This window comes from Zavarzinia aquatilis, assembly GCF_003173035.1.
Classification (GTDB): Bacteria; Pseudomonadota; Alphaproteobacteria; order Zavarziniales; family Zavarziniaceae; genus Zavarzinia; species Zavarzinia aquatilis.
In genome coordinates this window covers 1-55,434 of the sequence record NZ_QGLE01000006.1, presented here as the reverse complement: position 1 = coordinate 55,434, position 55,434 = coordinate 1, and the positions used below count along the sequence as shown (strand labels likewise).

The following is a 55,434-nucleotide window of genomic DNA, read 5'->3' as shown; positions in this document are numbered from 1 at the left end:
AGAAGCGCTACCAGAAGCCCGGGCAGGCCGACGGCGAAGAACACCACCTGCCAGGCGAAAACCTCGCCCACGATGGGCAGCACCATGTGCTCCGCCCCAGAGACGAGACCGATCACCAGCCCGCCGAAGATATAGGCAAGGCCAGAGCCGACGAAGATGCCCATGTTATAGACCCCCATCGCCGTGCCCATGCGGTGGGGCGGGAAATAATCGGCGACCAGCGAATAGGCCGCGGGCGACAGCGCCGCCTCGCCCACGCCGACGCCGATCCTGGTCAGGAACAGATGCCAGAACTTGCCGGCGAGGCCGCAGGCCGCGGTGAACAGGCTCCACACCACGATGCCGACGATGATGATGCCGCGCCGGCTGCGCCGGTCGACCATGCGGCCGATGGGCAGGCCGAGGAAGGTGTAGAACAGGGCGAAGGCGAGGCCGGCGAGCAGGCTCATCTCCGTGTCGTTGATGGCGAGGTCGCGTTTGATCGGTCCGACCAGCAGATTGAGGATCTGGCGGTCGATGAAGGACACCGTATAGGCCAGCATCAGCACGCCGACGACGTACCAGGCATAGGCGGGCGACGGATAGGCCGCCGCCGTGATTTCAGTTTCCGGATTTTGCCCAATGGGCGCGGCTTTACGCGCGACGGACTCGGAACGCACCGACATGTCCCCTCTCCCCTTATGTTTTTTGTGACCACCGTCATGGCGGGTGGTTCGCCGGGATAGTAGCCGTTGGCCAAGCCGCTTGTCGCGGCCGTTGTGCTCGTGGCAGCCTGCCCGCAGCAATCTCGGGGGAGAAACCATGATACGGACAGGGGTCCTCGGCCGTCTCGGCCTTGCCATCTTGCTGCTGCTGACCGGGCTTTCGCTGTCGGCGGCCCGCGCGGCGGACGACCGCGCCAAGGCCATTCTGGTCCTCGACGCTTCGGGCAGCATGTGGGGCCAGATCGACGGCAAGGCGAAATGGGATATCGCCCGCGCCGCCGTCAACGCGCTGGTCGACGGCTGGAATCCGGCGGTCGATCTTGGCCTGACGGTCTATGGCCACCGCACCAAGGGCGCCTGCGACGATATCGAGGATGTGATCCCGGTCGGCCCGGTCAACGCCGCGAAACTGAAGGCGGTGATCGCGAAACTCTCGCCCAAGGGCAAGACGCCGTTGACCGCATCGGTCCGGCGCGCCGCCGAGGCACTGAAATACACCGAGAATCCGGCGACCGTGATCCTCGTTTCCGATGGGGAGGAGACCTGCGACCTCGACCCCTGCGCCATCGCTTCGGAACTCGAAGCCCAGGGTGTCGCCTTCACCGCCCATGTCATCGGTTTCGATATTCGTGACGACGCGGCCAAGGCCCAGCTGAAGTGCATCGCCGACAACACGGGCGGCAGCTTCGTCCTCGCCGACGACGCCGCCAGCCTGCAGAGCGCGCTGTCCGCCGCCGCCGCCGCGACCGCCGCGCCGGCCCCTGCCCCGGCGCCCGCACCCCCACCGCCCGCGCCCGCGCCCGCGAAGGGCAAGGCCAGCTTCAGCGCCGTTTATGCCCCGGGCGTTCCGGTCGAGGACGACGACCTGAAATGGGATGTCTACGCCGATGTCCCCGGGCAGGAAGAGCTGGGCTCGCCCCTCGCCTATGCCTTCCGGGCGCGCTGGACGCCGGGCGATCCGATCCCGCCGGGGGATTACATCGTCACCGCCAGCCTCGGCGCCGCCTCGGTCCAGCAGCAGGTGAAGATCACCGGCGAAAAGCAGGAGGTCGTGCTCGACCTCGGCGCCGCGGTCATCCTGCCCGCCGCGCGTGAGAGCGAGACCAGCGCCCCCATCGCGACCGAGATCGCCTGGAAGGTCTATGACCAGACGGGCAAGGAAGTCGGCTACAGCTTCAAGCCGGAACCCGATTTCACCGTGCCCGCCGGCAGCTATCGCCTGACCGCGAAATATGGCGACGCCCTGGGCGAGGCCAGCCTCGACGTGAAGCCGGGCGAGAAGCCGAAGGTGATGATCACGCTGGGCAGCGGCACCGTGGAGGCCGAGATCCGGCCGAGCGAGAGCGAGCCTCTGGCGACCGACAAGGACGGCGTGAGCTGGAAGGTCTTCGCGCAGAACAGCGCGGATTCCCTGACCTATTCCTACAAGGGCAGCCCGACCTTCCATCTCGCCGCCGGCACCTATCGCATCACCGCCACCATCGGCGAGGCGACGGGCGAAACCACGGTGACGGTAGAGCCGGGCGAGAGCACCAAGCTCAGCCTCGTGCTCGGCGTCGGCCTGTTGAAGCCGGTGGCGATCTTCGCCCCCGGCGCACCCAAGCCGACCAAGGACCTGTCCTGGCAGATCTTCCCGGCGGCGACCGACATGGCGGGCAACCGCGGCGAGATGGTCGCCTATAGCTACGACCTGACGCCCGACTTCAAGCTGCCGGCCGGCAAATATTTCGTGAAGGTCACCACCGGCCTCGCCGAGGCCTCGACCGAGATCGAGCTGAAGGCGGGCAGCGTGGCCGCCCCCGTGCTCGACCTGCAGGCCGGGGCCATCGTCGCCAAGGCCAGCCTCGCCGCCAAGCCCGAGGGTGATTACGACTGGAAGGTCTTCCGCGCGGTCGTCGCCATCACCGGCACCGAGCGGGAACAGGTGACCTATTCCTATGACGCGGCGCCGATCTGGATCGTGCCGGCCGGCACCTACATCGTCGAGCTGCGGATCGGCGAGGCGGTGACCGAGACCGAGGTGAAGGTCGAGGCGGGCAAGCCCGCCCCGGTCACCCTGACCCTGCCCTGAGCCGATGCGCGGGCGGCCTCAGCCGCCGCCCGCCATCACCTGCTGGGCCAGCCGCGCGAGGTCGATCAGATCGGTCGCCCGGGCGACGTAATGGTCGCGCGGGTTGAAGGCCAGTCCCTCGCCGGTGCGCAGGGCATGTTCGACCCCGTTGATCAATTTGTGCAGGCGGCGCTGGTGCAGGCCGAGGGCGCGCTGCGCCGGATCAACGACCACCCCGGCGAAGGCGGACAGCGCGGCGGCACCGACGAAGAGGCTGCCGGTCACGCCCGCGACCAGCGCCGGCCCCGCCGTCGCCGGAAAGACTCCGTTCCAGATGCCGCCGAGGGTCGCGCCCAGCGGAAAGGCGCCGATGGCTGCCTGCTGGGCGATGGCGCCGGCCAGCACCGGGCCGAGGGAGAGCAGCCCGGGCGTTACCTGCTTGAAGGCGATGGCGCCGATGCCGAGGCTGGTCAGGGCGGTGGCGATTTCCGCCGCCGCCACCCGTGTCGCGGCATAACGGGCGATGGCCCCTTCCAGCTTCGCGCGGAAATCCGCGTCGCCCAGACTGCGCGCCCGCGCGGCGTCGAGCATGGCGAAGGCGGCGCTGACCCTTGGATCGGCGGCGATACTGGCGGCGACCCCGTCGGCCCCTGCCACCTCGCCGAGCTGCAACAGCTCGCGCTCGATGGCCTCGCCCAGCTTGCGGGCGACATCGGTCCGGTAGAGGAGGTCGAGACCGGCGATGCGCGCCCCCGCGCGGCGCGCCCCGGCCCGGGCAAGGCCGCCCCCGGCGAGACGCAGGCCGAGCTGTGGCACCGACAGGAGGAGATTGGCCGGCGCCCGCGCCAGATCCCAGCCCAGCGCCCGCCGGTGCAGGGCAAGGCTGCCGCGCAACGAGAAATGCCGGTCGACGAAGCCGGTCACCCGGCCATGGCAGGCGGCGGCGTAATCGGCGATGGCGCCATCGACCAGCGTGCCCGCGACGGCGGGGTCGAAGGGGGTGACGGCGCCGGCCATGGCGTCAGTTGCCTTCCGGACAGGGATGGCGGGCGCGCATCGCCGCGCGCACCAGATCGTCCGCCGGGCGGCTGTCGAATTCGCTGCGGCCCTGGCCCCAGTCCAGCACCTGATCGGCGATGTCCTGCCATTTCAGGCTGCCGTTGATGCACATGACCTGATCGTTGGGAATGAGCGGGCGCACGGATTCGAGCTGGAAGAAATTCTTCAGGTAATCCTTGCAGCGCCGGGCAGCGGGGCGGCTGCCCTCGCCCGGGGGGCTGGACAGGGCCTTGCCCGCGGCGCCGCAGACCGCCATGAAATCGGCGCCCGAGACGACCTCGCGCGGGGGCGCGTCCTGCGCCAAAGCGGGCGCCGCCATGCTGGCGAATCCCGCCAGCAGGATCGCCGCGGCGATGGATCGGGTCATGCTCGTCTCTCCTCGGTGTTTTCTTGTCGTTACGGCATCATGCGCGTGCCGGCGGCGGCATCGGTCAGCAGCGGATATTGGTCCGGGTCCGGCAGATTGTAATGCCACCATTCGAATTCATTGTGCACGAATCCCGCCTCGACCATCACGCCGAGCAGCAGCAGGCGGTTGCGCCGCGCCTCGGCCGAGACCTGCGCCGCGTGGTAGGACAGCACGGTCATCTCGTCGAAGCCGGTACCCATGTCGAGCGCCGTGCCGTCGCCCCTGCACAGGGTCAGGTCGACCGCGACCCCCCGGCCATGGGTGGAGCCGATGCGGGGATCGGCGATGAAGGTCGGGTCCGGCAGGGCGCGCCACAGCGCCCATTGCGCCTCGGTCGGGCGGAAGGCGTCGAACACCAGCAGGTCGAGGCCGATCGCCCGCGCCGCCGCCCGGGCGCGCTGGAAGGCCGCCGCCGCCATCGGGTGCAGGAAACAGGCGCCGCGGGCATAGATCGGCGCGCCGGTGATATTGTTCGGCGTCGCATAGGCGATGTCGAAGAAGGGGCCGTCGGCCCCGGCGATGATTTCGGTCAGCATGGCACCAGTGTGCCAGACTTGTGCAGGTGCACAAACGCCGGTGCTTGTGGTCTTGTCTGCGATCGCTACATAAGAGCCGTGATTTACGCATCCCGAGGACAAGACCCCTTGAGCGACAATATCCCCGTCTGGCACGGCACGACGATCCTGAGCGTGCGCAAGGGCAACAAGGTGGTGATCGCCGGCGACGGCCAGGTCAGCCTGGGTCCGACCGTGATCAAGGGCAACGCCCGCAAGGTGCGGCGCATCGGCAATGGCAAGGTGATGACCGGCTTTGCCGGGGCGACCGCCGATGCCTTCACCCTGTTCGAGCGCCTGGAAGCCAAGCTGGAGCGTTTCCCCGACCAGCTGACCCGGGCCTGCGTCGAACTGGCCAAGGACTGGCGCACCGACAAATACCTGCGCCAGCTCGAGGCCATGCTGATCGTCGCCGACGCGACGACGACCCTCGTGCTGACCGGCACCGGCGATGTGCTGGAGCCCGAAGGCGGTATCGCCGCCATCGGCTCGGGCGGGAATTTCGCCCTCTCCGCCGCCCGCGCCCTGATCGACTATGAAGCCGACCCCGAAGTGATCGCCCGCAAGGCGCTGGAGATCGCGGCCGACATCTGCGTCTACACCAACCGCAATCTCACCGTCGAAGTCATCGAATCATGAGCGAATTTTCCCCGCGCGAGATCGTTTCCGAACTCGATCGCCACATCGTCGGCCAGCATGAGGCCAAGCGCGCCGTCGCCATCGCCCTGCGCAACCGCTGGCGCCGCCAGCAGCTGCCGGACGACCTGCGCGACGAAGTGCTGCCAAAAAACATCCTGATGATCGGGCCGACCGGCGTCGGCAAGACCGAGATTTCGCGCCGCCTGGCCAAGCTGGCCAATGCGCCCTTCCTGAAGGTCGAGGCGACGAAATTCACCGAGGTCGGCTATGTCGGCCGCGATGTCGAACAGATCGTGCGCGACCTGCTCGAAGTCGCGATTGCCCAGACCCGCGAGAAGCGCCGCCGCGACGTCCGCGCCAGGGCCGAGCTGAACGCCGAGAACCGCGTGCTCGACGCCCTCGTCGGCGAGACCGCGTCGAAGGACACGCGCGAGAAATTCCGCGCGAAATTGCGCAGCGGCGAGCTGGACGACAAGGAGATCGAGCTTCAGGTCGCCGATACCGCCAGCCCGATGGGCGGCATGGATATCCCGGGGATGCCGGGCGGCGTCGGCATGATCAATCTGGGCGACATGCTGGGCAAGGCTTTCGGCCAGCGCACCAAGGCGAAGCGCACCACGGTGAAGGACAGCCACGCCCTGCTGCTGACCGAGGAATCGGACAAGCTGCTGGATCAGGAAAGCGTGACCTCCGAAGCGATCAGGGTGACCGAGAATGCCGGCATCGTCTTCATCGACGAGATCGACAAGATCTGCGCCCGCTCGGAACGGCAGGGCGCCGACGTCAGCCGCGAGGGCGTGCAACGCGACCTGCTGCCGCTGATCGAGGGCACGACGGTCGCGACCAAACACGGCGCGGTGAAGACCGACCATATCCTGTTCATCGCCTCGGGCGCCTTCCATATCGCCAAGCCGTCGGACCTGCTGCCCGAACTGCAGGGTCGCCTGCCCATCCGGGTCGAGCTGAAGGCCCTGTCGCGCGCCGATTTCGAGCGCATCCTGACCGAGCCGGAATCGAGCCTGATCCGCCAGTATGTCGCGCTGATGGGGACCGAGGGCGTCACCCTCGACTTCACGGCCGATGGCATCGCCGAGATCGCCAAGGTCGCGGCCGAGGTGAACACGACGGTCGAGAATATCGGCGCCCGCCGCCTGCACACGATCCTGGAGCGGGTGCTGGACGAGATCAGCTTCACCGCTTCCGACCGGGGCGGCCAGACGGTGACCGTCGACGCGCCCTATGTCGCCGCCAATGTCGGCCAGCTGGCGGCCAACACGGACCTGTCGAAGTTCATCCTCTGAGCCGCTGCCGGCCTTCGCCGGCCTCCGACCCCGATCAGGGGCGGAGGGCACGGATGAAGAAGCGGTCGATCTGGTCCCGGATCGCCGCTTCGTCGTCGCCCGGCAGGCTGACCTGCAGGAACGAAGTCACGATGCGGCCGATCCAGGCCAGCAGTCCGGGCAGGGTGATGGCGGGGTCGATTTCGCCCCGGCGCAGCGCCTCGACATAGGGCGGCCCGAAGAAGTCCAGCCAGGCCTCGATCAGCCGGGGCGAGCCGAAATGCAGCGCGGTCGCCGCCCGCCCGGCCTCGTTGCCGACATGCAGCAGCGCGAGTGGCTGGCGCGGCGATTCACGGATGATGGCGCAGCAGCACTCGAGGACGAAGGCCGGAAAATCCGCCGCCGCCGGCAGGGTCACGGCGAGATGGCCGAGGAAATCCAGCGACTGCCGCTCGACGAGGGCGGCCAGTACCGCCTCCCGCGATGGAAAATGATTGTAGAGCGTGCGGCGCGACACGCCCGCCACCACAGCGATGTCATTCATGGTCGCGTCGAGGCCCCGCGCCGCGAAGCAGGTCGCGGCATGATGCAGGATCTGGTCGCGCTTCGACGCGCTCATGGCGGCTCCGTCATTTCCGATTTGCACAAAATTCTTAAATTGTGCAAATCAATCTTTACATATAGGCTGACATTGTAAACCGATCGGGGGGAGACGGTCGATGGAGATGCTCTATCACGCCGCGCTGGTCATCATCGTGCTGATGGGTCTTGGCACGCTGGCGACGACACTGCGTCAGGCCGGACCCTATGGCCGTCACATGACGCCGGGCCAGCGTTTCACCATGAAGGCGCGGCCGGCCTGGCTCCTGTTCGAGAGCCCGCAGTGGTTTTCCTTCGCGCTGACCTTCTGGCTGGTGGCGCCGCCGCTGGCCGGACCGTCGGGCGTGATGCTGTTCCTCTTCGGCCTGTGGCAGGCGCATTACGTCTATCGCGGGCTGATCTATCCCTGGCGGATGCGCGACACGCACCGGCAGTTTCCGCTGATCGCGGTTGTCATGGGTTTCCTGTTCAACCTGCTGAACGGTTTCGCCAATGCCTATGCCGTTGGCCACGCCGACCATCTGATGACGGCGGACTGGTTCACCGATCCGCGCTTCATGGCCGGCCTCGCCATCGCCGTCGCCGGCTGGCTGGTGAATTTTCAGGCCGACACGATCCTGATCAACCTGCGCGCCGACGGTTTCACCAGCTATCGCATCCCCCATGGCGGCGCCTTCCGCTGGGTCTCGGCCGCCAATTACTTCGGCGAGATCGTCTGGTGGTGCGGCGTCGGCCTGATGCTGTGGACCCTCGCCGGGGCGGTCTTCGTCTTCTTCACGCTGGCCAACCTGATGCCGCGCGCCCTTGCCCATCATCGCTGGTATCGCGAGCATTTCCCCGACTATCCGAAATCGCGCCGGGCGGTGATCCCCGGCCTGTTGTGACGGAGGCAAGGATGAGCGCATCGGCCCGGACCATCTTCTATTTCTCGTTCTATGTCTTCGCCGCGGGCGTGCCGATGGTTCTGGCGCCCCAGCTGATCCTGCAGGTACTGGGCTTTCCGGTGGAGGGGCTGGACTGGATCCGCTTCCTCGGTGTCGTCGTGCTGATCGTCGGCTATTACTATTTCAACCTCGGCCGGTCGGGGATCGTGCCCTTCTTCCGCTGGTCGGTGCAGATGCGCATCGCCATCGTGCCGGTCTTCGTCGCGCTCATCCTGATTTTCGACATGAAGGCCTTCTACATCCTGTTCGTGGTGCCCGATTTCCTCGGCGCGCTATGGACCTGGCGGGCGCTGGCGCGCGAAGGCGTCAATCCCTTCCAAAGCGGCTCGATCCGCACCCCTTGAGGCCACGCGCCGGTGGTTCGCCCCCCGGAAGGGTGCTAGCCTTGCATACATGCTGGCTCGGGGGGGTTAGAGCATGTCGCGGTTTTCCGGGGTTTTCCGACCGATCTGCGTGATGGCCGCGGGGCTTGTCGCCACCGCCTGCAACGGCGGGGGTGGCGACGGACTGTCCGGCGTGGTGCCGCCACCGCCGCCGCCGCCGACCAATTCGCTGTCCGCCTTCCTGCCGAATGACGGCACGCCGGTCGAGCCGGGGATCATCCTGAGCGGCGCGCCCGGCGCGGAGGATGGCGTCGGCGGCGCCCGCACCACCGCCCTGAACCAGGCCTATCACGAGGCGAGCCTGGCCGAGAGCGGCTCGGCCTTCACCCTGACCCTGAACCGGCGCCCGCCATCCGCGGGCCCCGAGACCATCGCCCGATTCACCGGCGGCTTCACCGATGGCACGGGCGCCCTCGCCGGTCTCGCCGTTGCCAGGACAGCGGACGTCAGCCGGGGCGGCACGGATTTCGCGCCGGGCGCCGCCATCCTGGTCGACGGCGGGCGCACCGCCGGCCTCGACTTCATGTCCTTCGGCTATTGGGCGGTGATCAACACCGACAGCGATACCATCGTGACCGCCGCGGGCGGCGCCATCGGCGCGCCGGCAGCCGACCTGTCCGCCGCCGCCGGCCTTGGCAGCGCGACCTACAGGGGCACCACCGTCGGCGCCATGGTCGACAACACGGATGCGGGCAACCTGCGCCTGATCAATGGCGATATCGTGCTGAGCGCCGATTTCGCCACCAACCGGCTGAGCGCGACCATCAGCGACACCCGCCTCGCCGATCCCGACACGGGCGCCGACCTGGGCGCCGGGCCGGGGTTCGTCTTCAGCAACGCCACCATCCGGGATGCCGGCGGCGCCGCTTCCCCCGGGTTTCAGGGCACCAATTCGGACGGCACCTTCACCGCCTCGATGAATGGCGCGCCCCTGTTGCCGGCGGGCGGCAGTTTCGCCGATCTGGCCGGGGCCTTCTATGGCCCCGCGCTGCAGGAAGTGGGTGGGGGCTGGTATGTGGTCACCCCGACCGAGGAGATCAGCGGCAGCTTCGGTGCCGCCCGCTGACGACACGGTTTCGACTTTCGGTGTGTTTTTCTCGGCCCCCGCCATTTATCGCTGCATTTTCCTTGAACATGCCTTAATGCTGCTCGCTACCGGGGCTGGTATTGCGAGGGGCAAAGATGCGTGCTGCGAGGATTGTATCCGCCATGCTGATGGCGCTGGCGGCGTCGGGATGTGCCAGTATCACCGAGGGCACGTCTCAGGATATTGTCGTGAATACATCGCCCACCGCGGCGAGCTGCGTCTTCGAGCGGGAAGGCGAGTATCTGGGCACGCTGCCGTCGACACCGGGCAGCCTCACGGTGCAGAAGACCAAATACAATATCGTCATCCGTTGCGACAAGCCGGGCTACCAGCAGGCTGTGGCCATCAGCCATTCGGGCACGTCCGCCGCGATCGCCGCCAATATCGCCCTCGACGTCATCCTCACGCTGGGTGTGTCTTCGATCGTCGATTCAGCGGTCGGCGCCGACAATAAATATGATTCCCCCATCGTCCTGACGCTGGTCCCCGTCCCAGGATCACCGGAGGCGGCCGCGGCCCCGGTCGCGACCATCGGTGCCACCACCGACCTGAAGTCGCTGCTGAGCGACAAGACCCTTTACACGGCAAAGGGTGAAGGCCGGGTCGTCGTCGACTACTATGGCGCCGACGGCAAGCTGGCCCGCAAGGACGGCGAATGCGTCCGCACCGGCAGCTGGACGGTCGAGGAGGGCAAGCTCTGCCATACGCTCGCGACCAAGGAGCCGACCTGCTACACGGTTTTCGGCACTTTGACCCAGCCCGCGTTTCGCGACGTGAAGGCGGCGGCCGATGCGGATGCCGTCAACACGCGCTTCATGGCCAGCGGAAACACGGAAAAGCTGACGGCTGGCGCGGCCTCCTGCCCCTGAGGGCAAGCCGCCGGGAAACACGCGCGGGCGGCGGCGGGGCCGCCGCCCGTTGCGCGCCGGATGGGGGATGAAGTCAACCGGCGCGCGGCACCAATGGGGAATCAGGCGGCGCGGCGGCGCTCCGCCGCCTCATGGGCGAGCACCATCTTGCGGGCCGCCGCCTCGAGCTGGTTCAGGCGACGGAAACGGCTGCCGTCGAGCAGGCGGAAACGCCGGTCCGACGCGATGAAACGAAAGCCGGAACGTTCGCGCAGGGCAAGGCCAGCGGTGATGTCGTCGATTTCGATGGTGACGGCCTCGACCGAGTCGTGCCCGGGTTCGAAAGTAATAGACATTGTATTCTCCTGGCGTCCCGCGCATTCCCTAGCGCGGGATCGTGACAAAATTAGGGTTCCTGTTCGGAATTATTTGTCAGTTGCAACAACAGCAGCCGTCATGGCTGGTCATGTCGCGCCAGGTCCTCGGTTCGGCGTGTGCCTTTATTGTCTTCACGGGTCCACTCCTTCGTCTGGGGGAACCACGACGCTTAGCCGTGGCGCTTTAGCAGGGATGACGCGGCGCAAGCTGCTCCCATCAAATTCCGCGGGTCCGTTCGGGGACCAGACGATCGCCAGCGAGGCGACAGCTAGAACTTATGCCGTTGCCTCGCGGTTTCAAGCACAAAATACAAGTCGTGTGATCAATTATAATTGATCAACTAATATTTGCTGTGAAAAGAAATCGCCGGCCATGTCGACGACATCGTCCAACCGGTCGTGATGGACCCAATGGCCGGCCCGCTCCAGCGCCTCCACCCGGACATCGCGGAAGGCGGCGGCGCGGCCGTCGGCCAGGGGATCGCTGGCCCAGCTTTCGGTGCCACGCAGCAACAGCACCGGGCAGTCGATGCGCGACCAGATCGGCAACAGCTCGGCCGGCGGTGTCCACACCGGGCTGATCACCCGGACGTAAGGGTCGTATTTCCACGACCAGCTGCCGTCCTCGTTCTGGCAGGCGGCGTGCAGGGTGAGGTGGCGGGCCTGTTCGTCGCTGAGGCGGCCATTGGCCGCCTTCATGCGGGCGACGCAGTCGTCGATGGAGGCATAGCGCGGCGGGCGCTTGTGGGCGACGGCGCGGGTCGCCTCCACCCATTGGCGCAGGCGCTCGTGCATCGCGAGGTCGCCGTGTTTCTTCACGATCTCCGGCGATGGGCCCCAGCCCTCGATCACCATCAGCCGGCGGACATGCTCCGGGTAGATGCCGGCGTAAAGCAGCGAGACCGCCCCGCCCCAGCTGTGGGCGAGGATATTCACCGGCGCCAGTTGGCGCTGCTCGATCAGCTGGGCGATGTCGAGGATGAAACCATGGGTCGGATAGTGGCTGCCGGGGGCATGGTCGCTGTCGCCATGGCCGCGCAGGTCGACCGCCATGACATGAAAGCGGTCGCACAGGCGCTGGGCGACCCAGTCCCAGCTGCGGCAATGGTCGTTGCCGCCGTGAACCAGCAGCAGCGGCGGTGCCTCCGGGTTGCCCCAGTCGACATAATGCAGGCGCAGGCCCTGGCTGTAGTAACGCTGTGACGTCGGACCCAGACTGGTCATGCCGTCCCCTCCCCCTCGGTGTTTTTTTCATTGTCGGGATTTGCCCGCTGGAGAAGCCGGCGGGCGAGCACCATGGTTCCCGGTTTAGCCGCCCCGCCCGGCCCCGGCAAGACCCTGACCGCGCCCGCCTCGATGGTGCGGCCGCAAGCCGAGCAACAGACGCTGGCCTCGAACGGCTGACCGCAGGTCTCGTGGACAAAGATCATCGGGCTGCCCTCGGCCGGCCGCGCCCAGCGTTCGCCCCAGGCGGTCAGGGCGAGAATGGCAGGCACCAGATCGGCCCCGGCCGGCGACAGGCTGTAGGCATGGCGCAGCGGCCGGCGGGCATAGGCCACGCGCTCGATGATGCCATTGTCGAGCAGCAGGGTCAGACGCCGCGTCAGCAGGTTGCGGGAAATGCCAAGGTTGGCGACGAGATCGTCGAACCGCTCCAGCCCGAGGAAGAGGTCGCGCAGGATCAGCAAGGTCCAGCCGTCGCCGATCACATCGAGCCCCCGGGCCAGGGAACAGTGCATCCGGGCGAAACTGGTTCTCTGCATGGCGGAAATCCTGGTCCGTTGCTTTATTGAACTCAACAGACTGTCTGTGAGTTCACTTATTGAACCATAAGGAAGCCAGCCCGTATCGCGCGATCAGGGCGCGGGTGCTGCCGATCGTCGACGGACGTGTGACGGCCGACAGTCGCTTCCTGTGATGGCGGTCATGGTGCCGGGGGTTCCGGCTTGCGCCCGGCCGGGCGGCACCCCAACTCCCGGCGGCGATGCCCGGCCGAGGGGTTGGGCACGCCGAAGACCATCACCAGAGAAAGCATCATGAATTTCAAGTTCGCCGCCCTTGTCACCGCCAGCCTCGCCGTTGCCGGCGCCGCCCTTGCCGCGGCCCCCGGCGACGAGAGCGCCGATGCGGTCGCGCGCGGCCGTTATCTCGTCCGCGTCGCGGGCTGCAACGATTGCCACACCCCGGGCTATGGCCCGTCGGCCGGCGCCGTCGACGACTCGCTGTGGCTGACCGGCGACCGCCTGGGCTTCGCCGGCCCCTGGGGCACGACCTATCCGACCAATCTGCGCCTGCTGCTGGCCGGCATGAGCGCCGACGACTGGGTGGCCCACGCCCGCACGGCACAGACCCGGCCGCCCATGCCCTGGTTCAACCTGCAGGCCATGACCGACGACGACCTGCGGGCGATCCATGCCTTCGTCACCTCGCTCGGCCCGGCGGGGCAGCCCGCGCCGGATTATCTGCCGCCGGGCACGACCGCGCCCGGCCCCGTGGTGCAATTTCCCTGACGGGATCAGTCGCGGGCGCGCTTCAGCACGACATAGAGCGCGCCCTCGCCGCCGTCGCGGCGCTGGGCCGGGTGCCAGCCCAGCACGCGGTGGGCATGATCGGGCGCGTTCAGCCAGCGCGGCACCATGCGGTAGAGCACGCCGTCCGGCTCCTCTTCGATCGGGCCGCGGCCCCGGCCGGTGATGACGAGAACCGAGCGCAAGCCCCCGCCATGGCAGGCCATCAGGAAACGGTCGAGGGCGCGGTGCGCCATCTCCTGGGTGAGGCCGTGAAGGTCGAGGCGCGCCTCGATCGGCAGTTCGCCGCGCACCAGGCGCTTCTGACGGGCGCCGTCCATCGTGTGGATGCGGGCACCCGGGGCCGGCGCCTCGCCCGACAGGGGAATGTCGATCCGCGTCGTCACCCGGCGCGGGCGGGCACCCGGCAGGGGCTGCAGCGGCGGCGCAACCACCCCCGCCTTCAGCGGGCGCACGTCTTTCATCGCGGTCTTCAGCAGGTTTTCTTCGTCGGGCGAAGGCGGCCGGCCCGGATACATGCCGCGCGGCGCCTTCTCTCCCTTGCGGCTCACGACGCCGGCTCCGCCATGCGGGCGACGACCTCGGCCGGCAGCAGCAGCCACCAGCGGCCGGTCTGCTTCATCGCCCCGGCCAGACGCTCCGCCTCGGCACCGGCGCCGAAGAAGACATCGCCGCGCACCGGGCCGCGGATGGCGCCCCCGGTATCCTGCGCCACCATCAGGCGGCGGAAGGGCACGGGCGGCGCCCCCTCCTCGACCGGCGGCAGGCTGGCGTCGAGCCAGACCGGCAGGCCGAGCGGCAGGAACTTGCGGTCGACAGCGAGGGAGCGGCCGGGCGTGAGCGCCACGCCCTGCGCGCCGAGCGGCCCCGGCCCGTCACCGAGATCGCGGAAGAAGACATAGGACGGATTGCGGTTCATCAGCGCCGCCGCCTGATCGGGATGGGCCGCCAGCCAGGCCTTGATCGACTGCATGGTGACCTTGCCCCTCTCGAGCAGGCCATCCGCCAGCATCACCTTGCCCAGCGCGACGTAAGGATGGCCGTTCTGGCCATCGAAGCCGACCCGAAGGATGCGCCCGTCGGCCATGCGAACCCGGCCCGAGCCCTGGATTTCGAGGAAGAAAGCCTCGACCGGTGAGGCGACATAGGCGATTTCCAGCCCCTTGCCGGCAAGCGCGCCGGCGACGATGCCGGCCCGGTCCTCGAAGGGTTTCAGGCGGCCGTCGACCACCCTTCCGGCGATGCGCTGGCCCTTCAGCTCGTCGCGGAATTCGCCGAGATCGACCTGCACCAGATCGCCCGGGCGGCGATAGAGCGGGGTGCGGTTGGTCTCGTCCGGCGTCAGCGCGCCGTCGAGTTCGGGTTCGTAATAGCCGGTGAACAGGCCTTCCGCCGTCTCGCCGTTCAGGGCGGCGACCGGGCGGAAGCGGTCCTCGAGGAAGCGGCGCACGGTGTCCGCGTCCGGATCGGCCAGCAGCGCCGCCTCGGCGCAGGCGGCCGACCAGTCGGCGACGGTGCCGGCGATGCCAAGGCTGGTCTCGGGCTTTCGCCGCATCTGCCGCTCGCACGACAGACGGAAGGCTGGCCAGGCTTCGTTCGCCGCATCCTCGCTCCAGCCGGGCAGATCGGCGAAAGCGGCCGGGACCAGGGTCAGGCGGGGCGGCGCCGCCGTCGGTGGGGGCGGCTTCGGCGCCGCCAGCAGGGCCAGACCGATACCGGCGAGCGTGGCGATTGTCAGCGCCAGCGGCGCCGGTGACAGCAGTCGGCGAAGCAAGGCCACGGCCGGCGCCCGCTCAGGCGTCGCCGGGGCTGGTGCCGACGAGCTGCCAGTTGGGATCGGCGTTGCGGGTATCGCGCGCGAAGGTCCAGATGTCGATCATCTCGCGCACGGCGGTCGGATGACCTTCGACGACATGGCCATCGGCATCGCGGACGACGGAAATGCCGTCGGTGACGAAGCGCACGGTCACTTCGGCGGTGCGGCCCTTCATCACGCCCTTTTCGATGGTCGCGCTCTTGAGGGCGACCAGGGAATGTTCCGCGCTCTGCCCCGCCGCCTTGCGCCGGGCGATGACGCCGGTAAAGCCGGCGAGAACGTCCTTGGCGACCAGCGGCGCCAGGGCCGCCTCGTCACCCTTGGCGAAGGCGTTGACGATCAGTTCATAGGCGAAGCGCGCGCCCGCGAGGAATGTCTCGGGCTCGAACGTCCGGTCGGCGAGGCGGATATCGGTCAGATTGGGACCGGACGCCGCCGCCGCCCCTTCGGGCAGCTTGCGCGTCGGCAGGGCGACCACCCGCTCGTCCCCCGCCGGGGCGGGACGGGCGAAGGGGTCGCGCGGCTGTTCCTCGCCCGTGCGCTGGCCGAGCACGCTCCACAGCCGAAAGCCGATGAAGCCCGCGATCGCCGCCAGCAGAACAATGTCGAGATATTCAAAGCCGCCCATGGCACTTTCAACCTGAAGCCGGAAACCATCGCGGAACCCGGCGGAAATGCAGGGGCCAGCATAATCGTCTGGCCCGCCCGAATCCAGCCGCGATCCCCTCGCTTTCAGATAGGCCCTCGATCCGGGATTCCAAGCCCCGCTTGTTCCGCAATGGCCCCTGTGGTAGCGGAAAGGCCGCGTTTTCAGGAATACGACCATGACCGATACAGAAGCCGCCACGCCCGATCAGGCCCAGGCCAATCCCGTCCAGTTCTCGGTGATCGCGCAATATGTTCGCGACATCTCGTTCGAGAACCCGGCCGCCCCGGGCAGCCTCGCGCTCGGCCAGCAGCCCAAGATCGACATCGGCGTCGACGTCCAGGCCCGCCGCCTGCAGGACGACCGCTTCGAGGTCGAGCTGCGCATCCGCGCCAATGCGACCGATGCGGAAGGCAAGCCGGTCTTCGTCGTGGAGCTGGTCTATTGCGGCCTGTTCCTCGTCCGCAACGTGCCGGCCGACGCGCTGCAGCCGCTGTGCCTGATCGAATGCCCGCGCGTGCTGTTCCCCTTCGCCCGCCGCATCATCGCCGACCTGACCCGCGACGGCGGTTTCCCGCCGCTGATGCTCGATCCCATCGACTTCGTCGCGCTGTACCGCCAGCACCTCGCGCGGGCGCAGGCGCAGTCGCAGGCGGCGCAGCAGCAGTAAGGATACCCCCCCCTCCTCGTCATGCCGGCGAGGGCCGGCATCTCGGGAAGGATCGGGTGCCCCTCCGTCCCAAGGTCCCGGCCTTCGCCGGGACGACAGACGGCGCCTATTCGGCGGTCCAGAGGGCGCCCTTGATTTCCGCGATCATGGCGGCATGGGCGGCCAGTTCCTCGTCGCTCGGCGCGTGGGGCCGCGGCGGGCGCACTTCGCGCAGGCGGGCCTCGGCCCGGGTGCCGGTGGCGCGGGCGAGGGAGAAACCCTGCTGCCGGCCGCCGATCAGCTCGAGATAGACCGCCGCCAGCAATTCGCAGTCGAGCAGCGCGCCATGCTTGCCGCGCTTCGACAGATCGACGTCGAACCGTTTGCACAGGGCATCGAGACTGGCCGGGGCGCCGGGGAACTTGCGCCGGGCGATCAGCACCGTGTCGGTCGCGCGCTCCATCGGGAAGCCCTCGCGGCCGATCCGCGCCAGCTCCATGTTCAGGAAGCCGATGTCGAAGGCGGCATTGTGGATGACGAAGGGCGCGTCACCGATGAAGTCGAGGAAATCCTCGACGATATCGGCGAACAGCGGCTTGTCGGCGAGGAATTCGTTGGTCAGGCCGGTGACGCCGAGGGCGCCTTCGGACATTTCCCGTTCGGGGTTCACATAGACCTGATAGGTCCGCCCGGTCGGGACATGGTTCATCAACTCGACGCAGCCGATTTCGACGAGGCGGTCGCCATTGGCGAATTCAAAGCCGGTGGTTTCGGTATCGAGCACGATCTCGCGCATCAGGCCAGCCTTTCCGCGCGTTTCGCCGGGGGATCTGTCAGCAGCCGGTGGACGATGGCCGCCACATGTTCCTTGGCGACGTCGAGGCCCTGATCGGTGGGAATGACGAAATCCGCCTGCGCCCGCTTGTGGCTGTCGTGCAGCTGGCGGGCGAGGACTTCGTTCAGCTTTTCCTCGGTCATGCCCGGGCGCTCCAGCACCCGGCGGCGCTGGACATGTTCGGGCGCCGAGACGACGGCGACGTAATCCGCCCGGTGGTGGCCGTTGGTCTCGAACAGCAGGGGCACGTCCATCACGACGAGGGGGCTTTTCCGCGCGATCTCGGTGACGATGAATTCGCGCTGCACCTCGCCGACCAGCGGGTGGATGATCGCCTCGAGCCGGGCCCAGGCCGCCTTGTCGCCCGCGATCGCCTTCGACAGCAGGGCGCGGTCGACCGCGCCGTGGCGGACGACGCCGGGAAAGGCATCGCCGATGGGCCCGACCGCCTTGCCGCCGGCATCATAGAGGCCATGCACCGCCGCGTCGGCGTCGTAGACCGGAACGCCAAGGGCGCGGAACATGCGCGATGTCTCGCTCTTGCCCATGCCGATGGAGCCGGTGAGGGCGAGGATAACCGGCCGCTCATAGGGCGGGGAGGTGTCAGACCGCGATGACATGGCGCCGCAATCCTTCCGTCACCTCGGGTTCGACCCCGAACCAGGCGGCGAAGCCCGGCACTGCCTGATGCAGCAACATGCCAAGACCGTCGACGACGACATTGCCACGTCCCCGCGCCCGGGCCAGCAGATCGGTTTCCAGCGGGGCATAGACGACGTCGGTCACCACTGCCTTGCGCGGCAACCCGTCGAGCGGCAGGTCGAGCGGCGGCTCCCCGGTCATGCCGAGGCTGGTCGTGTTGACCAGCAGGTCGATGTCGTCCATCCGGTCCGCCCGCTCTTCCCAGGGCACGGGCACGACATAGGGCTCGAAGGCGCGGGCGAGCGCGTGGCTGCGCTCGACGCTGCGGTTGGCCAGCTTAATTTCGACGACACCGGCTTCGATCAGGCCGGCGACGACACCGCGCGCCGCGCCGCCCGCGCCGATCACCATCGCCGTCGCGCCGTCGAGCGCCAGTTTCGGCGCGCCCTGGCGCAGGTTGGCGATGAAGCCCGGGGCATCGGTATTGCGCCCGGTCAGCGAGCCGTCCGCCTCGACGATCACCGTGTTCACCGCGCCGATGTGGCGGGCGGCATCGTCGATCCGGTCGAGCAGCGGAATCGCCGCTTCCTTGTGCGGCACGGTCAGGTTGCAGCCCCGAAAGCCGAGCTTGGGCATGGCGCGGAGCGCCGCCTGCAGATGCTCGGGCCGGACCGCCAGCGGCACATAGGCGCCGTCGATGTCGTAATGATTGAGCCAATAGCCATGCAGCCGGGGCGAGCGCGAATGGCCGACCGGCCAGCCCATTACCCCCGCGAGAACAGCCTTGCCGGAAATCGTCATGATCCGATCGCCCCCCGGGTGCGCAGGTAATCGAGCACGGCCAGCAAGGGCAGGCCGAGAATGGTGAAATGATCGCCCTCGACCTTGTTGAACAGCTGAAGCCCGAGGCCTTCCAGTTGATAGGCGCCCACGGACGAGAGCACGGCATCGCCCGCCGCGGCCAGATAGGCGTCGAGGAACTGGTCCGAAAACGGCCGCATTTCCAGTGTTGCTTCTGCGATGTGGCGCCACACCGGCGCCCCGTTCTCGCACACGACGACGGCGGAAATCAGTTTGTGCCGGCGGCCGCGCAGCGCCCTGAGGTGAGCTTTCGCATGATCCCTGTCCGCCGGCTTGTCGAAGACGAGATCGCCGAGCACCAGGACCTGGTCGGCGCCGACGACGAGGGCGCCGCGATGGCGGTGCGAGACCTTGGTCGCCTTCAGCTCGGCGAGAAAATCCGCCATGTCGCGCGGCGAGACCTTTTCCGCCGCCATGGAGCGTTTCAGCTCGGCCTCGTCGAGATTGGCGGGGTCGAGGCCGACCGGCACGCCGGCATCGGCGAACATGCGCCGCCGCGCCGCGCTGGCCGAGGCGAGGACGATGGCGCGCGCGGACGGCAGCAGCGCCGGCGGCTTTTCGTTGCTTGGGGTGGTCATGACCGACATGCTATCTCTATGGAGAGATTTTCCGCTCCTTGCAACGGGGCCAGAGGGTGCCGCACAGGGCATGAGTGAATTTTCGGAACTCGAACGTCGCCCGGTCGGGGCCGGCGATCCGGCCGACCTTTTCGTCGTCACGCGCAATCGCCTGACCGAGTTTTTGCTGAACTACTCGCTGATCGAAAGCTACTTCGCCTTCGTTCGGGCGCGGAAGCCCTATCCCTTCATGGCGCGCGACGCGGTGGTGCCGGGCAGCGCCGTGCCGCGCGGCGAGCAGCGGCACCAGAATACCGCATTCATGATCCTGCTGGACGAGCCCCTGCCCGAGACGCTGATCAAGCATTTCCGCCTGCGGAAATCCAACCGGGTGACCGCGCCCAACCTGCGCGCCCTGTGTTCCGACGTGGTGATCGAGGATATCGAGCCGGCGCAGCTCGACCTGTCGTCGTCGGAAAGCGATGCCCTGCTGCGCAAGCTGTTGCCCATCGACTATGCCATCCTGGGCGAGCGGGCGACGCCCGGCGGCGCGCCCCTGCTGTCCCACGCCCATGTGAAGATCGAGCGGCTGACCGACAATGCCCTGCGCGAGCTGGGCCTCGATCTTGGCTATGTCGAGCGCCGGCTGTTCGAGCGGGGCGAGGATTACGCCGACGCGCTCGAGGCCAAGTTCTACGAATATTACGGCTTTCCGGGCAATGCCTCGGGCCGGAAGTCGGCCGCGGCCATGGCGGCCCAGATGCTGGCCAAGGCGGGCACCCGCTTCTGCGTGCTGCTGGCCAATCAGGACGATTGCCGCATCACCGTGCTCGACGACGGGCCGTTCATCACCCAATACATGCTGATCCGGCTCGACCGCGACGATACGGCCCGGCTGATCCGCACCGCCCGCGCCTTCGGCGCGACCGGCGCCGGACCCTATACGGTGATTCGCGACGCGCGCGATGCCTCGATCGTGCTCTACCGGGTCGATTTCGCCCGCTCCGCCCCGGCGCGCGGCCGGGTGCGCAGCGATGCCGACCGGCTGCTGCGCCAGCCCTGGCTGGAAATCGTCGACGAGTGGATCGTCAAGGTACCGAGCGCCGAACATATGGAGCCGGACGACGAAGCCGCCGACCTGCCGGTGTTCCTGCCCTTCGCCTGGGTCCGGCGCTGATCGGTCGGCGCCCCCTCCGGACGAAGATCCCGGCCTGCACTAGATCTCGTGCAGGCAGAGTCTCTTGCCCTCACATCAGGTTCAGACGGTCGTAATAGAGATTGAGGATGGCGGCCGAGGTCTCCTCGATCGAGCGGCGGGAGACGTCGATCACGGGCCAGCCGTGCTTGACGAACAGGCGCCGGGCCTCGGTCAATTCCTTGTTGATCGCCTCGAGGTCGACATAGTCGGTCGCCGCGTTCTGGCCGAGCAGCAGCAGGCGGTGACGGCGCACCTGCACCAGCCGGTCGGACGAGGTGGTCAGGCCGACCACGAGGGGGCTCGTCACCTCGAACAGCTCGGGCGGCAGCGGGCAACCGGGCACCACGGGAATATTCGCGGTCTTGATGCCCCGGTTGGCGAGATAGACCGAGGTCGGCGTCTTCGAGGTGCGCGAGACGCCGAGCAGGATGACATCCGCCTCGTAGAGATCCTGGGTGCTCTGGCCGTCGTCATGGGCGAGGGTGAAATTCATCGCCTCGATGCGGCGGAAATATTCGGCGTCGAGCGCGTGCTGGCGCCCGGGCATGGCGCGCGCCGGCATCCCCAGATAGGCCGCGAGATTCTGGATCACCGGATCGAGCACGTTGATCGCCGGCACATGGCGCGACAGCGCGCCCGAATCCATCGCTTCCCGAAGATCGGCATTGACCAGCGTGTAGAGGATGATGCCGCCGGTCGAGACCGCCATGTCGAGCGACCGTTCGATCTGCGCCCGCGTCCTGACCATGAAGCTGACGTGGAGCAGGGCCGCGACATCGGGAAACTGTGACATCGCCGCCTTGGCGACCGAGGACAGGGTTTCGCCGGTCGCGTCCGAGATCAGATAGAGGTGCAGCCGCTTGGCGCCCTGGCCTGTGGATTGTGTGGACAGGGGGGATGAATCGCCCTCTTCCGGCCAGGCTTCGGTGTTCACGGTTTCGACGGGTTCATCGCTCAACCGAATACTCCCTTGAGGACGGTTTTTTGCCGGGCTGTGGACAGGGGCCGAAGAGCCGCGGCGCCGCGATCTCGACTTTCCAGTTATCCACGCGATTCACGCAACAAAAACCCCTGCCCTCCCTCGACACTCACCGATTTAGCCACTACTGAAAGGACCCGAACGGTGGCCGCCGGGCGGACTGGGGACAAATCAGGGCGATCCTGGGGAACCCCGTGATCCACAGGCATCCACCTACAACTACAATCCTTTTATTATATAAAGGTATTGAAAGTGGCTGAGCCCCTGTCGGTAACGGAAAAGCGCTTCCTGAAGGCCCTGAACGGTGAAACCGTCGACAGGCCGCCCTTCTGGTTCATGCGCCAGGCCGGCCGTTTCCTGCCCGAATATCGCGCGGTGCGGGCAACGACGAAGGACTTCGTGTCCTTCTGCCTCGACAGCGAGAAGGCCTGCCAGGTGACGCTGCAGCCGATCGAGCGGTTCGGCATGGATGCGGCGATCCTGTTTTCCGACATCCTGATCGTGCCCCATGGTCTTGGCCAGAACGTGCGCTTCGTCGAGGGCGAGGGGCCGCGGCTCGATCCCGTGACCGACGATGCCGGCGTCGCCCGCCTGACCATGGAGGGCTTTGAGACACGGGTCGGCGCGGTCTATGAGACCGTGCGCCTGCTGGCGAAGCGTCTGCCGTCCGATGTCGCCCTGATCGGCTTCGCCGGGGCGCCCTGGACCGTCGCCACCTATATGGTCGCCGGGGAAGGCACTTCGGACCAGAAGCCGGCGCGGCTGTGGGCTTACCGCGACCCGGAAGGCTTTGGCCGGCTGATCGACCTCGTGACCGAGGCGACCATCGACTATCTGGCGGCCCAGGTCGAGGCCGGGGCCGAAGCCCTGCAGATTTTCGACACCTGGGCCGGCTCCCTGCCCGAGGACGAGATGGCGTGCTGGGTCTTTGCCCCCATCGCCCGCATCAGGGCGGCGCTGAAGGCCCGTTTTCCCCATGTGCCGGTGATCGGCTTCGCCAAGGGCATCGGTGCCCTGCTGCCGCGCTTTGCCCCGGCGACGGGGGTCGAGGCGGTCGGTCTCGACGCCGGCATCCCGCTCGACTTCGTGCGCGATTACGTTCAGCCGACGGCCATCGTGCAGGGCAATCTCGATCCCCTGCTGCTGGTCGCCGGGGGCGATGCCCTGCGTCGCCGCACCGAGACCATCCTGCGCACCCTCGGCCCGCAGCGTTTCGTGTTCAATCTCGGCCATGGCATCGTGCCCGAGACCCCGCCGGCCCATGTCGGCGAGGTTGCCCGGATCATCCGGGACTGGCGGCCATGACGAAGCGGCTGGCGGTCGTCCTGTTCAATCTGGGCGGGCCGGACAAGCCGGCCTCCGTCCGGCCGTTTCTGTTCAACCTGTTTTCCGACCCTGCCATCATCCGCCTGCCGCAGCCCCTGCGCTGGCTGGTGGCGCGGCTGATTTCGGGCCGGCGCGAGAAGACGGCGCAGGAGATTTACGCCCGTCTCGGTGGCCGCTCGCCCATCCTGCCACTGACCGAGAAACAGGCGGCGGCCCTGACCGAGGCGATCGAGGGATTGGGTCTCGGGGTCGAGACGCGCTGTTTCATCGCCATGCGCTACTGGCACCCGCGGGCGGCGGAAACGGCAAAAGCCGTCTCCGACTTCGCCCCGGATGAGGTGGTGTTGCTGCCGCTCTATCCCCAGTTCTCGACCACGACGACGGCCTCGTCCTTCGCCGAATGGCGCAAGGCGGCGGCGAAGGCCGGTATCGCGGCGAAGACCGCCAGCATCTGTTGCTATCCCGTGGAACAGGGCTGGGTGCAGGCGCAGAGCCTGCTGATCGGCAAGGCGCTGGACGCCATGGGCGACACGCCCTTCCGCCTGCTGTTCTCGGCCCATGGCCTGCCGAAGAAAGTGGTCGAGGCCGGCGATCCCTATCAGGACCAGGTCGAGATGACGGCGAAGGCCGTGGTCGCCGCCCTTGGCCGGAAAGACCTCGACTGGGTGGTGTCCTATCAGAGCCGGGTCGGCCCGCTCGAATGGATCGCGCCCTATACCGAGGCGGAAATCCGCCGCGCGGGCGAGGCGGGCCTTGCCCTCGTCGTCGTGCCCATCGCCTTCGTTTCCGAACATTCGGAGACCTTGGTCGAACTCGACATCGAATACCGCGAGCTGGCGGAACACGCGGGCGTATCCCGTTACATCCGGGTGCCGGCGGTCGGTGACGAGCCGGCCTTCATCGCCGGCCTCGCCCGTCTGGTCGCGACCGCGCGCGGCCATGCCCGCTGCGCCCCCGACGGCGGCGCGCGCATCTGTAATGCCAGCCGTTCCGGCTGTGCCTGCATCAGCGAAAGGTAACCCATGCAGTTCCTGGCCGAGCACTACAACGCCCTGAAGGCCCTGCACATCATGTCCTTCACCGCCTGGATGGCGGGCATGTTCTATCTGCCCCGTCTGTTCGTCTATCACAGCGACAAGGCCATCGGCTCCGAAGCCTCCGAGACCTTCAAGGTCATGGAACGGCGCCTGCTGAAGGCGATCATCAACCCCGCGATGATCGCGACCTGGATTTTCGGCCTGTCGCTGATGGTGGCGACGCAGGCCTGGAGCGCGGGCGGCTGGTTCCACGCCAAGATGCTGCTTGTCCTCGTGATGTCCGGGGTTCACGGGATGCTGGTCGGCCAGGTGCGCCGTTTCGGCCGGGACGAGCGGCCCCACGGCGCCCGTTTCTACCGGGTGCTGAACGAGGTGCCGACGTTGCTTTTCATCGGGATTGTCGTGCTCGTCGTCCTGAAACCCTTCTGAGGCGCGGGCAAACTTCCGTTTGACAGCACGCGCCATGCGGCGCATGGTGCGGCTGTCCGGGCCATCCGAGGGCCTGGGCCGCGGCCGCTCAGGCCACGATCCCGGCCCCGTCCGGTGGCAGAATGCCGCGAGGGCAGACCGGGGTAGCCTTCGGACCTTTCCTCTCCTCTCGGATCTGGTTACGGCATCTGGCCTCTTGGCCCGTCTATTGGACATTGTCCTGGCGCTGTCGTCCCTCCGAATTCCCATACACGCTGCTTTGCGTTGGTCGAGCCCATGAATCTCCAGGAACTCAAGGAAAAATCCCCGACCGAGCTTCTCGCCTATGCCGAGGAACTCGAGGTCGAGAACGCTTCAACCCTGCGCAAGCAGGACATGATGTTCGCGATCCTCAAGCAACTGGCGGACAGGGATCTTGAGATCACCGGAGGCGGCGTCCTCGAAATCCTGCAGGACGGTTTCGGCTTCCTGCGCTCGCCGGAAGCGAATTACCTGCCCGGCCCCGACGACATCTATGTCAGCCCCAGCCAGATCCGCCGCTTTGGCCTGCGCACCGGCGACACGGTCGACGGCCAGATCCGGGCCCCCAAGGACGGCGAGCGTTATTTCGCCCTTCTGAAGGTCAACACCATCAATTTCGAGGACCCGGAGGCGATCCGCCACAAGGTCCATTTCGACAATCTGACCCCGCTCTATCCCAATGAGCGCCTGAACCTCGAGCGGAACGACCCCACGGTCAAGGATCGCTCGGCCCGGGTCATCGACCTGATCTCTCCCCTTGGCAAGGGCCAGCGCGCGCTGATCGTCGCGCCGCCGCGCACCGGCAAGACCGTGCTGCTGCAGAATGTCGCCCATGCCATCACCGCCAATCACCCGGAAGTCTATCTGATCGTCCTCCTCATCGACGAGCGGCCGGAAGAAGTGACCGACATGAGCCGGTCGGTGAAGGGCGAAGTCATTTCCTCGACCTTCGACGAGCCGGCGGTGCGCCACGTCCAGGTCGCCGAAATGGTGATCGAGAAGGCCAAGCGCCTGGTCGAGCACAAGCGCGACGTCGTGATCCTCCTCGACTCGATCACCCGCCTCGCCCGCGCCTATAACACTGTCGTGCCCTCGTCGGGCAAGGTGCTGACCGGCGGCGTGGACGCCAATGCCCTGCAGCGGCCGAAGCGCTTCTTCGGCGCCGCCCGCAACATCGAGGAAGGCGGCTCGCTGACCATCATCGCGACGGCGCTGATCGACACCGGCAGTCGCATGGACGAAGTGATCTTCGAAGAGTTCAAGGGCACCGGTAACTCGGAAATCATCCTCGACCGCAAGATCGCCGACAAGCGCACCTTCCCCGCGATCGACATCACCAAGTCCGGCACCCGCAAGGAAGAGCTGCTGGTCGACAAGGGCACCCTGTCCAAGATGTGGGTCCTGCGCCGCATCCTGATGCCGATGGGCCCCGTGGACGCCATCGAATTCCTGCTCGACAAGCTGAAGCACACCAAGACCAACGGCGAATTCTTTGACTCGATGAATTCGTAAGGCTTGGCGCCAGATACCGGAAAGGGCGCGGGGGGCAACCCTCGCGCCCTTTTGTCTTTCCGGGTCAGGGCGTGAAGACGAGGCGCTCGGTCTCGCGCCAGCCCCAGGCCGCGCCGCCCTCGGCGAGGGGCACAGTCCGGTGCGGCAGGGAAAGGCCAGCCGGTGCCGCGGCCCGCAGCATCGCCCCCGTGGCCGCGATCAGGCGTGGCATGGCCACGCTGCCGATGCCGCTGCCCATGATCTCCAGCGCGGACGAGCGCAGGATCGCACCCGGCAAGTCGATGCTCAGGCTGCTGGCCGTGCCGATCTGGACGAAGCGGATGGGCACGGAGGCTGGCCCCGCCTTGGCCCCCGCCAGCATCAGGGCTTCGGCGCTGGGGCCCCAGAGGTAGTCGAGAACAATGTCGATGCCGCGCGCGAACACCGGCATGAAGCGCGCCTGCAGCCCTGCCCTGTCCGCTTCGAGGGCGATGGTCTCGTCCGCACCGAGCGTATCGAGGACGGCTCGGTTGCGACCGGTCGCGACGATGCGGCTTGCCCCCATGTGGCGGGCGATCTGTACCGCCAGCCGGCCGGACGCGCCGGTGGCGCCATTGATCAGCACGCTTTCGCCGGGCCGGAAGCGGGCACGTTCGGTCAGGGCGGCCCAGGACGACATGCCGGGGTTGGCGATGGCCGCCGCCGTCACCGGGTCCAGTCCCCCCGGCAGCGGCACGACCTGCGCCTCGGCCACCGGGGCGATTTCCGCCATGCTGCCGAATGGCGCGCGAGGCAGCATGAAATAGACCGGGCGACCGTCGTCCAGCGTGCCAGTGCCATCGACCCCCGCGACCAGCGGATAGGTCCCGCCGGCGCTGTAATGCTGGCCCGAGGCTCGCACCCGGGCGAGCGGGCACAGGGCGGTGGCGGCAACGCGAACGAGGACTTCGCCGGGGCCGGCGACCGGCTCGGGAAAATCGGCCAGAGCCGGGAGCTGGCCGGCGGCGGTGACGACGAGGGCTTTCATGGATCGGGTCCGTGCGGCATGAATATATGTGTATAATGCACATATATACCGGGACCGGAGGGCGGCGGAGAAAAAATATGCAGGACGCACATATTTCCGGGCAGCTGCGGGTGCTGCACGATGCGGTGCTCGACCTTGTCGCGGTGATCAACGGCCCGCGGCGCGACCGCACGCTGATCCGGGAAGCTGGGATCGACCTTGATCCAGCGCTGTTTCCCCTGCTGGTGCTGACCGGGCGCTATGGCCCCATTGGCGTGGTCGAGCTCGCCGACCGGGTCGGCCGCGACTATACGACCGTCAGCCGCCAACTCGCCCGGCTGGAAAGTCTCGGCCTGATCGTGCGGCGGGCGGGCGCGGCCGACCGCCGGGTGCGCGAAAGCCTGATCACCCCGGCGGGAGAAGCCATGACGGCGGCCATCGACGGCGCCCGCGAGCGTATCCTGCGTCGGGGCTTCGAGGGCTGGGACGGGCAGGATTTCGCCACCCTCGTCCGCCTGATGCGCCGTTTCGCCGACATGATGAAGGACGCCAGGATCGACGGCGAGGTGTGAGGGCGGTCAGGGAAAGCGCCTGCTGGTATGGACAACGGCGACGATTTCTACCCGGCTCGCGGTTACGCGGTACAACACGGCGTAACTGGGATGGGCGACGATTTCGCGAAGTCCCGGCAGGCGATAGCTCTGCGGGTACATCAGGGGATGCTCCGCGAGGGGCTGGACGACGGCGAACAACCTGTCCTTCAGCCGCCGCGCGGCAGCGGGATTCTCCGCGGCGATGAAGCGGATGATGCGGATCAGGTCGTCCTTGGCGCCGGCAAGCCAGACGACCGGCAGCATTACCGGTCTGTGCGGGATTCGCTGGTGGCGACGATGGCTTCGGCTTCGGCCATGACGTCCTCATGAGCCACGGCCGGCCGGGAATCCCTCAGGGCCGCCGCGACCTTCGCCTTTAGCCAGCGCGTATGTCCGGCTTCCTGTTCTTCAGTCTCGAATTCCGAGATCAGGGGAGAATTCTTGCCCATCTCGCCACCCGCCGTCTCACTCACGTCATCATGGGGCCGAGTCGACGGCGTCGCAAGAGCCGGCTCAATCCTCGACCCGGCTGAGCTTGCCGCAGATCTGATCGAGTTCGTCGAGGGTCTTGTAGCGGATGGTGATGCTGCCGCCGGCATCGCCCTTGTGCAGGATCGAGACCGGCAGGCCGATGGCGGCGGCGAGATTGCCTTCCAGCTCCAGCGTGTCCATGTCCTTGGCCGGGGCGCCGCCCCCTGCCCCGCCCGGACCGGCGGCGGGGGATTTGGCCTTCTTGGCCAAGTCTTCGATCTGGCGGACGGAGAGGCCTTCGTCCACGGCCTTTTTCGCCAGGGCGGCGGCATCGGGCAGGCCGATGAGGGCGCGGGCATGGCCGGCCGACAGCGAGCCCTGTTCGACCAGCGCCTTCACCGGCGCCGGCAGGGCCAGCAGGCGCAGGGTATTGGCGATATGGCTGCGCGACTTGCCGATGATGCGGGCGATGACGTCCTGGGTATGGCCGAATTCTTCGATCAGCCGCTGATAGCCGGCGGCCTCCTCGATCGCGGTCAGGTCGGCGCGCTGGACGTTTTCGACCAGGGCGACTTCCATCACTTCCTGATCGGTGAATTCCTTCACGACCACCGGCACCTGATGCAGCTGCGCGCTTTGCGCCGCGCGCCAACGCCGCTCCCCGGCGATGATCTCGTAACGGTCGGCCGCGATCCTGCGCACCAGGATGGGCTGCAGGATGCCATGGGTTCTGATCGAGGCGACGAGGTCTTCCAGCGCCTCGGCGGTGAAGCGTTTGCGTGGCTGGTTCGGATTGGGCTGAACCTGTTCGATGGGCAATTCGCGTAAGGCCCGCGGCCGCTCGCCCGGGGTCGCCGGGGTGCCGGCATTCACCGCGTCCCGCACTTCACCCATGAGGGCGGAAAGCCCCCGCCCCAAACCCTTCTTGCGGGTTTCCTCAGCCATCGACACTCGATCCTTCAGAGAGAATTCAGGCCGCGCGCGGCTCTTCCCGGCGCAGCAATTCGCTGGCCAGCCTGATATAGGCCTGACTGCCGGCGCAGCGATGATCATAGACGAGCGCCGGCTGGCCATGGCTGGGCGCTTCCGAGATACGGACATTGCGCGGAATGACCGTGTTGTAGACCTTGCTGCCGAGGAAGCCCCGGACATCGGCCGCCACCTGATCCGACAGGTTGTTGCGGTTGTCATACATGGTCAGCACGACGCCCTGGATCTGCAGGCCCGGGTTCAGGCTGCCGCGCACCTGCTCGACCGTGCGCAGCAACAGGCTGAGGCCTTCGAGGGCGAAGAATTCGCACTGCAGGGGCACCAGCACCGAATCGGCGGCGACCATGGCGTTGAGGGTCAGCAGGTTCAGCGACGGCGGGCAGTCGATCAGGACGTAATCGAACACCCGGGCAATCTCCGGCGCGGCCAGCGCGTCCTTGAGGCGGTGGGCGCGGCGCTCCTGATCGACCAGTTCCAGCTCCGCCCCCGACAGATCGACGGTCGACGGCACGAGGGAGAGATTGGGAATGGCGGTTTCCACCAGCGCCTCGGCCAGGGTCGCCTCGCCCATCAGGGCATCGTAGGAGGTAATCTCGCGGGCGGCGCGGTCGATGCCGACGCCGGTCGAGGCATTGCCCTGAGGATCGAGATCGAGGATCAGCACCCGGCGCCCGACGGCGGCCAGGGCGGTGCCCAGATTGATCGCGGTGGTCGTCTTGCCGACGCCGCCCTTCTGGTTGGCTACGGCGATGATACGCACATCCGATGGCCTGGCGTCAGTCATGTTCGATCACCCGAATCCGGAAGATGGTGGCGGCCGGGTCGGTCAGACTCTGGACCCGCTCGACCTCCAGTGTGGAACCTTGCGCGGCCTGGGTCAATTCGGCCTCGGCCTCCTTGCCCTTGGGGATTATGTGAATCGTGTGGGCAGATCGGTGCGGCGCCGCCCAATCGAGCAGTTTCGCCAGTGGGGCGAGTGCCCGTGCGGTAACCACATCCGCGTCCAGCGGCGCTAGGGTTTCGATGCGCAAGGGGTGAATGGTGACCTCGGTCCCGGTGATGCGGGCCGCCTCGCGCAGGAAGGCGCATTTGCGCTGGTCGCTTTCGACGAGGTGAACATCCCCTGCCCCCATGATGGCGAGGACGAGACCCGGGAAGCCGGCACCGGAGCCAAGGTCGATCAGGCGGCGCTTGCGGCCCTCAGGCGCCTCGGGCAGCAGGCTGAACAGCTGGGCTGAATCGAGCATGTGGCGGCGCCACAGGTCGGGCAGCGTCGCTGGCCCGACCAGATTGATCTTCGCCTGCCACTTCACCAGAAGGTCGCCATAGGCGGCAAGCCGCAGCAATGTTTCACGTGAAACAGGGACGGCCGCGGCGAAACCCTCGGCGGTCATCGGGCGCTCCAGAGCCATATTAGGCGACTCGCTTCCGGACATGGGCCAACAGGGCCGTAAGGGCGGCGGGGGTAACGCCAGATATGCGCGCTGCCGCACCGAGGGTGGGCGGTCGGGCGGCGTCGAGTTTCAGGCGGATTTCCGCCGACAATCCGCCGATGGCGGCAAAGTCGATATCAGCCGGCAGGGTCAGATTTTCGTCCCGGCGGAAGGCGCGGATATCCGCTTCCACCCGGTCGATATAGCCGGCATAGAGGGCTTCGATCTCGACCTGCTCGGCGACATCGGCCGGCATTTCGGCCAGCCAGGGCCAATGGGCGGCCAGGCTGGCGAGCGAGGCGCCGGGCAGGCGCAGCAGGTCGAGGATGGAGCGGCGCTGGCCATCCTGATTGACCGCGAGGCCGAGGGCAGCCGCCTCGTTGGGCGTCAGGCGGGTGTCGCGGGCAAGGTTTAGCGCGGCCTCGACGGCAGCCTTCTTGGCGGCGAAGGCGGTAGCGCGGGCGGTGCCGACGCAGCCCCAGTGAAGGCCCTTGTCGGTCAGGCGGCGGTCGGCATTGTCGGCCCGCAGCAGCAGGCGGTATTCGGCCCGGCTGGTGAACATGCGGTAGGGCTCGCGCGTGCCCTTGGTCACCAGGTCGTCGATCATCACACCGATGTAGCCATCGGCCCGGTCGAGCATGACCCCCTGCCCGCCCCCGGCCGCGCGGGCGGCGTTCAGCCCGGCCATCAGGCCTTGGGCCGCCGCCTCCTCGTAACCTGTGGTGCCGTTGATCTGACCGGCGAGATAGAGCCCGGGGCAGCGCCGGGTCTCCAGCTGGTGGGTCAGCTCGCGCGGGTCGACGAAATCATATTCGATGGCATAGCCGGGGCGCAGCATGGTCGCCCGTTCCAGCCCCGGGATGGTCGTCAGCAAGGCGGCCTGAACGTCGCGCGGCAGCGAGGTGGAAATGCCGTTGGGGTAGACCGTGTCGTCGTCCAGCCCTTCCGGCTCGAGGAAGATCTGGTGGCGTTCCTTCTCGGCGAAACGCACCACTTTGTCCTCGATCGAGGGGCAGTAGCGCGGGCCGACGCTTTCGATCTGGCCGGAATACATCGGCGCCCGATGCAAGTTGGCGCGGATCAGGGCGTGGCTGGCCTCGCTGGTATAGGTGATGCCGCAGGCGATCTGCGGCGTCTCGATCGCCTGGGTCAGGAAGGAGAACGGCTGGGGCGGATCGTCGCCCTGCTGCATCTCGAGGCTGGCCCAGTCGATGGTGCGGCCGTCAAGCCGGGCCGGGGTTCCGGTCTTCAGCCGGCCGAGCGTGAAGCCGATACGGGCAAGCGCGGCGGACAGGCCAAGGCTCGGCGCCTCGCCCACCCGGCCGGCGGGGATCTTCTCTTCCCCGATGTGAATGAGACCGCGCAGGAAGGTGCCGGTGGTCAGCACCACGGCGGCGCAGGAAATCTCCCGCCCGTCGGCCAGCACGACGCCGACGATGCGGCCGTCATTGACGATCAGGTCTTCCGCCGGGGCGGCGAGAATGTCGAGGCCCGGCTGTTCTGCCAGCAGGGCCTGCACCGCCTGGCGATAGAGTTTGCGGTCGGCCTGGGCGCGCGGGCCGCGCACCGCCGGTCCCTTGGACTGGTTCAGCACGCGGAACTGGATGCCGCCCCGGTCGATGGCCCGGGCCATGACGCCGTCGAGGGCGTCGATCTCCCGCACCAGATGGCCCTTGGCAAGGCCGCCGATGGCGGGATTGCAGGACATTTCGCCGATTGTTTCCCGGCGATGGGTGAGCAGAAGGGTGCGCGCGCCAAAGCGCGCCGCGGCTGCCGCAGCCTCGCAGCCGGCATGGCCGCCGCCGATCACGATCACGTCGTATTGGGTCATGGCCGGCACTCTAGGCGCTGGCGCGATACAGTCAAACGAGGTTTTTGCGACAGGGCTTCGCGCCGCTGTTTCACGTGAAACATCATTTGCCGATGCAGAACTCGAAGAAGATGACGTCGAGCAGGTCTTCGACATCGACCGCGCCAACCACCCGGCCCAGCGCGCGCAGGGCAAGGCGCAGGTCCTCCGCCCGCAATTCCGCCGGCAGGAAACCGGGCAGCAGGGCACGGTCGAGACTGGCCACGGCCTCTTCCACCGCCAGCCGGTGGCGGGCGCGGGTGATCGCCGGGGCTTCCGCCGAATCGAGGCGGGCGGCGACCCGGGTGGCGATGGCGGCCAGAAGCCCGTCGATCCCCTGCCCGCTCAGGGCCGAGACCGGCAGGGCGCCGGCCGGCCCGGCGCCGAGATCGCATTTGTTGAGGACGAGGATGCTCTCCCGTCCCGGCGATTCGGGCGGCGGCGCATCCCCCGGCACGATGACCTGCAGGCGCAGGTCGGCGCCCTCCGCCCGGGCCAGGGCGCGGCGCACCCCTTCCCGCTCGATCGGATCATCGGTCTCGCGCAGGCCCGCCGTGTCGATCAGCAGCACGCGATAACCGCCGAGGTCGAGGGCAACCTCGATCACGTCCCGTGTCGTGCCCGGAATATCGGAGACGATGGCGACCTCGGACGCGGACAGCCGGTTCAGCAGGCTGGACTTGCCGACATTGGGCGCGCCGGTGATGGCGATCTCGAAGCCGTCGCGCAACCGCTCACCGCGCCGCCCATTGGCGAGATGGGCGGCGATCTCGGCCCGCAGCACCGCCGCCCCCTCCAGCACCGCGCCTTCGATGGCATCGTCGAGGCCTTCGTCGGGAAAGTCGATCAAGGCTTCCAGCCGGGCCAGCAGGACTTTCAGCCGGTCGCGCCAGCCCTCGTAGAGCCTGCCCATGGCGCCGTCGAGCTGGCGCAGGGCCTGGCGGCGCTGGGCCTCGGTCTCGGCATCGACAAGGTCGGCGATGGCCTCGGCCTGCGACAGGTCGAGCTTGCCGGCCTCGAAGGCGCGGCGGGTGAATTCGCCAGGACCAGCCGGGCGAAGGCCAAGTCCGGTCAGCACGGCGGTCAGCCGGGTGACGATGGCGCGCCCGCCATGGACATGAAGCTCGGCGACATCCTCGCCGGTGAAACTGGCCGGGGCCGGAAACCACAGCACCAGCGCCCGGTCGATGACCTCGCCATTTTCCGGATCGCGCAGCGGCGCCAGACGGGCCATGCGGGCGGCGGGCCGCACGCCGCACAACCGGTCGAGCGCGGACCCGGCCAGCGGGCCGGACAGGCGCATCACGGCGACGCCGGCCCGGCCCCGGCCGGACGCCAGGGCGAAGATGGTCTCGCTCACCTTATTCGGCGGCAGGCAGTTTCTGGTCGGGTGGCAGCATCAGCCGCGTCACCCGCCCACCCTGCTTCAGATGGATTTCGAGGATTTCGTCGATATCGGCGGGCGTGCGCGGGGCATACCAGATGCCTTCGGGATAGATGACCAGCACGGGGCCGAGCTCGCAGCGGTCGAGGCAGCCGGCCTGATTGATGCGGACATTCTCGAGTCCCAGCTCGTCGGCCCGGACCTTCATGTAATTGCGTAAAGGAACACCCCCGCGCGCCTTGCAGGAGCTGCGGGGATGGACATCGGGACGCTCGTTCACACAGGCGAAGACATGGGCTTCGTAATAGGGCGCGGGATCGCCCGGCAGGCTCCGATCGCTCACTTCGTCTCGTCCTTGGTCTCGGGCTTGCGCTTGCCGCCGCCCCGCACCGAGCTGGCGGCGGACCACAGGAAGTCCTGGAATTTCTCGAAGCCCTGCAGGCCACCCTGAATGCCCATGGGCAGCCATTGCTTGAAGATGGTCTCGGGGTCGATGACATTCAGATATTGGGTCATCCGGCCTTCGAGTTCGGCCAGAATGCGCTGCTGCATCGGCTCGAGATCGGGCAGGCCGAGGACGCGACGGGCCTCCTCCGGGGTGATATCGAATTCGACGTTGATCTTCATGGCGTCCTCTTCCGCTTGTCGCCGCCATGGATATGGCGACGATGGGCCGGATCAGTTTAGATCAGCGCAGTGCCGACGCAAGACAACCATGGAAGGTCGAGACCTTGGCCGAAGCCCGCGTGCAGACCCCGATCGGGATGTTCCACGTCACGGTGCGCGCCGACGCGGTCACCGCCGCCGGCTGGTCGCCCAGCGGCGACGATACCCCGGCGGACGACATCCTGCTGCGTCTCGCCCTCGGCCAGGTGGAGGATTATTTCGCCGGCCGGCGCCGGGACTTCGACCTGCCCATCGCGCCGCACTGCACGCCGTTCCAGCGCAAGGTCTGGCGCCGCATCGCCGCCATCCCCTTCGGCCAGTTCGAGACCTATGGCGCCCTCGCCCGCACCCTCGGCGGCGTCGCGGCCCAGGCGGTGGGTCAGGCCTGCGGCCGCAACCCGGTCGGCCTGCTCGTGCCCTGCCACCGCGTGCTCGCCGCCGGCCCCCGGCTCGGCGGCTATGGCGGCTCGGAAGACGTCAAACGCTGGCTGCTCGCCCATGAGGGCATCGCGGTGCCGGAGACTTAAGGTTTCGCGCCCGCCGCTTCGAGCAGAGCGACGATGGCCTTGAGGTCTTCGAGATAGGCCGGCCCGAGCCAGTCGGGCACCTGGTCGGGCGCGGTCTGCGCCCGCGCGATGGCGAGGGCACTGTCGCCTTCCGGCTCGCGCGCGTCGGGGTCGCCGCCCCGGCGCAAGATGGCGGCGAGGATGTCGGGCTTGCCGCCGCGTACCGCGGCGATCACGGCGCGCTGGCGCTGGTCGCCGCTGGGCGCGTCGAGGGCACCGGCCGCCAGCAGGCGGTCGACCACGTCGCCGTCGCTGTATTGCGCCGCCAGGGTCAGGGCGAAGATACCGCGGCAGGATCCCGTCGGGGCGACACCCCGCGCCAGCAGCGCGCCGACGAGCGGTCCTGCCCCCGGGCGGATGCTGCAGGCCAGCGCCCCGGCAGCGGCGGGGGCCTGGAAGTCCCAACCGGCAGCCCTCAGATCGTCGACGATTTCCACGCCGCCCGAGACCCAGCGCGCGCTGCGCGCCAGATGTTCCACCGCCCGCTCCAGCGCGACGACCGTGGGCGGCATCCCGTCGTAGAGGCCGGCGTAATCGACCACTTTCTTTTCGGCTTTGCCCAGGCGCAGGCGCAGCACGGTCGACGGCAGGTCCGTGACCTCGGCGGCATATTCATCCTCGAGGCCGAAGAATTGCGCGGCGCGGAACTGCTCGATCAGGGCGGCGACGGCGGCGGGGTCGACCCGCTCCTCCACCCGGCCGGCGAAGGCGACATTGAAACCGCCGTCATAGCTGACACGGCCATCGCCCCCGATGGTGACGGTATAGATCGGGCAGGTGCCGTAACAGGCGGTGTGCTGGATGGAAATCTCGGTTTCGGCGGCGCTGGCCCTGGGAAAAGGCCGCTCGGCCGGGGGGCGTGTCCGCGGAAAGATCGGGATGGTCAGCGGGCCGGTAACGGCGACATCCCTGCCGCCGCGCTCGAACGGGCGGAAATGCAGGGACATGGCCAGTTGCACGGCGCGTTCGTAGTATTCGTCGTCGCCCCGGCTCGGCTTGGCCGATGTAACCGATCCTGTTCCATCAATGGCAATGTCGAGGGAAACCGCCTCGCCGAAGGTCACATCCGCCGAATCGCTGTTGAAATAAAGGGGCGGGCTGCCGGGGGCCAGATGCTCGCGGATCTCGCTGCTGTCGACCAGCGGGGTCTCGTCCGCCTGCGCGGCGCGCGTCAGGGACAGGGCGGCGAGAATGCCCGCCACAACCACCGTGACCCGTCGTGCCATGCCCTGCCTCCGCCGATGCGCCGCCATGCTAGTGGCTTGGCCCCGACTTGTCGACGGGATGCCCCACCGGGGGGATGCCCCCCGTGACGCGATGCCCCCGCGACGCGATGCCCCCGCGACGCGATGCCATGACAAGGACGCTTTCGGGCGCTAGCATCCCAGCACAATTCAGGGAGGATCTGATGACGGCATCGAGCATCACCATCGCGGCAACGGACGGCGGCAGCTTCTCGGCCTATGTGGCGCGGCCGGCGGGTGGCGCGCCCGCCCCGGCGATCGTCGTCATCCAGGAAATCTTCGGCGTGAACGCGGTCATGCGCGGCGTCTGCGACTGGCTGGCGGGCGAAGGCTTCGTCGCCATTTGCCCGGACCTGTTCTGGCGGATCGAGCCGGGCATCGACATCACCGACCAGACCAAGGCGGAATGGGACCGGGCCTTCTCGCTGTTCGGCGCCTTCGACCGCGCCAGGGGCATCGCGGATATCGAGGCGACGCGGGCCGTCGCCGCCGGCTTGCCGGGGACGACGGGCAAGGTTGGCGCCGTCGGTTACTGCCTTGGCGGTCACATGGCTTACCGGACGGCGGCGGAAACCCCGATTGACGCCTCGGTCGGCTATTACGGTGTCGGTATCAACGAGGTGCTGAATCTCGCCCCGGGCATCAAGACGCCCCTGATGCTGCATATCGCCGAGAAGGACGGCTTCGTGCCGCCGGAAGCGCAGGCGAAAATGGCCGAGGGGCTGGGCGGCAATCCGCTGGTCACGCTCCACACCTATGCCGGGCAGGATCATGCCTTCGCCCGCATTGGCGGCGCCCATTACGACAAGGCTTCGGCCGATCTCGCCAACGCGCGCACGCTGGCCTTCTTCCGCCAGCATCTGGCCTGAGGGGCAAGGCGATGAGCGAGGCGCGGGCGATCCGCATTCATGCGGCCGGCGGGCCGGAGGTGATGGCGCTCGAGACTTTGGCCCTGCCGCCGCCCGGCCCGGGCGAGGTGCGCCTGCGCCAGACCGCCATCGGGGTGAATTTCATCGACTGCTATCACCGCAGCGGTCTCTATCCCCTGCCCCTGCCGTCGGGTATCGGGCTGGAGGCGGCGGGCGTCGTCGAGGATGTCGGCCCGGGGGTGACGGGTCTTGCCGCTGGCGACCGGGTCGCCTATTGCCTCACGCCCATCGGGTCTTACGCCAGTCATCGCAACTATCCGGCCGATCTTCTGGTGAAGGTGCCGGACGGGGTTACGGACGAGCAGGCCGCCTCGCTCATGCTGCAGGGCCTGACCGCCTGGTTTCTCCTGCACCGGACCTATCGGGTCAAGGCGGGCGAGACCGTGCTGTTCCACGCCGCGGCCGGCGGTGTCGGTCTCATCGCCTGCCAATGGGCACGGCACCTGGGGGTGCGGCTGATCGGCACCGCAGGCTCGCCCGAGAAGGCGGCGCTCGCCCGCGAGCATGGCGCGGCCGAGGTCATCCTCTATCGCAGCGAGGATGTGGCGGCGCGGGTGCGCGCGCTGACCGACGGCAAGGGCGTGCCCGTCGTCTATGATTCCGTCGGCAAGGATACCTGGGACGGCTCGCTCGACAGTCTCGCGATGCGCGGGCTGATGGTCAGCTTCGGCAACGCCAGCGGCCCGGTGCCGCCGTTCAGCCCGGGCATCCTGGCGGCCAAGGGCTCGCTCTACCTCACGCGACCGACCCTGTTCCACCATATCGCCGACAAGGCGGAGCGGGACGAGGCGGCGGCCACCCTGTTCGATCTCGTCTCGAGCGGCATCATCCGCACCAATGTCCGCCAGCATTTCGCCCTCGCCGATGCGGTCGCGGCACATCGGGCGCTGGAAGCCCGGGCCACCGTCGGCTCGACCGTGCTGCTGCCTTGATTGCCGCCGGAGGCCGTGTTGTAAACTCCGGATAGGCCGCCCCGGACGGGGCACGGGGGTCTGGGGGAAACATTGTCGATCGTTCGGCGCGAACGTGTTCTGGCCGCGGGGCTCCTCGCGGCCGCCTCGTTGCAGGCGGCCTGGGCGGGGGATGGCGCTCCCCTCTCCCGCGCCGACATCGAACAGTCGCTCGCTGGCGGTGCCGAATGGCTCGACCCGGTCGAGGTGACGGCCGATGCCCCCGGCGAGGAAGCACGCGAGCCGGCCCTGTCGAAGACCGTGGCCGACAGGGAAAAGGTCGAAGCCGCCGAGGGCGATCTGATGACCCTGGTGCGGCAGATGCCGAACGCGATCGCCGTCAGTTCCAGCCTGCGCATCTCGACCGTCGCGATAAGAGGCATCGGCGCCACGCCGCCCGCCGAAGCGCGGGACAACGCCAACGGCCTGTTCGTCGACGGCGTCTATTATCCGCGGCCGGCCTCCCTGTCCTTCGATATGTTCGACGTGGATCGGGTGGAGCTGATCCGCGGCTCGCAGGATATCCTGTTCGCGCGGAACACGGTGGCCGGCGCCCTGAACGTGCAGACCGCGCGACCATCGTTCGAGCCGGCCGCCGAAATTTCCCTGAGCGCGGGCAGCGACCGCTATTTCCGCACCACGGGCATGGTGACGGGACCGGTTTCGGACACGTTGGCCCTGCGCCTCAGCTTTTCCCATGGCGAGCGCGATGGCGCTGTCGAGAATATCAACCCCGACTCCGCCGCGGCGGACCGCCTGAACGGGACCAACGATTATGGCCTGCGCGCGCAGATGCTGTGGGAGCCGAGCGACGAGTTCAGCCTGAGGATCGCCGCCGACAGAAGCGAACAGGATGCCCGCTGCTGCGTCCAGCTGCCGGGGCAAAGCATCGAGACCCAGGCCGATGGCAGCGACTTCCCCGACAATTCGCGCGAGCGGCGGCGCAGGGAAGGTTACGTCGTGCCTGAAGATGGTGCCCGGCGGCGGCAGACCGACGTCGATGCCCGGGTCGAGGCCCAGGCCGAGCAGGGCGGCGTGCTGGCGGAAGCCAGATGGTATCTGCCGGGTTATGAACTGACGTCGCTCACCGCCTGGCGCGGCCAGACCTACGACCCGCGCACCGACAGCGATTACACGGCACTCTCGGTGCTGAACCAGTTCGGCGTGTCCTACGACCAGGGACAATTCAGCCAGGATCTGCGCCTGGCCTCCACCGGCCGACGCAGGGTCGATCATGTCTTCGGCCTGCAGGCTTTCTGGCAACGGGTCGACAGCCTGCAGGACCAGGAATTCGGTGCCGATGCCGCTTCGATCCTGATCGTGCCGACCTTGCCGCCGCTGCTCGGTCCGCTGCTGGAGCCGGAGATCCGCGCGGCCATCGACGGACTTCACGTCTATCAGGCCGCGCATATCGACACGGCGAGCGTGGCAGCCTTCGGTCAGGCCAGCTGGAACATCACGGATAACACCAGCCTGACCGCGGGCCTGCGCTACACGCTGGAGCGCATGAAAGGCGATTTCAGGCAATATCTCGAAGGCGGGGGCGGCGATTTGCCGGGCCCGGTCGCCACCGTGGTGCGTGACCAGATCGCGCGGCCCGACGCCTGGCGCGACTCCCGGGCGGACGGGAGCCTGTCGGCGCGGATCAGCCTCGCGCATCGGCTGTCCGAGGGGGTGTCGGCCTATGTCTCCTACGCGAGGGGCGGCAAGCCCGGCGGGATCAATTTCGCCGCGCTCAGTGCCGGGACGAGCCGGGAGGTCGCGGCCGAGACGGCGGACACGGCGGAACTCGGCGTCCGGACCCGGTGGCTGGGGGACCGGCTGACCGTCGACGGCACGCTCTACTGGATCGAGCTGCAGGATTACCAGGCGGTGAAATTCGACCGCGAAACCCTGGCGAGCTATATGTCCAATGTCGGCCGGGTCCGTTCCCGGGGCGTCGAACTCGATGCCCTGTTCTGGCTTTCACCCAGCCTCGGCCTCCGCGCCAGCCTCGCCTATAACGAGACCGAGATTCAGTCCTATCCGGACGCGCCCTGCCCGCCCGATGTCCATGTTCCCCAGGGCGCGGTCTGCACCGTCAACCTCGCCGGTCATGAACTCGAAGGGGCGCCGCGCTGGACCGCGTCGGTCGGCTTCGATTACACGAGGCCCCTCGGCTTCTGGCAGGGCGACGATCTGGAGGGCTTCATCGGCGGCGACTTCAACTATGTCTCCGCCTATATGACCGAGGCCGGCTCGGACTACACGCGGGTCAAGGGCCGGGGCATCGCCAACCTGAGGCTCGGCCTGCGCGCGACCGACCGGCGCTGGTCGCTGGCGCTCTGGGCCAACAATCTGTTCGATCGCCATTACGACACGGCCCAGGCGTCGCTGCCGCTCAACCTTGGCGGAACGGTCATCGTACCGGGCGATCCCCGGATGATCGGGGTTACGGCAACGCTGCGCTATTGACCGGCCGCCGCTCAACCTGGGGGGCCCTTAATCCGGGGACACTATACATAATTCGACGACAGCGCGCGCGGATAATTAAATATAGTGTCCCCGAATTAGGGGGCCGTGGGATCAGGCGCCGGCGATGACGCTGTTGTCCGCGGGGCTTGGGGCGGGGCGGAGCACGCAGTGGCTGCCCGAGGGGCCGTGCATGGTGGCGACGCAGCGGTTGCAGGCGGTGCAGCCCGAAGCGGTCAGCCGGCCGCTGCGAAACCCGTCGACCAGATCGGGGTCGTGCAGCAGGGCGCGGCCGAGCACGATGGCATCGAAACCGTCGGCCATGACGCCCTCGACATTGGCAAGCGACTTCACCCCGCCGAGATAGCCGAGCGGCATGGACACTGCTGCCCGCACCTGCCGCGAGAAATCGCGCAAGTAAAGTTCGTGGAACTCGAGGCGGCGCGGCTGCATCAGCGCCAGCATGTCGAGGGCGCGGCGGGCGATGAAGGAAGGTTCCGCCTGTTTCATCTCGGGGATCGGCATCCTGGAGCCGAAGATCCACCAGGGCGACTGCACGTTCATGCCGGCGGACAGCACCAGCATATGGGCGCCGTCGGCTTCGAGCAGGCGGGCGAGTTCGGCCGCCTGCCCTGCCCCTGCCCCGCCGCGATAGCCCTCGAACACGCCGATCTTGCACAGGACCGCCATGTCCCGCCCGACGGCGCCCAGCACCCGGCGCAGCACCATGCGGGGGAAACGGGCACGCCCCTCGACCGAGCCGCCGAACTCGTCCCGCCGCCGGTTCTCGCCGGGCGACAGGAACTGGCTGAGCAGATAGCCATGGCCCATGTGAATCTCGACCGCGTCGAACCCCGCTTCCCGCGCGGTGACGGCGGCGGCCGCGAAACGGTCGGCGAGGGTACCCAGCTCGGCCGGAGTCAGGGCGCGTTTCAGCATCATGCCGTGCAGGGCGCCCGACGGGTTGAGGCCGGCGGAGGCGCTGCCCGGCCGCCGGCCGTCCGACGGCCTCACGAAACCGAAGGCGCCGCCATGGGTGATCTGGGCCGAGGCGGCGGCGCCCTCCCGGTGCACCGCATCGGTCAGCACCCGTAAAGGCGCGACCGCTTCCGGGCGCAGCCACAGCTGATCCTCGAAGGTGCGGCCGTCGCGCTCGATCGCGGCATAGGCCATGGTGACCATGGCGGTGCCGCCGGCCGCGATGCGGCGGTGATGCTCGACCAGGGCGCGGGTCGGCAGGCTGCCGCGATACATGCCCTCGTTGGCGCCGGATTTGACGAAGCGGTTGCGCAGACGCAAGGGACCGAGCGACCAGCCCTCGAATGCCTTGTCCGTTCCCGTGGTCATGACCGCCCCTCCCGTTTTCCGGCAGGCTATGCGGGGCCGCCCCTCCTGCACACCTCCAAAGGGATTAGGGGCGCCATGTATCGACGGCGCGCAACGCACCCCCGCGAGCGATGCGGCTGGTCGGTCGCGGCGACGGCATTTACCATTCTGGACACAGGGCAAGACAAAAATTACGCGATGCGTATGGAGTATTGCGATGACCAGCCGCCGGCAGCTTCGATTGGGGGCCTTCATGCGGCCCGTCAGCATCCATACCGGGGCCTGGCGCTGGCCCGGCGCCCAGGCCGACGCGAATTTCAACCTGCGCCACCTGACCCGCTATATCCAGAAGCTCGAAGCCGGCAAGTTCGACGCCTTCTTCATGGCCGACCACCTCGCGGTCCTCAACATGCCGATCGAGGCCCTGCGGCGCAGCCACACGGTCACCTCCTTCGAGCCCTTCTCCCTGCTCTCCGCCCTCGCCATGGTGACGGAGCGGATCGGTCTGATCGCCACCGCCTCGACCACCTTCGACGAGCCATTCCACATCGCCCGGCGTTTCGCCTCGCTCGATCACATCAGCGAAGGGCGGGCGGGCTGGAACATCGTCACGACCTCCAACCCGGACGCCGCGCTGAACTTTGGCCGGGACAGCCACATGGACCATGGCGACCGCTATCGCCGGGCGCGCGAGTTCCACGATGTCGTCACCGGCCTGTGGGACAGTTTCGCCGACGATGCCTTCATCCGCGACGCCGAGAGCGGCCTCTTCTTCGATCCCGAACGAATGCACCGGCTGAACCACAAGGGCGAATATCTTTCGGTCCGGGGGCCATTGCATATCGCGCGGCCGGTGCAGGGCTGGCCGGTGATCGTGCAGGCCGGCGCGTCCGAGCCCGGGCGCCAGCTCGCGGCCGAGACGGCGGAACTGGTCTTCGCCGCGCCCTCGACGCTGGCCGGGGCGCGCAGCTTCTATGCCGACGTGAAGGGCCGGATGGACCGTCTGGGCCGCCCGCGCGACCATCTGAAGATTCTGCCCGCCGCCTTCGTCGTCGTCGGCGATACCGTGGAGGCGGCGAGGCAGAAGCGCCTGAAGCTCGACAGCCTCGTCCATTACGAAAGCGCCATCGCCTCGCTCTCGGTCGCGCTCGGCCATGATGCCTCGGGCTTCGATCCGGACGGGCCGCTGCCGCCGATCCCCGAGACCAACGACAGCAAGAGCAGCCGGGAGCGGGTGATCGAACTCGCCGAACGTGAGGGCTTGAGCGTGCGTCAGCTGGCCCAGCGCCTCGGCGGCTATGCCGGTCTGTCCTTCGTTGGCACGGCGCAAACGATCGCCGACGAGATGGAGCAGTGGCTGGAAACGGAGGGGAGCGACGGTTTCAACGTCATGTTCCCCTGGCTGCCCGGCGGGCTCGACGACTTCGTCGACCAGGTGGTGCCGGAATTGCAGCGCCGGGGCCTGTTCCGCACGGAATACGAGGGGCGGACCTTACGCGAGAATCTGGGCCTGCCCCGGCCGGCGAACCGCTTCTTCGCGGCGCCGGCCGGGTGAGCCGGGAAATGTTCAGCGGCCGAGGTCGACCGCCGTCCGCTCGATGCAGTCGGCGGCGAGGCCGACCAGTTCGTCGATCTCGGGCTTGGTGATCGACAGCGGCGGGGCCAGCACCATCACATCGCGGCAGGCCCGCATGACGAGGCCGTTGGCGAAGCAATGGTTGCGGCACAGGGTGCCGACGCCGCGCTTCGGGTCGAAGAAGGCATGGCTCGGCTTGTGCTCGACGAGTTCCATCGCCGCGATCATGCCGACGCCGCGCACTTCGCCGACCAGCCGGTGGTCGGACAGGGCGGCGCGCAGCTTCGCCTGGAAATAGGCGCCGATCTCGCCGCCCGCGGCGTCCACGAGGCCTTCCTCTTCCATGATCTCGAGATTGCGCAGGGCAACCGCCGCCGCGACCGGATGGCCGGAATAGGTGAAGCCGTGAACGATTTCCTCGCCCGCGTTGCGGAAGGTCTCGGCGACGCGGCCGCCCATCATGATGCCGGCCATCGGGATGTAGCCCGAGGTCAGGCCCTTGGCCATGGTCATGAAATCGGGCTGGATGCCGAAAGTCTGGCTGCCGAACCATTTGCCGGTGCGGCCGAAACCGCAGATCACTTCGTCGGCGATCACCAGCACGTCGTACTGGCGGCAGATGCGCATGATCTCGGGCCAATAGGTGGCGGGCGGGATGATCACGCCGCCAGCGCCCTGGATCGGCTCGCCGATGAAGGCGCCGACATTTTCCGGCCCGAGTTCGAGGATCTTCTTCTCGACCGCGCGCGCGGCCTTCAGGCCGAATTCGTCAGGGCCGAGGTCGCCGCCATGGGCGTACCAATAGGGCGCCTCGACATGGACGACGCCGGGCAGCGGCAGGTCGAACTGCGGGTGCATGGCGGTCAGGCCCGACATCGACGCCGCCTGCATGGTCACGCCGTGATAGGCGTAATTGCGGCTGATGATGGTCTTCTTGCGCGGCTTGCCCTGCAGGTTCCAGAAGTAGCGCACCAGCTTGGCGATGGTGTCATTGGCTTCCGAGCCCGAGCCCGCGTAGGTGACGAGGTCCATGCCCGCGGGCGCGATCGAGGCCAGCTTCTCCGAGAGCGCGACCACCGGCGGATGGGTGGTCTGGAAGAAGGTGTTGTAATAGGGCAGCTCGAGCAGCTGCTGTTTCGCGACCTCGGCCAGCTCGGCGCGGCCATAGCCGACATTGACGCACCACAGGCCCGACATGCCGTCGATCATGCTGCGGCCTTCGGAATCCCACAGGCGGACACCTTCCGCCCTGGTGATCACGCGGGCGCCCTTGGCGGCGAGACCGGCATGGTCGGTGAAGGGATGCAGGTGATGGCGGGCGTCGGCGGCCTGAAGGGCCTTGGTCGAATTGCGAACGGGGGTGGCGGTCATGGCGATCGGCCTCGTCGAAAGAAACAATACGGAAAAGACGAAGAAAGGGCGCGGCCAGACCTAGGGGTTGTAGCCGATGCGGGCGCAATGGATCAGCATCACGCGCTTGCGCGTGATCGTCGGGGAAGGGGCGCGGCCGTTGGCGATCATGGTCCGGAACTATAAAGAAAAAGCCCGCCCCGGGTAAGGGGGCGGGCTTTCAATCAGACAACAGACGGAACTTCAGGCGTCGGCGGTATCCTTGCCCAACGTCCGCAACAATTCGATCACCTTGCGGCGCACGGCTTCATCCTCGATCAGATAGTAGGCACGGACGAGGCTGATGGTTTCAGCCCGCGACATCAGGTCGAGATCGCCGGATTCGCTTTCCGTCTTGGTGCCTTCGACGCCGTCGAAGAAGAAGGAAATCGGCACGTCCAGCACTTCGGCCATCTTGTGAAGCTTTGATGCCGAAATGCGGTTGGTGCCTTTTTCATACTTCTGGACCTGCTGGAAGGTCAGATCCAGTGCATTGCCGAGCTCAGTCTGGCTGAAACCCAAAAGTTGGCGGCGAAGTTTGACTCGTGCTCCCACATGGACGTCAACCGGATTTGCCTTGGTCGGCATCTGTGTTCTCCTTGGCGCTTGGCCACATCACCCACGCGATATTCATGCGGTGGCCAGATTCACTTGGAAATGCGCCCCCCGAGAGATTTGCTATCATAGCATTGTAATATTGCCAATGACTGGTTGTGTTGGCGATCCATGCCCGGAGACGGCGAAATTTCAAGGGGCGGCTTTCTCGCTATCTTAGCACTACCATCTGTTGTGGCGGGCACCAAAATTTCACATTTCGTCGATGGTATAGGTTTGGAAACCTATAACGGCTTCACCATTCTCTGAGCATTTACTTCACATAATGACAATTCGCTAGGGTTGTAGACGGTTCCGCCAACTCTTCTGCGTCAATTTGACGCACAATGGGGCGGCGATTCAGCGACCCGGCGACAGAATGTCGCTGACCTGCCTTGGTGCCGTCGCGGGCCTCGGCTAGGCTCGCCCTTGAATCGCGACAGGCGAGGAGACGATCCATGGTCGAGAACAAGGCGGCGCAAGCGCGGCGCGACCGGATGGACGCCGTCATGGCCGAGGCCGCCGCAAGGCTGGGTCCGGGCGAGGCGGCGGACATGGTGGCGCGCTACTTCGAACATCTCAGCACCGAAGATCTGTTGGCCCGCACGCCCGAAGCCCTGTTCGGGGCCGCCCTCGGTCATTGGCGTTTCGCCGCCGAACGCCGACCGGGCAGCCAGCGGGTCCGGGTGTTCAATCCCCGTCTTGACGTTCATGGCTGGTACAGCCCGCACACCGTCGTCGAAACGGTGACCGACGACATGCCCTTCCTGGTCGATTCCATCACGGTCGCGCTGGCGCGCGAAGGCCGGGGCGTGCATCTGATCGCCCATCCCATCCTGACCGTCAGCCGCGGCGAAGACGGCCGGCGCCAGGCGCTGGTCCCGCCGGGCACGGCGGGCGCAGTCGCCGAATCCCTGATCCATATCGAGATCGACGAGGATGGCGACGCGGACAGCCGGGCCGCCCTCGCCGTCCGGCTCGACCATATCCTGTCGGATGTGCGGGCGGCGGTCGAAGACTGGCGCGCCATGCTGGCCCTGTTGCAGGACACGGCGGCGAGCCTTGCCGCCGCGTCCGGTGGTGACGAGCGCCGGGCGGAGCAGGTCGCCTTCCTGCGCTGGATGGAGGACGAGAATTTCGTGCTGCTGGGCGCCCGGGACTATGTCCTGCGCGGCGAAGCACTGGTGCAGTCGACCGGCCTCGGCCTGCTGCGCGACGCTCATGTCCACGCCATGGGGCGGGAGGGGGATGGCGGCGTCCATCACCTGCGCGATGGCGATACCGCCCTGATCGTCACCAAGTCCAACGTCGAATCGACGGTTCATCGCCGCGCCATCATGGATTTCGTCGGGGTGAAGCAATTCGATGCCGAAGGGAAGACGGTCGGCGAGCGGCGCTTCTATGGTCTCTTCGCCTCGACCGCCTATCAGCTGCGCCCGCGCGACATTCCCCTGCTGCGGGACAAGATCGCCCGCGTGCTGGCACGGGCCGGTTTCGCGCCGGGCAGTCACGACGGCAAGGCGCTGCTGAACACGCTCGAAACCTATCCGCGCGACGAGCTGTTCCAGATCGGGGACGAGGAACTGGCGCAGATCGCCCTCGGCATCCTGCGGCTGGAGGAGCGGCCGCACACCGGCCTGTTCCTGCGCACCGACGCCTTTTCGCGCTGGATTTCCGCCCTCGTCTATCTGCCGCGCGATCAGTTCGACACGGCGCTGCGCCAGCAGGTGGAGGCGATCCTGAGCCGGGCGGCGGGCGGCGAGGTCATGTCGCGCACCAGCCTGGTCGGCCAGACCGCGCTTGCCCGCGTACATCTGATCGTGCGCGCCACGGCCGAGGGCCTGGCCGCGCTCGACCCTTCGGCGCTGCTGGGCGAAATCACCGTCGCCGCCCGCGGCTGGACCGACCGGTTGCGCGAAGCCCTGATCGCGGCCGAGGGCGAGGACAAGGGCCTGAGGCTGGCGCGGCGCTGGCTGCCCGCCTTCCCCGCCGGCTATCGCGAAAGCCACAGCCCCGACAGCGCCCTTGCCGATATCGCCAAGGCCGAACCCCTTGTTGCGGGCGGCATCGCCGGGGCGGTCACCCAGGCGCTGTACCGCCGGCTGGAAGACGAGGATTCGTCGCTGCGCTTCAAGCTCTATCGCCTCGGCCAGCCGGTGCCGCTCTCGGACTGTCTGCCGCTGATCGAGCACATGGGCCTCAAGGTGATGGAGGAAGTGCCCCATGCCCTCGACTGCGCCGACGGGCCCCGGGTCTGGCTGCATGATTTCCGCCTGATCGACCCGCAAGGCCGCCCCCTCGCCCTCGAGACGCTGGGTCCGCTGGTCGAGGAAGCTTTCGCCCTGTTGTGGTCCGGCCAGATGGAGGACGACCGTTTCAACCGGCTGGTCGTGCTGGCGGCCCTGCCGGCGCGGGATGTCATGGTGCTGCGGGCGATCGCCAAATATCTGCGCCAGATCGGCGTCGCCTATAGTCAGGACTATATGGAAGAGACGCTGGCCCATTGGCCGGGCATCGCCCGCGACCTGGTCGGCCTGTTCCACCTGCGCCACGATCCCGATGACCGGGGCGACCGGCCACTGGCCTGCGCCGCGGCCCGGGCCAATATCCTTGTCGCCCTCGACGAGGTCGAAAGTCTCGACGAGGACCGCATCCTGCGGCGCTTCCTCAATATCGTCGACGCCTCCCTGCGCACCAATCTCTATCAGCGCGGCGCGGATGGCGCGCACCGCCCGTGCCTCGCCATCAAGCTCGACAGCCAGAAGGTCGAGGGCCTGCCCCTGCCCCGGCCCCTGGTCGAAATCTGGGTGTTCAGCCCCCGGGTGGAGGGTGTGCATCTTCGCGGCGGCCGGGTGGCGCGCGGCGGCATCCGCTGGTCCGACCGGCGCGAGGACTTCCGCACCGAAATCCTCGGCCTCGTGAAGGCGCAGATGGTGAAGAACGCGGTGATCGTGCCCACCGGCTCGAAGGGCGGCTTCTATCCGAAGCATCTGCCGGTCGGCGCCGGCCGCGAAGCGCAGCAGGCCGAGGCCATCGCCTGCTACCGCATCTTCATCGGCGGCCTGCTCGACCTGACCGACAATATCAGGGGCGGCGCCGTCGTGCCGCCGGATCGCACCCTCCGCTATGACGGCGACGATCCCTATCTGGTCGTCGCCGCCGACAAGGGCACCGCGACCTTCTCGGATATCGCCAACGAAATCGCCGAAGCCCGGGGCTTCTGGCTGGGCGATGCCTTCGCCTCCGGTGGCTCGGCCGGTTACGACCACAAGGCGATGGGCATCACCGCGCGCGGCGGCTGGGAAGCGGTGAAGCGGCATTTCCGCGAGATGGGCCGCGACACGCAAACCCAGGCCTTCACCGTCGCCGGGGTTGGCGACATGTCGGGCGATGTCTTCGGCAACGGGATGCTTCTGTCGGAGAAAATCCGCCTCGTCGCCGCCTTCGACCACCGGCACATCTTCCTCGATCCCGATCCGGACGAAGCAGCCAGTTTCGCCGAACGTCGCCGGTTGTTCGCCCTGCCCCGCTCGTCGTGGGACGATTTCGACCGCAAGGCGATCTCGGCCGGCGGTGGCGTCTTCCCCCGCACGCTGAAGGCGGTGCCCCTGTCGCCGCAGGTGCGCGCGATCCTCGGCGTCGAGGCGGAAAGCCTGACCCCGGCCGAGCTGATCCAGGCGATCCTGCGCGCGCCGGTCGATCTTCTGTGGTTCGGCGGCATCGGTACCTATGTGAAGGCGGCGGCCGAATCCCAGGCCGATGCCGGGGACAAGGCCAATGACGCGGTTCGCGTCGATGCCGGCACGATCCGCGCCCGGGTGATCGGCGAAGGCGCCAACCTCGGCTGCACCCAGCGCGGCCGGATCGACTATGCGCTGGCGGGCGGGCGCATCAATACCGACGCCATCGACAATTCCGCCGGGGTCGACTGTTCCGACCACGAGGTGAACATCAAGATCCTGCTGAACGGCGTGATGGCCGACGGCGATCTGACCCGCAAGCAGCGCGACGCCCTGCTGCGCGAGATGACGGACGAGGTCGGCCACCTCGTCCTCGCCGACAATTACCTGCAGACGCAGGCGATCAGCATGGTCGAGGCCCGGGGGTATCAGGCGCTGGAAAACCAGATGCGCCTGATGCGGATGCTGGAGGCGGATGGGAAACTGAACCGCAAGGTCGAATTCCTGCCGCCCGACACGGTGCTGATGGACCGCTTCCGCGCCCGCAAGGGCCTGACCCGGCCGGAAATCGCGGTCCTGCTCGCCTATGCCAAGATGCGCCTGCAGGACAGTCTGCTCGAAGGCGATGCGCCCGAGGACGATTATCTGGACGACGAGCTGGCGGCCTATTTCCCGGTGCCGCTGCAGACCCGCTATCCGGCGGAAATCGCCCGGCACCGGCTGCGGCGCGAAATCGTGGCGACGCGCCTCGCCAATGCCATCGTCAACTGGGCCGGCCCCACCTTCATCTCCCGCATCGAGGAGGCGACGGGCTTCGACGCCGGCACCATCGCCCGGGCCTATGTCACGGCAAGAGCGATCTTCGGCTTGCAGCCCCTGGCCGAGGCGATCGACGCGGCGGACGGCGCGGTGCCGGCGGCGAGCCAGACCCAAATGCTGCTCGCGACCGGCGACATCACGCGGCAGGCCACCATGTGGCTGCTGCACAATGAAATGCAGCCGATGTCGATCCGCGCCGCCATCGACCGTTACCGGCCGGGGGTCGCCGCCCTCGCCGCCACGATGCCGGACCTGCTGCCCCAACGGGCGGCGACGCGCCTGGCCTCGGCCCGGGACGGATTGCACGCCCTCGGCGTCGGGGACGATCTTTCCGGCGCCATCGCCGCCCTGCCGTTCCTCGCCGGGGCGCTCGACATCGTCGCGGCGGCGGACGGCGGCGATATCGGTCCCATCGGCCGGGCCTATTTCCGGCTGGGCGACGAGATCGGCCTCGACGCCCTGCGCGAGGCGGCGGCGGCGATCGAGCCGGGCGATCATTGGGACCGGCTGGCGCTGACCTCGCTGGTCGACGATCTCTACAGCCAGCAGCGCCTGCTCGCGGCGGCGGCCACCCGGTCGCCCGGCGGGGTCGAGGGCTGGCTGACCGCCAATGCCGCCGGCATCGCCCGCACCCGCCATCTGGTCACGGAACTGACCGAGGGCGGGGCCAGCCTGTCGAAACTGACCTTCGCCGGGCGCCATCTGCGCGGCCAGTTCTCGGTCTGAGGAGACCCATCTTGTCACAACGCCTGGCCGAAGCTTCCTGGACCACCTTCGACTGGGCGTTTCAGCCCTTCTTCACCCTGGTCACGACCTTCATCTTCGCGCCCTATTTCGTCGCCGCGGTCGCGCCCGACGCGGTGACCGGGCAGGCCTGGTGGGGCTATACCCAGACTGTCGCCGGCATCGCCATCGCCCTGCTCTCCCCGGTGCTGGGCGCCATCGCCGATGCGGCCGGCCCGCGCAAGCCCTGGATCGCCGCGCTCGCTTTCCTTACCTTCGCCGGCTGCGCGCTTCTGTGGCTGGCCCTGCCGGGCGCGGGGGGCGGCACCCTGCTGCTCGTCCTTGCCGCGATCACGCTGGCGACCATCGGCGCCGAATTCGCCATCGTCTTCAACAACGCGATGCTGCCTGACCTCGTGCCGGCGCATCGGGTCGGCGTGCTCTCGGCCATCGGCTGGGGCGTGGGCTATGTCGGCGGGCTGATCTCGCTCGGCCTCGTGCTCGGCCTCTTCGTCCTGCCCGAGGTGCCGGCCTTCGGCCTCGACAAGGCGGCGCATGAGGCGGAACGGCTGAGCGGCCCCCTGTCGGCCGTCTGGCTCGCCGTTTTCATCCTGCCCATGTTCCTCTTCGTGCCCGACAAGCCGCATCAGGGCCTGCCCCGGGGCGCCGCGATCCGTCAGGGCCTGTCGCAACTGGCCGGGACGTTGCGGGGCCTGCGCCATTACCGCAACCAGATGCGTTTCCTCGCCGCCCATATGATCTATGGCGACGCGCTGCTGGCGATCTTCGCCTTCGGTGGCATCTATGCCCGCAGCACCTTCGGCTGGGATCTGCTGACCATCGGCATCTTCGGCATCATCCTGAACGTGCTCGCCATGCTCGGCTCGTTCCTCGGCGGGTTGATGGAGGCGAAGATCGGCTCGAAACGGACGGTGACCGTTTCCCTGCTGCTGCTCATCGCCGGGACCGTGGGCATCCTGTCGATCGGGGCGGACCGTATCTTCTTCGTCTTCCCGGTGGAGCCGCCGGCCCCCGGGCGCGGCCTCTTCGCCAGCCCGGCCGAGCTGGCGTTCCTCGCCTCGACCCTGGTGCTCGGCCTGCCGTTCGGGCCGGCCCAGGCTTCGAGCCGCAGCCTGATGGCGCGGCTGGCGCCGCCCTCGATGATGACGGAATTCTTCGGGCTCTATGCCCTGTCGGGCAAGGCGACCGCCTTCCTCGCGCCGTTCCTGATCGGCATCGTCACCGAAATCACCCAGGACCAGCGCCTCGGCATCGCCGTGGTCGTGCCCTTCCTGCTGCTCGGCCTGTGGCTGCTTTCGGGCGTGCGCGAACCGGCCCTCCACCGCGACCGGTAACGCCTCACGATCGCAAGACTCCGGCCTTCGCCGGAGTGACGAGATGTTGGTGGCAGCCTTCAAGGGCCATTGAGGCCCCGCGAAGCGTCAGCGTAGCGAGCCAAGGATCGCGGACGCGATCCGCCCGGCGCTTGAGGGCCTGCGCTTAATGCCTGAAATGCCGCTCGCCGGTGAAGACCATGGCGAGACCGGCGGCATCGGCGGCGGCGATCACTTCGGCGTCGCGGATGGAGCCGCCGGGCTGGGCCACCGCCGTCGCCCCGGCTTCGACAAGGACGTCGAGACCGTCGGCGAAGGGGAAGAAGGCGTCGGAGGCGGCGACCGAACCCTTGGTCAACGGCTCGTCGAGGCCGGCGGTGCGGGCGGCGTCCTGCGCCTTGCGGAAGGCGATGCGGGCGCTGTCCACGCGGCTCATCTGGCCGGCGCCGATGCCGACGGTGGCGCCATTCTTCACGAAGACGATGGTGTTCGACTTCACGTGCTTGGCGACCTTCACGGCGAATTCCATGTCGGCCACTTCCTGCTCGGACGGGGTGCGCCTGGTCTTCACCTCGAAGCGGCTGCCATCGGCGCCGATCGCATCGCGGGTCTGGACGAGAAGGGCGCCGGCCAGGGTCTTGGCGGTGAGGCCCGGGGCCTTGGGATCGGGCAGGCCGCCGGTGATCAGCAGGCGCAGGTTCTTCTTGGCCGAGAGCACGGCGATGGCGTCCTCATCCGCCTCGGGGGCGACGATGACTTCGGTGAAGATCTTGGAGATCGCCTCGGCGGTTTCCCTGTCGAGGGTGGAATTCACCGCGACGATGCCGCCGAAGGCCGAGACCGGATCGCACATCAGCGCCTTGTCCCAGGCATCGAGCAGGCTTTCGCCGGTGGCGACGCCGCAGGGGTTGGCGTGCTTCACGATGACGACGGCCGGGCCATCCTTGGGATCGAATTCGGCGACCAGCTCGAAGGCGGCATCCGTGTCGTTCAGGTTGTTGTAGGACAGCTCCTTGCCCTGCAGCTGGCGCGCGGTGGCGACGCCGGGGCGCTTCTCGCCGGTGACATAGAGGGCTGCGGCCTGATGCGGGTTCTCGCCATAGCGCAGCAAAGAGGCGCGGCTGCCCGACAGGGTCAGGCGCTCGGGGAAGGTGTCGTCCAGCTGCTTCGCGAACCAGCCGGAAATCGCGGCATCATAGGACGCGGTGCGGGCATAGGCCTTGGCCGCCAGCTTGCGCCGAAGCGCCAGGGTGGTGGCGCCGCCATGGGCTGCGAGATCGTCGAGCACGGCCTGATAGTCGGCGGGTTCGACGACGACCGTGACGTGATCGTGGTTCTTGGCGGCGGAGCGGATCATGGCCGGGCCGCCGATGTCGATATTCTCGATGGTCTCGTCCCAGTCGGCGCCACGCGCCACCGTCGCCTCGAAGGGATAGAGGTTGACCACGACGAGGTCGATGTTGCCGATGCCATGCAGGTTCATCTGCTCGACATGGTCGGCGACGTCACGCCGGCCCAGCAGGCCGCCATGGACCTTGGGATGCAGGGTCTTCACCCGGCCGTCGAGGATTTCCGGACTGCCGGTGTAATCCGCGACCTCGATGACGGGCAGGCCGGCGTCGCGCAGCGCCTTCGCGGTGCCCCCGGTGGACAGCAGCTCGACGCCGCGGTCGGCAAGGGCGAGGGCGAAGGGGACAAGGCCGGTCTTGTCCGAGACCGAAAGAAGCGCGCGGGCGATCATGATCTTCCCTGAAAGGCTGGGGTGACGGAATTTGGCGCCTCTCTTAGCACCCGACGCCGGGTCTCGCCACTGCGGCGCTTGCCGGGCTCCCCTGTGTTCACCTATTGTTCGCCATCATGACCCGCCGACTGTTGCCGATTCTCCTGATCCTCGTCCTCGCCGCCGGCCTTGCCGTCGCGGGCGCGGCCTTGTGGACCCACCCTGGCCGGGCGCTGGCGAAACTGTCGGATGCCATGCCCGGGCCGTTTTCGGCCGAGGTGCTGCAGGTCGTCGACGGCGACACGCTCGAGGTCCGGGTGGCGATCTGGCTCGGTCAGGACGTGGTGACCCGTGTCCGCCTGCTCGGCATCGACACGCCGGAATTGCGCGGCAAATGCGAGGCGGAAAAGGTGCGGGCGGCGGCGGCCCGCGACTTGCTGCGCTCTCTGGTCGAGGGGCAGCCGGTGACGCTGCGCGATGTTTCCTACGACAAATATGGCGGCCGCGTCCTCGCCCTTGTCTCGGGTGCCGACGGGAAACCCCTCGCCGACCGCCTGATCGCCGCCGGCCTCGCCCGCGCCTATGACGGCAAGGCGAGGGGCGGCTGGTGCGAGTGATGCAAACCCACCTCACCCCGGCCCTCTCCCCCCTGAAGGGCGGAGAGGGGGGGGAGGTGGGCCGCGACGCCACCTCTATCGCCCGCCGGCTGAGGCGCGATGCGACCGAGGCGGAAAAGCGCCTGTGGTCGGCGCTGCGCCAGACGCCCCTGCCCTGCCGCCTGCGCCGTCAGCATCCCGTCGGGAAATACATCGCCGACTTCGCCCTGCCGGAAATCCATCTGGTGATCGAACTCGATGGCGGCCAGCACGCGGAGAGTGTCGCTGACGACCGGCGCACCGCGGCGCTTGCCGCGGCAGGGTGGCGCGTCATCCGGTTCTGGAATCACGAGGTGCTGGGCAATACCGCCGGTGTCGTCGAGGCGATAGTGCTGGAGGTTCGTCGGCGGTTGCCTACCTCACCTCCCGTCCTTGAATCCCTCCCCCCGCGAGCGGGCGGAGAGGGAGCCAGAGCGGTGACCGTATCTCCCTCTCCGCCCTTCAGGGGGGAGAGGGTCGGGGTGAGGTGGGGGCGCCTTACTTGTTCTGCCGGTTGTCGATCAGGTCGGTGACGACGGACGGATCGGCGAGGGTCGAGGTGTCGCCCAGGGCGCCGAACNCGGCGCATGATCTTGCCCGAGCGGGTCTTGGGCAGGCCGGGGGCGAACTGGATCAGGTCCGGGCTGGCGATCGGGCCGATCTCGCGGCGGACCCAGGCGACCAGTTCCTTCTTCAGCGCGTCCGAGGGTTCCTCGCCGGCATTCAGGGTGACATAGGCATAGATGCCCTGGCCCTTCAGGTCGTGCGGATAGCCGACGACGGCGGCCTCGGCCACCTTGGCGTGGGCGACCAGGGCGCTCTCGACCTCGGCCGTGCCCATGCGGTGGCCCGAGACGTTGATCACGTCGTCGACCCGGCCGGTGATCCAGTAGTAACCGTCCTCGTCACGGCGGCAGCCGTCGCCGGTGAAATATTTGCCCGGGTAGGTCGAAAAGTAAGTCTGCACGAAACGCTCGTGATCGCCGTAAACCGTGCGCATCTGGCCCGGCCAGCTGTCGGCGATGACGAGGTTCCCCTCGGTCGCGCCCTCGAGCACATTGCCCTCGGCGTCGACCACCTGGGGCGCGACGCCGAAGAAGGGCAGGGTGGCGGAGCCGGGCTTCAGGGCGATGGCGCCGGGCAGCGGCGTGATCAGG

General features: G+C 67.8%; 55 protein-coding genes and 1 pseudogene (1 of these 56 only partly in view). 24 read left to right on the top strand and 32 right to left on the bottom strand.

What is annotated here, in order from left to right; all coding sequences use genetic code 11:
- Positions 1-665: the start of a spinster family MFS transporter gene (locus DKG74_RS11530; RefSeq protein WP_109905886.1), read on the bottom strand. It extends 745 nt beyond the left edge of the window; 665 of the gene's 1,410 nt are visible here — the first part of the coding sequence; its start codon is at positions 663-665; the stop codon falls past the left edge of the window.
- A gap of 136 nt (positions 666-801) precedes the next feature.
- Here DKG74_RS11530 and DKG74_RS11525 point away from each other — a divergent pair, with 136 nt between their 5' ends.
- Positions 802-2,775, top strand: a complete 1,974-nt coding sequence (locus DKG74_RS11525) for a vWA domain-containing protein (protein ID WP_109905884.1) — start codon at positions 802-804, stop codon at positions 2,773-2,775.
- An 18-nt stretch (positions 2,776-2,793) separates the two neighbouring features.
- On the opposite strand, the gene DKG74_RS11520 is transcribed toward DKG74_RS11525, so the two are convergent.
- From DKG74_RS11520 to ddpX, 3 genes are read right to left on the bottom strand one after another with little or no spacing between them, the layout of a single operon-like run.
- Positions 2,794-3,771: a DUF6635 family protein gene (locus DKG74_RS11520; RefSeq protein WP_109905882.1), complete on the bottom strand. Its 978-nt coding sequence runs from the start codon at positions 3,769-3,771 to the stop codon at positions 2,794-2,796.
- Between the two features lie 4 nt (positions 3,772-3,775).
- Positions 3,776-4,180, bottom strand: coding sequence for a Rap1a/Tai family immunity protein (locus DKG74_RS11515; protein ID WP_109905880.1), 405 nt, complete (start codon positions 4,178-4,180; stop codon positions 3,776-3,778).
- Positions 4,181-4,209: 29 nt separating this feature from the next.
- A complete protein-coding gene (gene ddpX / locus DKG74_RS11510) occupies positions 4,210-4,758 on the bottom strand; it encodes a D-alanyl-D-alanine dipeptidase (protein WP_109905878.1) in 549 nt (182 codons plus the stop codon).
- Positions 4,759-4,866: 108 nt separating this feature from the next.
- Here ddpX and hslV point away from each other — a divergent pair, with 108 nt between their 5' ends.
- Together hslV and hslU are read left to right on the top strand one after the other, a co-directional pair.
- Complete coding sequence (gene hslV, locus DKG74_RS11505; RefSeq protein WP_109905876.1) at positions 4,867-5,415, top strand: ATP-dependent protease subunit HslV; 549 nt, start codon at positions 4,867-4,869, stop codon at positions 5,413-5,415.
- Positions 5,412-6,716, top strand: coding sequence for an ATP-dependent protease ATPase subunit HslU (gene hslU, locus DKG74_RS11500; RefSeq protein WP_109905874.1), 1,305 nt, complete (start codon positions 5,412-5,414; stop codon positions 6,714-6,716). Before hslV ends, hslU begins: the two co-directional genes overlap by 4 nt.
- Positions 6,717-6,750: 34 nt before the next feature.
- On the opposite strand, the gene DKG74_RS11495 is transcribed toward hslU, so the two are convergent.
- Positions 6,751-7,314 carry a TetR/AcrR family transcriptional regulator gene (locus DKG74_RS11495; RefSeq protein ID WP_109905872.1) on the bottom strand — a complete coding sequence of 188 codons (564 nt, stop codon included), beginning with the start codon at positions 7,312-7,314 and terminating at the stop codon, positions 6,751-6,753.
- Between the two features lie 100 nt (positions 7,315-7,414).
- Between DKG74_RS11495 and DKG74_RS11490 the strand changes: the two genes are divergently transcribed.
- The 4 genes from DKG74_RS11490 (at position 7,415) to DKG74_RS11475 (ending at position 10,578) form a co-directional block, all read left to right on the top strand.
- Positions 7,415-8,179 carry a phosphatidylethanolamine N-methyltransferase family domain-containing protein gene (locus tag DKG74_RS11490; RefSeq protein WP_109905870.1) on the top strand — a complete coding sequence of 255 codons (765 nt, stop codon included), beginning with the start codon at positions 7,415-7,417 and terminating at the stop codon, positions 8,177-8,179.
- Between the two features lie 11 nt (positions 8,180-8,190).
- A complete protein-coding gene (locus tag DKG74_RS11485; protein ID WP_109905868.1) occupies positions 8,191-8,583 on the top strand; it encodes a hypothetical protein in 393 nt (130 codons plus the stop codon).
- Between the two features lie 73 nt (positions 8,584-8,656).
- Positions 8,657-9,688, top strand: coding sequence for a transferrin-binding protein-like solute binding protein (locus tag DKG74_RS11480; RefSeq protein WP_133251572.1), 1,032 nt, complete (start codon positions 8,657-8,659; stop codon positions 9,686-9,688).
- A 209-nt stretch (positions 9,689-9,897) separates the two neighbouring features.
- Positions 9,898-10,578, top strand: coding sequence for a hypothetical protein (locus tag DKG74_RS11475; protein WP_133251571.1), 681 nt, complete (start codon positions 9,898-9,900; stop codon positions 10,576-10,578).
- A 101-nt stretch (positions 10,579-10,679) separates the two neighbouring features.
- Here the strand turns inward: DKG74_RS11475 and DKG74_RS11470 are convergent, their stop codons facing one another.
- The 3 genes from DKG74_RS11470 to DKG74_RS11460 form a co-directional block, all read right to left on the bottom strand.
- Positions 10,680-10,913, bottom strand: coding sequence for a hypothetical protein (locus tag DKG74_RS11470; RefSeq protein WP_109905862.1), 234 nt, complete (start codon positions 10,911-10,913; stop codon positions 10,680-10,682).
- A 348-nt stretch (positions 10,914-11,261) separates the two neighbouring features.
- Positions 11,262-12,158, bottom strand: coding sequence for an alpha/beta fold hydrolase (locus DKG74_RS11465; protein WP_109905860.1), 897 nt, complete (start codon positions 12,156-12,158; stop codon positions 11,262-11,264).
- On the bottom strand, positions 12,155-12,697 hold the full coding sequence (locus DKG74_RS11460; RefSeq protein ID WP_109905858.1) for a winged helix-turn-helix transcriptional regulator: 543 nt from the start codon (positions 12,695-12,697) through the stop codon (positions 12,155-12,157). Before DKG74_RS11460 ends, DKG74_RS11465 begins: the two co-directional genes overlap by 4 nt.
- A 273-nt stretch (positions 12,698-12,970) precedes the next feature.
- Between DKG74_RS11460 and DKG74_RS11455 the strand changes: the two genes are divergently transcribed.
- A complete protein-coding gene (locus DKG74_RS11455) occupies positions 12,971-13,444 on the top strand; it encodes a c-type cytochrome (RefSeq protein ID WP_109906284.1) in 474 nt (157 codons plus the stop codon).
- 5 nt (positions 13,445-13,449) lie between these two features.
- Here the strand turns inward: DKG74_RS11455 and DKG74_RS11450 are convergent, their stop codons facing one another.
- From DKG74_RS11450 to DKG74_RS11440, 3 genes are read right to left on the bottom strand one after another with little or no spacing between them, the layout of a single operon-like run.
- A complete protein-coding gene (locus DKG74_RS11450; RefSeq protein WP_133251570.1) occupies positions 13,450-14,013 on the bottom strand; it encodes a Smr/MutS family protein in 564 nt (187 codons plus the stop codon).
- Positions 14,010-15,242 (bottom strand): murein transglycosylase A, encoded by a 1,233-nt coding sequence (gene mltA / locus DKG74_RS11445; RefSeq protein ID WP_243404105.1) that lies wholly within the window; start codon positions 15,240-15,242, stop codon positions 14,010-14,012. The genes DKG74_RS11450 and mltA overlap by 4 nt, the downstream gene beginning before the upstream one ends.
- Before the next feature lie 13 nt (positions 15,243-15,255).
- Positions 15,256-15,906: a Tim44/TimA family putative adaptor protein gene (locus tag DKG74_RS11440; protein ID WP_109905852.1), complete on the bottom strand. Its 651-nt coding sequence runs from the start codon at positions 15,904-15,906 to the stop codon at positions 15,256-15,258.
- Positions 15,907-16,102: 196 nt separating this feature from the next.
- Between DKG74_RS11440 and secB the strand changes: the two genes are divergently transcribed.
- Positions 16,103-16,594, top strand: a complete 492-nt coding sequence (gene secB / locus DKG74_RS11435) for a protein-export chaperone SecB (protein ID WP_109905850.1) — start codon at positions 16,103-16,105, stop codon at positions 16,592-16,594.
- Between the two features lie 106 nt (positions 16,595-16,700).
- Here the strand turns inward: secB and dnaQ are convergent, their stop codons facing one another.
- From dnaQ to DKG74_RS11415, 4 genes are read right to left on the bottom strand one after another with little or no spacing between them, the layout of a single operon-like run.
- Positions 16,701-17,369, bottom strand: coding sequence for a DNA polymerase III subunit epsilon (dnaQ, locus tag DKG74_RS11430; RefSeq protein ID WP_109905848.1), 669 nt, complete (start codon positions 17,367-17,369; stop codon positions 16,701-16,703).
- On the bottom strand, positions 17,369-18,028 hold the full coding sequence (coaE, locus tag DKG74_RS11425; RefSeq protein WP_109905846.1) for a dephospho-CoA kinase: 660 nt from the start codon (positions 18,026-18,028) through the stop codon (positions 17,369-17,371). The genes dnaQ and coaE overlap by 1 nt, the downstream gene beginning before the upstream one ends.
- Complete coding sequence (locus DKG74_RS11420; RefSeq protein ID WP_109905844.1) at positions 18,012-18,851, bottom strand: shikimate dehydrogenase; 840 nt, start codon at positions 18,849-18,851, stop codon at positions 18,012-18,014. Before DKG74_RS11420 ends, coaE begins: the two co-directional genes overlap by 17 nt.
- Entirely contained in the window at positions 18,848-19,489 is a 642-nt protein-coding gene (locus DKG74_RS11415; protein WP_109906282.1) for a Maf family protein, read from the bottom strand. Before DKG74_RS11415 ends, DKG74_RS11420 begins: the two co-directional genes overlap by 4 nt.
- A gap of 70 nt (positions 19,490-19,559) precedes the next feature.
- On the opposite strand from DKG74_RS11415, the gene DKG74_RS11410 reads away from it, so the two are divergent.
- Complete coding sequence (locus tag DKG74_RS11410; protein WP_109905842.1) at positions 19,560-20,645, top strand: hypothetical protein; 1,086 nt, start codon at positions 19,560-19,562, stop codon at positions 20,643-20,645.
- A 70-nt stretch (positions 20,646-20,715) separates the two neighbouring features.
- Here DKG74_RS11410 and DKG74_RS11405 read toward each other — a convergent pair whose 3' ends face one another.
- Positions 20,716-21,624 (bottom strand): pyruvate, water dikinase regulatory protein, encoded by a 909-nt coding sequence (locus DKG74_RS11405; RefSeq protein WP_243404104.1) that lies wholly within the window; start codon positions 21,622-21,624, stop codon positions 20,716-20,718.
- Positions 21,625-21,897: 273 nt separating this feature from the next.
- Between DKG74_RS11405 and hemE the strand changes: the two genes are divergently transcribed.
- The 4 genes from hemE (at position 21,898) to rho (ending at position 25,970) form a co-directional block, all read left to right on the top strand.
- Positions 21,898-22,950, top strand: a complete 1,053-nt coding sequence (hemE, locus tag DKG74_RS11400; RefSeq protein WP_207779331.1) for a uroporphyrinogen decarboxylase — start codon at positions 21,898-21,900, stop codon at positions 22,948-22,950.
- A complete protein-coding gene (gene hemH / locus DKG74_RS11395) occupies positions 22,947-23,990 on the top strand; it encodes a ferrochelatase (protein ID WP_109905840.1) in 1,044 nt (347 codons plus the stop codon). The genes hemE and hemH overlap by 4 nt, the downstream gene beginning before the upstream one ends.
- 3 nt (positions 23,991-23,993) lie before the next feature.
- Positions 23,994-24,437 carry a protoporphyrinogen oxidase HemJ gene (hemJ, locus tag DKG74_RS11390; RefSeq protein WP_109905838.1) on the top strand — a complete coding sequence of 148 codons (444 nt, stop codon included), beginning with the start codon at positions 23,994-23,996 and terminating at the stop codon, positions 24,435-24,437.
- A gap of 276 nt (positions 24,438-24,713) precedes the next feature.
- Positions 24,714-25,970: a transcription termination factor Rho gene (gene rho, locus DKG74_RS11385; RefSeq protein ID WP_109905836.1), complete on the top strand. Its 1,257-nt coding sequence runs from the start codon at positions 24,714-24,716 to the stop codon at positions 25,968-25,970.
- A gap of 64 nt (positions 25,971-26,034) precedes the next feature.
- Here rho and DKG74_RS11380 read toward each other — a convergent pair whose 3' ends face one another.
- Complete coding sequence (locus DKG74_RS11380; protein WP_109905834.1) at positions 26,035-26,976, bottom strand: quinone oxidoreductase family protein; 942 nt, start codon at positions 26,974-26,976, stop codon at positions 26,035-26,037.
- A 77-nt stretch (positions 26,977-27,053) separates the two neighbouring features.
- Between DKG74_RS11380 and DKG74_RS11375 the strand changes: the two genes are divergently transcribed.
- Positions 27,054-27,527 (top strand): MarR family winged helix-turn-helix transcriptional regulator, encoded by a 474-nt coding sequence (locus DKG74_RS11375; RefSeq protein ID WP_243404103.1) that lies wholly within the window; start codon positions 27,054-27,056, stop codon positions 27,525-27,527.
- Between the two features lie 6 nt (positions 27,528-27,533).
- Here DKG74_RS11375 and DKG74_RS11370 read toward each other — a convergent pair whose 3' ends face one another.
- The 9 genes from DKG74_RS11370 to DKG74_RS11330 form a co-directional block, all read right to left on the bottom strand.
- On the bottom strand, positions 27,534-27,812 hold the full coding sequence (locus tag DKG74_RS11370) for a type II toxin-antitoxin system RelE/ParE family toxin (protein WP_109905830.1): 279 nt from the start codon (positions 27,810-27,812) through the stop codon (positions 27,534-27,536).
- Positions 27,812-28,021, bottom strand: a complete 210-nt coding sequence (gene relB, locus DKG74_RS11365) for a type II toxin-antitoxin system RelB family antitoxin (protein ID WP_243404102.1) — start codon at positions 28,019-28,021, stop codon at positions 27,812-27,814. Before relB ends, DKG74_RS11370 begins: the two co-directional genes overlap by 1 nt.
- A 40-nt stretch (positions 28,022-28,061) precedes the next feature.
- On the bottom strand, positions 28,062-28,964 hold the full coding sequence (locus tag DKG74_RS11360) for a ParB/RepB/Spo0J family partition protein (RefSeq protein ID WP_109905818.1): 903 nt from the start codon (positions 28,962-28,964) through the stop codon (positions 28,062-28,064).
- Between the two features lie 25 nt (positions 28,965-28,989).
- Positions 28,990-29,793 (bottom strand): ParA family protein, encoded by an 804-nt coding sequence (locus tag DKG74_RS11355; protein WP_109905816.1) that lies wholly within the window; start codon positions 29,791-29,793, stop codon positions 28,990-28,992.
- Positions 29,786-30,403, bottom strand: a complete 618-nt coding sequence (rsmG, locus tag DKG74_RS11350; RefSeq protein ID WP_109906276.1) for a 16S rRNA (guanine(527)-N(7))-methyltransferase RsmG — start codon at positions 30,401-30,403, stop codon at positions 29,786-29,788. The genes DKG74_RS11355 and rsmG overlap by 8 nt, the downstream gene beginning before the upstream one ends.
- 19 nt (positions 30,404-30,422) lie before the next feature.
- The gene (gene mnmG / locus DKG74_RS11345) at positions 30,423-32,273 is read right to left on the bottom strand and encodes a tRNA uridine-5-carboxymethylaminomethyl(34) synthesis enzyme MnmG (RefSeq protein ID WP_109906274.1); all 1,851 of its coding nucleotides are present in this window, start codon (positions 32,271-32,273) and stop codon (positions 30,423-30,425) included.
- Between the two features lie 82 nt (positions 32,274-32,355).
- Positions 32,356-33,651 carry a tRNA uridine-5-carboxymethylaminomethyl(34) synthesis GTPase MnmE gene (gene mnmE, locus DKG74_RS11340; protein ID WP_109905814.1) on the bottom strand — a complete coding sequence of 432 codons (1,296 nt, stop codon included), beginning with the start codon at positions 33,649-33,651 and terminating at the stop codon, positions 32,356-32,358.
- Position 33,652: 1 nt separating this feature from the next.
- Positions 33,653-34,018: a (2Fe-2S) ferredoxin domain-containing protein gene (locus DKG74_RS11335; protein WP_109905812.1), complete on the bottom strand. Its 366-nt coding sequence runs from the start codon at positions 34,016-34,018 to the stop codon at positions 33,653-33,655.
- Positions 34,015-34,302, bottom strand: a complete 288-nt coding sequence (locus DKG74_RS11330) for a DUF6489 family protein (RefSeq protein ID WP_109905810.1) — start codon at positions 34,300-34,302, stop codon at positions 34,015-34,017. Before DKG74_RS11330 ends, DKG74_RS11335 begins: the two co-directional genes overlap by 4 nt.
- Positions 34,303-34,406: 104 nt before the next feature.
- Between DKG74_RS11330 and DKG74_RS11325 the strand changes: the two genes are divergently transcribed.
- A complete protein-coding gene (locus DKG74_RS11325) occupies positions 34,407-34,868 on the top strand; it encodes a methylated-DNA--[protein]-cysteine S-methyltransferase (protein WP_165837644.1) in 462 nt (153 codons plus the stop codon).
- On the opposite strand, the gene DKG74_RS11320 is transcribed toward DKG74_RS11325, so the two are convergent.
- A complete protein-coding gene (locus tag DKG74_RS11320; RefSeq protein ID WP_133251569.1) occupies positions 34,865-36,133 on the bottom strand; it encodes a DUF6438 domain-containing protein in 1,269 nt (422 codons plus the stop codon). The genes DKG74_RS11325 and DKG74_RS11320 overlap by 4 nt on opposite strands.
- A 182-nt stretch (positions 36,134-36,315) precedes the next feature.
- On the opposite strand from DKG74_RS11320, the gene DKG74_RS11315 reads away from it, so the two are divergent.
- The 3 genes from DKG74_RS11315 (at position 36,316) to DKG74_RS11305 (ending at position 40,484) form a co-directional block, all read left to right on the top strand.
- On the top strand, positions 36,316-37,020 hold the full coding sequence (locus tag DKG74_RS11315) for a dienelactone hydrolase family protein (RefSeq protein ID WP_109905804.1): 705 nt from the start codon (positions 36,316-36,318) through the stop codon (positions 37,018-37,020).
- An 11-nt stretch (positions 37,021-37,031) separates the two neighbouring features.
- Complete coding sequence (locus tag DKG74_RS11310; RefSeq protein ID WP_109905802.1) at positions 37,032-38,012, top strand: quinone oxidoreductase family protein; 981 nt, start codon at positions 37,032-37,034, stop codon at positions 38,010-38,012.
- A 72-nt stretch (positions 38,013-38,084) separates the two neighbouring features.
- A complete protein-coding gene (locus DKG74_RS11305; protein WP_109905800.1) occupies positions 38,085-40,484 on the top strand; it encodes a TonB-dependent receptor in 2,400 nt (799 codons plus the stop codon).
- 111 nt (positions 40,485-40,595) lie between these two features.
- Here DKG74_RS11305 and DKG74_RS11300 read toward each other — a convergent pair whose 3' ends face one another.
- Positions 40,596-41,828, bottom strand: a complete 1,233-nt coding sequence (locus DKG74_RS11300) for an NADH:flavin oxidoreductase (RefSeq protein ID WP_109905798.1) — start codon at positions 41,826-41,828, stop codon at positions 40,596-40,598.
- A 196-nt stretch (positions 41,829-42,024) separates the two neighbouring features.
- On the opposite strand from DKG74_RS11300, the gene DKG74_RS11295 reads away from it, so the two are divergent.
- Complete coding sequence (locus tag DKG74_RS11295) at positions 42,025-43,362, top strand: LLM class flavin-dependent oxidoreductase (RefSeq protein ID WP_109905796.1); 1,338 nt, start codon at positions 42,025-42,027, stop codon at positions 43,360-43,362.
- Positions 43,363-43,374: 12 nt separating this feature from the next.
- Here DKG74_RS11295 and DKG74_RS11290 read toward each other — a convergent pair whose 3' ends face one another.
- Positions 43,375-44,754, bottom strand: a complete 1,380-nt coding sequence (locus DKG74_RS11290; RefSeq protein WP_109905794.1) for an aspartate aminotransferase family protein — start codon at positions 44,752-44,754, stop codon at positions 43,375-43,377.
- Positions 44,755-44,976: 222 nt separating this feature from the next.
- Positions 44,977-45,360 (bottom strand): helix-turn-helix domain-containing protein, encoded by a 384-nt coding sequence (locus DKG74_RS11285; protein ID WP_109905792.1) that lies wholly within the window; start codon positions 45,358-45,360, stop codon positions 44,977-44,979.
- Positions 45,361-45,824: 464 nt separating this feature from the next.
- Here DKG74_RS11285 and DKG74_RS11280 point away from each other — a divergent pair, with 464 nt between their 5' ends.
- The gene (locus DKG74_RS11280) at positions 45,825-50,591 is read left to right on the top strand and encodes an NAD-glutamate dehydrogenase (protein WP_109905790.1); all 4,767 of its coding nucleotides are present in this window, start codon (positions 45,825-45,827) and stop codon (positions 50,589-50,591) included.
- Positions 50,588-51,943 (top strand): MFS transporter, encoded by a 1,356-nt coding sequence (locus DKG74_RS11275; RefSeq protein WP_109906272.1) that lies wholly within the window; start codon positions 50,588-50,590, stop codon positions 51,941-51,943. The genes DKG74_RS11280 and DKG74_RS11275 overlap by 4 nt, the downstream gene beginning before the upstream one ends.
- A gap of 145 nt (positions 51,944-52,088) precedes the next feature.
- Here the strand turns inward: DKG74_RS11275 and purH are convergent, their stop codons facing one another.
- Complete coding sequence (gene purH / locus DKG74_RS11270; protein ID WP_109905788.1) at positions 52,089-53,663, bottom strand: bifunctional phosphoribosylaminoimidazolecarboxamide formyltransferase/IMP cyclohydrolase; 1,575 nt, start codon at positions 53,661-53,663, stop codon at positions 52,089-52,091.
- A gap of 116 nt (positions 53,664-53,779) precedes the next feature.
- Between purH and DKG74_RS11265 the strand changes: the two genes are divergently transcribed.
- Both DKG74_RS11265 and DKG74_RS11260 read left to right on the top strand, forming a co-directional pair.
- The gene (locus DKG74_RS11265) at positions 53,780-54,259 is read left to right on the top strand and encodes a thermonuclease family protein (protein WP_109906270.1); all 480 of its coding nucleotides are present in this window, start codon (positions 53,780-53,782) and stop codon (positions 54,257-54,259) included.
- Complete coding sequence (locus DKG74_RS11260; RefSeq protein ID WP_109905786.1) at positions 54,259-54,810, top strand: endonuclease domain-containing protein; 552 nt, start codon at positions 54,259-54,261, stop codon at positions 54,808-54,810. Before DKG74_RS11265 ends, DKG74_RS11260 begins: the two co-directional genes overlap by 1 nt.
- Here DKG74_RS11260 and DKG74_RS11255 read toward each other — a convergent pair.
- A pseudogene (locus tag DKG74_RS11255) lies at positions 54,776-55,434 on the bottom strand (AMP-binding enzyme); the annotation flags it as partial. The gene DKG74_RS11260 and the pseudogene DKG74_RS11255 overlap by 35 nt on opposite strands.

Bases quoted from the DNA above. Each gene is read 5' to 3' on its own strand.
- DKG74_RS11280 (WP_109905790.1), top strand. From the start codon at position 45,825: ATGGTCGAGAACAAGGCGGCGCAAGCGCGGCGCGACCGGATGGACGCC.
- DKG74_RS11525 (WP_109905884.1), top strand. From the start codon at position 802: ATGATACGGACAGGGGTCCTCGGCCGTCTCGGCCTTGCCATCTTGCTG.
- secB (WP_109905850.1), top strand. From the start codon at position 16,103: ATGACCGATACAGAAGCCGCCACGCCCGATCAGGCCCAGGCCAATCCC.
- DKG74_RS11315 (WP_109905804.1), top strand. From the start codon at position 36,316: ATGACGGCATCGAGCATCACCATCGCGGCAACGGACGGCGGCAGCTTC.
- DKG74_RS11420 (WP_109905844.1), bottom strand. From the start codon at position 18,851: ATGACGATTTCCGGCAAGGCTGTTCTCGCGGGGGTAATGGGCTGGCCG.
- hemJ (WP_109905838.1), top strand. From the start codon at position 23,994: ATGCAGTTCCTGGCCGAGCACTACAACGCCCTGAAGGCCCTGCACATC.
- DKG74_RS11465 (WP_109905860.1), bottom strand. From the start codon at position 12,158: ATGACCAGTCTGGGTCCGACGTCACAGCGTTACTACAGCCAGGGCCTG.
- DKG74_RS11290 (WP_109905794.1), bottom strand. From the start codon at position 44,754: ATGACCGCCACCCCCGTTCGCAATTCGACCAAGGCCCTTCAGGCCGCC.
- rho (WP_109905836.1), top strand. From the start codon at position 24,714: ATGAATCTCCAGGAACTCAAGGAAAAATCCCCGACCGAGCTTCTCGCC.
- DKG74_RS11355 (WP_109905816.1), bottom strand. From the start codon at position 29,793: ATGACTGACGCCAGGCCATCGGATGTGCGTATCATCGCCGTAGCCAAC.
- DKG74_RS11410 (WP_109905842.1), top strand. From the start codon at position 19,560: ATGAGTGAATTTTCGGAACTCGAACGTCGCCCGGTCGGGGCCGGCGAT.
- DKG74_RS11320 (WP_133251569.1), bottom strand. From the start codon at position 36,133: ATGGCACGACGGGTCACGGTGGTTGTGGCGGGCATTCTCGCCGCCCTG.
- DKG74_RS11520 (WP_109905882.1), bottom strand. From the start codon at position 3,771: ATGGCCGGCGCCGTCACCCCCTTCGACCCCGCCGTCGCGGGCACGCTG.
- DKG74_RS11485 (WP_109905868.1), top strand. From the start codon at position 8,191: ATGAGCGCATCGGCCCGGACCATCTTCTATTTCTCGTTCTATGTCTTC.
- DKG74_RS11330 (WP_109905810.1), bottom strand. From the start codon at position 34,302: ATGAAGATCAACGTCGAATTCGATATCACCCCGGAGGAGGCCCGTCGC.
- DKG74_RS11310 (WP_109905802.1), top strand. From the start codon at position 37,032: ATGAGCGAGGCGCGGGCGATCCGCATTCATGCGGCCGGCGGGCCGGAG.
- DKG74_RS11490 (WP_109905870.1), top strand. From the start codon at position 7,415: ATGGAGATGCTCTATCACGCCGCGCTGGTCATCATCGTGCTGATGGGT.
- DKG74_RS11455 (WP_109906284.1), top strand. From the start codon at position 12,971: ATGAATTTCAAGTTCGCCGCCCTTGTCACCGCCAGCCTCGCCGTTGCC.
- coaE (WP_109905846.1), bottom strand. From the start codon at position 18,028: ATGTCATCGCGGTCTGACACCTCCCCGCCCTATGAGCGGCCGGTTATC.
- purH (WP_109905788.1), bottom strand. From the start codon at position 53,663: ATGATCGCCCGCGCGCTTCTTTCGGTCTCGGACAAGACCGGCCTTGTC.
- DKG74_RS11260 (WP_109905786.1), top strand. From the start codon at position 54,259: ATGCAAACCCACCTCACCCCGGCCCTCTCCCCCCTGAAGGGCGGAGAG.
- DKG74_RS11495 (WP_109905872.1), bottom strand. From the start codon at position 7,314: ATGAGCGCGTCGAAGCGCGACCAGATCCTGCATCATGCCGCGACCTGC.
- DKG74_RS11285 (WP_109905792.1), bottom strand. From the start codon at position 45,360: ATGCCGACCAAGGCAAATCCGGTTGACGTCCATGTGGGAGCACGAGTC.
- DKG74_RS11515 (WP_109905880.1), bottom strand. From the start codon at position 4,180: ATGACCCGATCCATCGCCGCGGCGATCCTGCTGGCGGGATTCGCCAGC.
- DKG74_RS11440 (WP_109905852.1), bottom strand. From the start codon at position 15,906: ATGGGCGGCTTTGAATATCTCGACATTGTTCTGCTGGCGGCGATCGCG.
- DKG74_RS11265 (WP_109906270.1), top strand. From the start codon at position 53,780: ATGACCCGCCGACTGTTGCCGATTCTCCTGATCCTCGTCCTCGCCGCC.
- DKG74_RS11300 (WP_109905798.1), bottom strand. From the start codon at position 41,828: ATGACCACGGGAACGGACAAGGCATTCGAGGGCTGGTCGCTCGGTCCC.
- DKG74_RS11480 (WP_133251572.1), top strand. From the start codon at position 8,657: ATGTCGCGGTTTTCCGGGGTTTTCCGACCGATCTGCGTGATGGCCGCG.
- DKG74_RS11360 (WP_109905818.1), bottom strand. From the start codon at position 28,964: ATGGCTGAGGAAACCCGCAAGAAGGGTTTGGGGCGGGGGCTTTCCGCC.
- DKG74_RS11460 (WP_109905858.1), bottom strand. From the start codon at position 12,697: ATGCAGAGAACCAGTTTCGCCCGGATGCACTGTTCCCTGGCCCGGGGG.
- dnaQ (WP_109905848.1), bottom strand. From the start codon at position 17,369: ATGCGCGAGATCGTGCTCGATACCGAAACCACCGGCTTTGAATTCGCC.
- hemH (WP_109905840.1), top strand. From the start codon at position 22,947: ATGACGAAGCGGCTGGCGGTCGTCCTGTTCAATCTGGGCGGGCCGGAC.
- DKG74_RS11380 (WP_109905834.1), bottom strand. From the start codon at position 26,976: ATGAAAGCCCTCGTCGTCACCGCCGCCGGCCAGCTCCCGGCTCTGGCC.
- DKG74_RS11375 (WP_243404103.1), top strand. From the start codon at position 27,054: ATGCAGGACGCACATATTTCCGGGCAGCTGCGGGTGCTGCACGATGCG.
- DKG74_RS11415 (WP_109906282.1), bottom strand. From the start codon at position 19,489: ATGACCACCCCAAGCAACGAAAAGCCGCCGGCGCTGCTGCCGTCCGCG.
- DKG74_RS11295 (WP_109905796.1), top strand. From the start codon at position 42,025: ATGACCAGCCGCCGGCAGCTTCGATTGGGGGCCTTCATGCGGCCCGTC.
- rsmG (WP_109906276.1), bottom strand. From the start codon at position 30,403: ATGACCGCCGAGGGTTTCGCCGCGGCCGTCCCTGTTTCACGTGAAACA.
- DKG74_RS11470 (WP_109905862.1), bottom strand. From the start codon at position 10,913: ATGTCTATTACTTTCGAACCCGGGCACGACTCGGTCGAGGCCGTCACC.
- ddpX (WP_109905878.1), bottom strand. From the start codon at position 4,758: ATGCTGACCGAAATCATCGCCGGGGCCGACGGCCCCTTCTTCGACATC.
- hslU (WP_109905874.1), top strand. From the start codon at position 5,412: ATGAGCGAATTTTCCCCGCGCGAGATCGTTTCCGAACTCGATCGCCAC.
- mnmG (WP_109906274.1), bottom strand. From the start codon at position 32,273: ATGACCCAATACGACGTGATCGTGATCGGCGGCGGCCATGCCGGCTGC.
- DKG74_RS11370 (WP_109905830.1), bottom strand. From the start codon at position 27,812: ATGCTGCCGGTCGTCTGGCTTGCCGGCGCCAAGGACGACCTGATCCGC.